The 53,665-nt window shown below is 69.8% G+C and carries 64 protein-coding genes and 4 pseudogenes (2 of these 68 running past the window's edge); 39 read left to right on the top strand and 29 right to left on the bottom strand.

The annotated features are described in order from the left end of the window. Positions 1–129, bottom strand: partial view of a DsrE family protein gene (locus H0S67_RS20380; protein ID WP_180934526.1) — the 5' portion only. Its footprint begins 234 nt before the window's first position; only the first 129 of its 363 coding nucleotides appear in the window; its start codon is at positions 127–129; its stop codon lies off the left edge, out of view. Positions 130–154: 25 nt separating this feature from the next. Here H0S67_RS20380 and H0S67_RS20375 point away from each other — a divergent pair, with 25 nt between their 5' ends. From H0S67_RS20375 to ygfZ, 3 genes are all read left to right on the top strand, one after another. Then, positions 155–649: a heme-binding beta-barrel domain-containing protein gene (locus tag H0S67_RS20375; RefSeq protein WP_180934525.1), complete on the top strand. Its 495-nt coding sequence runs from the start codon at positions 155–157 to the stop codon at positions 647–649. 77 nt (positions 650–726) lie between these two features. Then, positions 727–1,146: a Fur family transcriptional regulator gene (locus tag H0S67_RS20370; RefSeq protein WP_180934523.1), complete on the top strand. Its 420-nt coding sequence runs from the start codon at positions 727–729 to the stop codon at positions 1,144–1,146. Further along, on the top strand, positions 1,139–2,164 hold the full coding sequence (gene ygfZ, locus H0S67_RS20365) for a CAF17-like 4Fe-4S cluster assembly/insertion protein YgfZ (RefSeq protein WP_180934522.1): 1,026 nt from the start codon (positions 1,139–1,141) through the stop codon (positions 2,162–2,164). Before H0S67_RS20370 ends, ygfZ begins: the two co-directional genes overlap by 8 nt. A gap of 8 nt (positions 2,165–2,172) precedes the next feature. Here the strand turns inward: ygfZ and H0S67_RS20360 are convergent, their stop codons facing one another. Then, positions 2,173–3,177, bottom strand: coding sequence for a polysaccharide pyruvyl transferase family protein (locus H0S67_RS20360; RefSeq protein WP_281368904.1), 1,005 nt, complete (start codon positions 3,175–3,177; stop codon positions 2,173–2,175). A 136-nt stretch (positions 3,178–3,313) separates the two neighbouring features. On the opposite strand from H0S67_RS20360, the gene H0S67_RS28485 reads away from it, so the two are divergent. Both H0S67_RS28485 and H0S67_RS20350 read left to right on the top strand, forming a co-directional pair. Further along, entirely contained in the window at positions 3,314–4,033 is a 720-nt protein-coding gene (locus tag H0S67_RS28485; RefSeq protein WP_180934518.1) for a beta-1,6-N-acetylglucosaminyltransferase, read from the top strand. Positions 4,034–4,284: 251 nt separating this feature from the next. Then, positions 4,285–5,505, top strand: a complete 1,221-nt coding sequence (locus tag H0S67_RS20350; protein WP_180934517.1) for an MATE family efflux transporter — start codon at positions 4,285–4,287, stop codon at positions 5,503–5,505. Here the strand turns inward: H0S67_RS20350 and H0S67_RS20345 are convergent. Next, complete coding sequence (locus tag H0S67_RS20345) at positions 5,448–6,596, bottom strand: glycosyltransferase (protein ID WP_180934516.1); 1,149 nt, start codon at positions 6,594–6,596, stop codon at positions 5,448–5,450. The genes H0S67_RS20350 and H0S67_RS20345 overlap by 58 nt on opposite strands. Then, positions 6,593–7,135, bottom strand: coding sequence for a WcaF family extracellular polysaccharide biosynthesis acetyltransferase (locus H0S67_RS20340; RefSeq protein WP_180934514.1), 543 nt, complete (start codon positions 7,133–7,135; stop codon positions 6,593–6,595). The genes H0S67_RS20345 and H0S67_RS20340 overlap by 4 nt, the downstream gene beginning before the upstream one ends. Positions 7,136–7,226: 91 nt before the next feature. Here H0S67_RS20340 and H0S67_RS20335 point away from each other — a divergent pair, with 91 nt between their 5' ends. The 3 genes from H0S67_RS20335 to H0S67_RS20325 are packed head-to-tail and all read left to right on the top strand — an operon-like array spanning position 7,227 to position 10,465. Next, positions 7,227–8,441 (top strand): glycosyltransferase, encoded by a 1,215-nt coding sequence (locus H0S67_RS20335; protein ID WP_180934513.1) that lies wholly within the window; start codon positions 7,227–7,229, stop codon positions 8,439–8,441. A 6-nt stretch (positions 8,442–8,447) separates the two neighbouring features. Then, positions 8,448–9,494, top strand: coding sequence for a GDP-mannose 4,6-dehydratase (gmd, locus tag H0S67_RS20330; RefSeq protein WP_180934512.1), 1,047 nt, complete (start codon positions 8,448–8,450; stop codon positions 9,492–9,494). Continuing rightward, entirely contained in the window at positions 9,491–10,465 is a 975-nt protein-coding gene (locus tag H0S67_RS20325; protein WP_180934511.1) for a GDP-L-fucose synthase family protein, read from the top strand. Before gmd ends, H0S67_RS20325 begins: the two co-directional genes overlap by 4 nt. 3 nt (positions 10,466–10,468) lie before the next feature. Here the strand turns inward: H0S67_RS20325 and manA are convergent, their stop codons facing one another. The 5 genes from manA to cysC form a co-directional block, all read right to left on the bottom strand. After that, a complete protein-coding gene (manA, locus tag H0S67_RS20320) occupies positions 10,469–11,836 on the bottom strand; it encodes a mannose-6-phosphate isomerase, class I (protein ID WP_219635367.1) in 1,368 nt (455 codons plus the stop codon). Beyond that, a complete protein-coding gene (gene cysN, locus H0S67_RS20315) occupies positions 11,734–13,029 on the bottom strand; it encodes a sulfate adenylyltransferase subunit CysN (RefSeq protein ID WP_180934510.1) in 1,296 nt (431 codons plus the stop codon). The genes manA and cysN overlap by 103 nt, the downstream gene beginning before the upstream one ends. Continuing rightward, on the bottom strand, positions 13,029–13,943 hold the full coding sequence (gene cysD, locus H0S67_RS20310) for a sulfate adenylyltransferase subunit CysD (protein WP_180934508.1): 915 nt from the start codon (positions 13,941–13,943) through the stop codon (positions 13,029–13,031). The genes cysN and cysD overlap by 1 nt, the downstream gene beginning before the upstream one ends. 226 nt (positions 13,944–14,169) lie before the next feature. After that, the gene (locus H0S67_RS20305) at positions 14,170–15,207 is read right to left on the bottom strand and encodes a sulfite exporter TauE/SafE family protein (RefSeq protein ID WP_180934506.1); all 1,038 of its coding nucleotides are present in this window, start codon (positions 15,205–15,207) and stop codon (positions 14,170–14,172) included. A gap of 17 nt (positions 15,208–15,224) precedes the next feature. After that, positions 15,225–17,150: an adenylyl-sulfate kinase gene (gene cysC / locus H0S67_RS20300; protein ID WP_246354919.1), complete on the bottom strand. Its 1,926-nt coding sequence runs from the start codon at positions 17,148–17,150 to the stop codon at positions 15,225–15,227. A 41-nt stretch (positions 17,151–17,191) separates the two neighbouring features. On the opposite strand from cysC, the gene H0S67_RS20295 reads away from it, so the two are divergent. From H0S67_RS20295 to H0S67_RS20275, 5 genes are all read left to right on the top strand, one after another. Beyond that, positions 17,192–18,166, top strand: coding sequence for an asparaginase (locus H0S67_RS20295; protein ID WP_180934503.1), 975 nt, complete (start codon positions 17,192–17,194; stop codon positions 18,164–18,166). Between the two features lie 25 nt (positions 18,167–18,191). Continuing rightward, the gene (locus H0S67_RS20290; RefSeq protein ID WP_180934502.1) at positions 18,192–18,425 is read left to right on the top strand and encodes a hypothetical protein; all 234 of its coding nucleotides are present in this window, start codon (positions 18,192–18,194) and stop codon (positions 18,423–18,425) included. Between the two features lie 245 nt (positions 18,426–18,670). Beyond that, positions 18,671–19,075, top strand: a complete 405-nt coding sequence (locus tag H0S67_RS20285; protein ID WP_180934500.1) for a helix-turn-helix domain-containing protein — start codon at positions 18,671–18,673, stop codon at positions 19,073–19,075. Between the two features lie 55 nt (positions 19,076–19,130). Next, positions 19,131–19,793 (top strand): hypothetical protein, encoded by a 663-nt coding sequence (locus tag H0S67_RS20280; RefSeq protein WP_180934499.1) that lies wholly within the window; start codon positions 19,131–19,133, stop codon positions 19,791–19,793. Positions 19,794–19,970: 177 nt separating this feature from the next. Continuing rightward, on the top strand, positions 19,971–20,264 hold the full coding sequence (locus tag H0S67_RS20275) for a DUF2516 family protein (protein ID WP_246355419.1): 294 nt from the start codon (positions 19,971–19,973) through the stop codon (positions 20,262–20,264). Here the strand turns inward: H0S67_RS20275 and H0S67_RS20270 are convergent. After that, the gene (locus H0S67_RS20270; RefSeq protein ID WP_180934497.1) at positions 20,194–21,630 is read right to left on the bottom strand and encodes a tyrosine-protein kinase domain-containing protein; all 1,437 of its coding nucleotides are present in this window, start codon (positions 21,628–21,630) and stop codon (positions 20,194–20,196) included. The genes H0S67_RS20275 and H0S67_RS20270 overlap by 71 nt on opposite strands. A 166-nt stretch (positions 21,631–21,796) precedes the next feature. Between H0S67_RS20270 and H0S67_RS20265 the strand changes: the two genes are divergently transcribed. Beyond that, entirely contained in the window at positions 21,797–22,159 is a 363-nt protein-coding gene (locus H0S67_RS20265) for a phosphomannose isomerase type II C-terminal cupin domain (RefSeq protein WP_180934496.1), read from the top strand. A gap of 16 nt (positions 22,160–22,175) precedes the next feature. Here H0S67_RS20265 and rfbB read toward each other — a convergent pair whose 3' ends face one another. Next, positions 22,176–23,174 (bottom strand): dTDP-glucose 4,6-dehydratase, encoded by a 999-nt coding sequence (rfbB, locus tag H0S67_RS20260; protein WP_180934495.1) that lies wholly within the window; start codon positions 23,172–23,174, stop codon positions 22,176–22,178. 86 nt (positions 23,175–23,260) lie between these two features. Here rfbB and rfbA point away from each other — a divergent pair, with 86 nt between their 5' ends. Both rfbA and H0S67_RS28480 read left to right on the top strand, forming a co-directional pair. Then, positions 23,261–23,947: a glucose-1-phosphate thymidylyltransferase RfbA gene (gene rfbA / locus H0S67_RS20255; RefSeq protein ID WP_425489839.1), complete on the top strand. Its 687-nt coding sequence runs from the start codon at positions 23,261–23,263 to the stop codon at positions 23,945–23,947. Between the two features lie 67 nt (positions 23,948–24,014). After that, positions 24,015–24,152 (top strand): hypothetical protein, encoded by a 138-nt coding sequence (locus H0S67_RS28480; protein WP_425489838.1) that lies wholly within the window; start codon positions 24,015–24,017, stop codon positions 24,150–24,152. A gap of 4 nt (positions 24,153–24,156) precedes the next feature. On the opposite strand, the pseudogene H0S67_RS26980 reads toward H0S67_RS28480, so the two are convergent. Then, positions 24,157–24,500, bottom strand: a pseudogene (locus H0S67_RS26980) (sugar transferase). Next, a complete protein-coding gene (locus H0S67_RS26975; protein ID WP_219635364.1) occupies positions 24,497–25,483 on the bottom strand; it encodes a sugar transferase in 987 nt (328 codons plus the stop codon). The pseudogene H0S67_RS26980 and the gene H0S67_RS26975 overlap by 4 nt, the downstream one beginning before the upstream one ends. Before the next feature lie 1,462 nt (positions 25,484–26,945). Between H0S67_RS26975 and H0S67_RS20240 the strand changes: the two genes are divergently transcribed. After that, positions 26,946–27,137, top strand: coding sequence for a hypothetical protein (locus tag H0S67_RS20240; protein WP_180934494.1), 192 nt, complete (start codon positions 26,946–26,948; stop codon positions 27,135–27,137). A 31-nt stretch (positions 27,138–27,168) separates the two neighbouring features. On the opposite strand, the gene H0S67_RS20235 is transcribed toward H0S67_RS20240, so the two are convergent. Beyond that, a complete protein-coding gene (locus tag H0S67_RS20235; protein ID WP_180934493.1) occupies positions 27,169–27,342 on the bottom strand; it encodes a hypothetical protein in 174 nt (57 codons plus the stop codon). Between the two features lie 66 nt (positions 27,343–27,408). On the opposite strand from H0S67_RS20235, the pseudogene H0S67_RS27600 reads away from it, so the two are divergent. The 3 genes and pseudogenes from H0S67_RS27600 to H0S67_RS20225 all read left to right on the top strand — a co-directional run. After that, positions 27,409–27,588 (top strand): annotated as a pseudogene (locus H0S67_RS27600) (hypothetical protein); the annotation flags it as partial. Between the two features lie 29 nt (positions 27,589–27,617). Beyond that, positions 27,618–28,526, top strand: a complete 909-nt coding sequence (gene galE / locus H0S67_RS20230) for a UDP-glucose 4-epimerase GalE (RefSeq protein ID WP_343050518.1) — start codon at positions 27,618–27,620, stop codon at positions 28,524–28,526. Beyond that, positions 28,523–28,741, top strand: a complete 219-nt coding sequence (locus H0S67_RS20225) for a hypothetical protein (protein WP_180934492.1) — start codon at positions 28,523–28,525, stop codon at positions 28,739–28,741. The genes galE and H0S67_RS20225 overlap by 4 nt, the downstream gene beginning before the upstream one ends. Positions 28,742–29,476: 735 nt before the next feature. Here H0S67_RS20225 and H0S67_RS20215 read toward each other — a convergent pair. Further along, entirely contained in the window at positions 29,477–29,914 is a 438-nt protein-coding gene (locus H0S67_RS20215; protein WP_180934491.1) for an endonuclease domain-containing protein, read from the bottom strand. A 597-nt stretch (positions 29,915–30,511) separates the two neighbouring features. On the opposite strand from H0S67_RS20215, the gene H0S67_RS20210 reads away from it, so the two are divergent. The 7 genes and pseudogenes from H0S67_RS20210 (at position 30,512) to H0S67_RS20195 (ending at position 34,348) form a co-directional block, all read left to right on the top strand. Next, positions 30,512–31,414 carry an alpha/beta hydrolase gene (locus H0S67_RS20210; RefSeq protein WP_180934490.1) on the top strand — a complete coding sequence of 301 codons (903 nt, stop codon included), beginning with the start codon at positions 30,512–30,514 and terminating at the stop codon, positions 31,412–31,414. A 155-nt stretch (positions 31,415–31,569) separates the two neighbouring features. Then, entirely contained in the window at positions 31,570–32,244 is a 675-nt protein-coding gene (gene npdG, locus H0S67_RS20205; protein WP_246354917.1) for an NADPH-dependent F420 reductase, read from the top strand. A 2-nt stretch (positions 32,245–32,246) separates the two neighbouring features. Then, positions 32,247–32,477: a hypothetical protein gene (locus H0S67_RS26035; protein WP_246354916.1), complete on the top strand. Its 231-nt coding sequence runs from the start codon at positions 32,247–32,249 to the stop codon at positions 32,475–32,477. Beyond that, the gene (locus tag H0S67_RS26030) at positions 32,441–32,797 is read left to right on the top strand and encodes an acyl-CoA dehydrogenase family protein (protein WP_343050517.1); all 357 of its coding nucleotides are present in this window, start codon (positions 32,441–32,443) and stop codon (positions 32,795–32,797) included. Before H0S67_RS26035 ends, H0S67_RS26030 begins: the two co-directional genes overlap by 37 nt. Further along, positions 32,776–33,180: pseudogene (locus H0S67_RS26025) on the top strand (acyl-CoA dehydrogenase); the annotation flags it as partial. The gene H0S67_RS26030 and the pseudogene H0S67_RS26025, both read left to right, overlap by 22 nt. Before the next feature lie 91 nt (positions 33,181–33,271). After that, on the top strand, positions 33,272–33,499 hold the full coding sequence (locus H0S67_RS26020) for a hypothetical protein (RefSeq protein WP_246354915.1): 228 nt from the start codon (positions 33,272–33,274) through the stop codon (positions 33,497–33,499). A gap of 153 nt (positions 33,500–33,652) precedes the next feature. Beyond that, positions 33,653–34,348 carry a VC0807 family protein gene (locus tag H0S67_RS20195; RefSeq protein ID WP_180934489.1) on the top strand — a complete coding sequence of 232 codons (696 nt, stop codon included), beginning with the start codon at positions 33,653–33,655 and terminating at the stop codon, positions 34,346–34,348. 43 nt (positions 34,349–34,391) lie between these two features. Here the strand turns inward: H0S67_RS20195 and H0S67_RS23930 are convergent, their stop codons facing one another. After that, a complete protein-coding gene (locus tag H0S67_RS23930) occupies positions 34,392–34,685 on the bottom strand; it encodes a hypothetical protein (RefSeq protein WP_219635363.1) in 294 nt (97 codons plus the stop codon). Positions 34,686–34,949: 264 nt separating this feature from the next. Continuing rightward, positions 34,950–35,141: a hypothetical protein gene (locus H0S67_RS23925; RefSeq protein ID WP_219635362.1), complete on the bottom strand. Its 192-nt coding sequence runs from the start codon at positions 35,139–35,141 to the stop codon at positions 34,950–34,952. A gap of 182 nt (positions 35,142–35,323) precedes the next feature. Here H0S67_RS23925 and H0S67_RS26015 point away from each other — a divergent pair. From H0S67_RS26015 to H0S67_RS20160, 7 genes and pseudogenes are all read left to right on the top strand, one after another. Continuing rightward, positions 35,324–35,653, top strand: a pseudogene (locus tag H0S67_RS26015) (glycosyltransferase); the annotation flags it as partial. Positions 35,654–35,732: 79 nt separating this feature from the next. Beyond that, positions 35,733–36,266, top strand: coding sequence for a glycosyltransferase family protein (locus H0S67_RS26010; protein ID WP_246355451.1), 534 nt, complete (start codon positions 35,733–35,735; stop codon positions 36,264–36,266). Further along, positions 36,263–37,126 (top strand): dihydropteroate synthase, encoded by an 864-nt coding sequence (folP, locus tag H0S67_RS20180; RefSeq protein ID WP_180934488.1) that lies wholly within the window; start codon positions 36,263–36,265, stop codon positions 37,124–37,126. Before H0S67_RS26010 ends, folP begins: the two co-directional genes overlap by 4 nt. 181 nt (positions 37,127–37,307) lie before the next feature. Beyond that, positions 37,308–37,688 carry a class III extradiol ring-cleavage dioxygenase family protein gene (locus H0S67_RS20175; RefSeq protein ID WP_246354914.1) on the top strand — a complete coding sequence of 127 codons (381 nt, stop codon included), beginning with the start codon at positions 37,308–37,310 and terminating at the stop codon, positions 37,686–37,688. A 10-nt stretch (positions 37,689–37,698) separates the two neighbouring features. Beyond that, entirely contained in the window at positions 37,699–38,376 is a 678-nt protein-coding gene (locus H0S67_RS20170) for a dihydrofolate reductase family protein (protein WP_180934487.1), read from the top strand. A 211-nt stretch (positions 38,377–38,587) separates the two neighbouring features. Further along, on the top strand, positions 38,588–39,997 hold the full coding sequence (locus H0S67_RS20165) for a cytochrome ubiquinol oxidase subunit I (RefSeq protein WP_246354913.1): 1,410 nt from the start codon (positions 38,588–38,590) through the stop codon (positions 39,995–39,997). Next, complete coding sequence (locus H0S67_RS20160) at positions 39,994–41,031, top strand: cytochrome d ubiquinol oxidase subunit II (RefSeq protein WP_180934486.1); 1,038 nt, start codon at positions 39,994–39,996, stop codon at positions 41,029–41,031. Before H0S67_RS20165 ends, H0S67_RS20160 begins: the two co-directional genes overlap by 4 nt. An 8-nt stretch (positions 41,032–41,039) precedes the next feature. Here H0S67_RS20160 and H0S67_RS20155 read toward each other — a convergent pair whose 3' ends face one another. Next, positions 41,040–42,566, bottom strand: coding sequence for a sensor histidine kinase (locus H0S67_RS20155; RefSeq protein ID WP_246355416.1), 1,527 nt, complete (start codon positions 42,564–42,566; stop codon positions 41,040–41,042). Positions 42,567–42,712: 146 nt separating this feature from the next. Then, the gene (locus H0S67_RS26005) at positions 42,713–43,231 is read right to left on the bottom strand and encodes a PAS domain-containing protein (RefSeq protein ID WP_246354912.1); all 519 of its coding nucleotides are present in this window, start codon (positions 43,229–43,231) and stop codon (positions 42,713–42,715) included. A 310-nt stretch (positions 43,232–43,541) separates the two neighbouring features. Here H0S67_RS26005 and H0S67_RS20150 point away from each other — a divergent pair, with 310 nt between their 5' ends. Together H0S67_RS20150 and H0S67_RS20145 are read left to right on the top strand one after the other, a co-directional pair. Then, a complete protein-coding gene (locus tag H0S67_RS20150) occupies positions 43,542–44,243 on the top strand; it encodes a GAF and ANTAR domain-containing protein (protein ID WP_180934484.1) in 702 nt (233 codons plus the stop codon). A gap of 109 nt (positions 44,244–44,352) precedes the next feature. After that, entirely contained in the window at positions 44,353–44,844 is a 492-nt protein-coding gene (locus H0S67_RS20145) for a DUF7144 family membrane protein (protein WP_219635361.1), read from the top strand. A 94-nt stretch (positions 44,845–44,938) separates the two neighbouring features. Here H0S67_RS20145 and H0S67_RS20140 read toward each other — a convergent pair whose 3' ends face one another. From H0S67_RS20140 to H0S67_RS20120, 5 genes are all read right to left on the bottom strand, one after another. Beyond that, positions 44,939–45,190 carry a hypothetical protein gene (locus tag H0S67_RS20140; RefSeq protein ID WP_180934483.1) on the bottom strand — a complete coding sequence of 84 codons (252 nt, stop codon included), beginning with the start codon at positions 45,188–45,190 and terminating at the stop codon, positions 44,939–44,941. Continuing rightward, a complete protein-coding gene (locus tag H0S67_RS20135) occupies positions 45,190–45,420 on the bottom strand; it encodes a hypothetical protein (RefSeq protein ID WP_180934482.1) in 231 nt (76 codons plus the stop codon). Before H0S67_RS20135 ends, H0S67_RS20140 begins: the two co-directional genes overlap by 1 nt. 102 nt (positions 45,421–45,522) lie before the next feature. Further along, positions 45,523–46,062, bottom strand: coding sequence for a helix-turn-helix transcriptional regulator (locus H0S67_RS20130; RefSeq protein ID WP_180934481.1), 540 nt, complete (start codon positions 46,060–46,062; stop codon positions 45,523–45,525). Between the two features lie 38 nt (positions 46,063–46,100). Next, on the bottom strand, positions 46,101–46,721 hold the full coding sequence (locus H0S67_RS20125; protein WP_180934480.1) for a hypothetical protein: 621 nt from the start codon (positions 46,719–46,721) through the stop codon (positions 46,101–46,103). Further along, positions 46,718–48,220 carry a winged helix-turn-helix domain-containing protein gene (locus tag H0S67_RS20120; protein WP_180934479.1) on the bottom strand — a complete coding sequence of 501 codons (1,503 nt, stop codon included), beginning with the start codon at positions 48,218–48,220 and terminating at the stop codon, positions 46,718–46,720. Before H0S67_RS20120 ends, H0S67_RS20125 begins: the two co-directional genes overlap by 4 nt. 287 nt (positions 48,221–48,507) lie before the next feature. On the opposite strand from H0S67_RS20120, the gene H0S67_RS20115 reads away from it, so the two are divergent. Together H0S67_RS20115 and H0S67_RS26970 are read left to right on the top strand one after the other, a co-directional pair. After that, entirely contained in the window at positions 48,508–49,680 is a 1,173-nt protein-coding gene (locus tag H0S67_RS20115; protein ID WP_180934478.1) for a hypothetical protein, read from the top strand. A gap of 20 nt (positions 49,681–49,700) precedes the next feature. Further along, on the top strand, positions 49,701–49,832 hold the full coding sequence (locus H0S67_RS26970; protein ID WP_281368901.1) for a hypothetical protein: 132 nt from the start codon (positions 49,701–49,703) through the stop codon (positions 49,830–49,832). Here H0S67_RS26970 and H0S67_RS26965 read toward each other — a convergent pair. Genes H0S67_RS26965 through H0S67_RS20100 form a run of 3 tightly spaced genes read right to left on the bottom strand, consistent with a single transcriptional unit; the run spans position 49,823 to position 51,391 of the window. Then, entirely contained in the window at positions 49,823–50,338 is a 516-nt protein-coding gene (locus H0S67_RS26965; RefSeq protein WP_219635360.1) for an RDD family protein, read from the bottom strand. The genes H0S67_RS26970 and H0S67_RS26965 overlap by 10 nt on opposite strands. After that, positions 50,338–51,006 carry a hypothetical protein gene (locus H0S67_RS20105; protein ID WP_180934477.1) on the bottom strand — a complete coding sequence of 223 codons (669 nt, stop codon included), beginning with the start codon at positions 51,004–51,006 and terminating at the stop codon, positions 50,338–50,340. The genes H0S67_RS26965 and H0S67_RS20105 overlap by 1 nt, the downstream gene beginning before the upstream one ends. Before the next feature lie 7 nt (positions 51,007–51,013). Next, entirely contained in the window at positions 51,014–51,391 is a 378-nt protein-coding gene (locus H0S67_RS20100) for an SHOCT domain-containing protein (protein ID WP_180934476.1), read from the bottom strand. Positions 51,392–51,588: 197 nt separating this feature from the next. Here H0S67_RS20100 and H0S67_RS20095 point away from each other — a divergent pair, with 197 nt between their 5' ends. Then, positions 51,589–51,795, top strand: coding sequence for a hypothetical protein (locus H0S67_RS20095; RefSeq protein ID WP_180934475.1), 207 nt, complete (start codon positions 51,589–51,591; stop codon positions 51,793–51,795). A gap of 18 nt (positions 51,796–51,813) precedes the next feature. On the opposite strand, the gene H0S67_RS20090 is transcribed toward H0S67_RS20095, so the two are convergent. Then, positions 51,814–52,320 carry a PH domain-containing protein gene (locus H0S67_RS20090; protein WP_180934474.1) on the bottom strand — a complete coding sequence of 169 codons (507 nt, stop codon included), beginning with the start codon at positions 52,318–52,320 and terminating at the stop codon, positions 51,814–51,816. Between the two features lie 63 nt (positions 52,321–52,383). Then, positions 52,384–53,665: the 3' portion of a fatty acyl-CoA synthetase gene (locus H0S67_RS20085; protein ID WP_180934473.1), read on the bottom strand. 308 nt of this gene lie beyond the right edge of the window; only the last 1,282 of its 1,590 coding nucleotides appear in the window; its start codon lies off the right edge, out of view — the gene reads right to left on this strand; the stop codon is at positions 52,384–52,386.

The following is a 53,665-nucleotide window of genomic DNA, read 5'->3' as shown; positions in this document are numbered from 1 at the left end:
TTCGCCGGTCAGCCACAGGCTGACCACGGCGCCGGCAGCCACCGCAGACGCGGCCACGGTGAACGCCTGGTTGCAGCGCTCCGGGTCCTCGGAACCGCAGGTGACCTTGACGACGAGCGTGCGGGGCATGGGCCAAACACTAGACTTCCGCACTATGCCGTTCGAGCTCCCCGACAACCTGCACCCCGACTGCGGCCCCATCGCCTGGCTGCTCGGCACCTGGCGCGGCAACGGTCATGGTGACTACCCGACGATCGAGCCGTTCCAGTTCGGCCAGGAGCTGATCTTCACCCACGACGGCCGTCCGTTCTTCCACTACATGTCCCGCGCCTGGATCGTCGACGAGAGCGGCCAGAAGGTCCGCGACGCCGCCATCGAGACCGGCTTCGTCCGTGCCCGCCCCGAGGGCAAGGTCGAGGTCGTCCTCACGCACAACACCGGCTTCGTGGAGATCTGGTACGGCCACGCCGAGGGCGGCAAGCTCGAGATCGTCACCGACGCGGTTGCCCGCACCGAGAGTGCCAAGGAGTACGTCGGCGGCAAGCGCCTCTACGGCAACGTCGAGGGTGACCTGCTCTACGCCTACGACATGGCCGCCGTCGGCCAGGAGCTCCAGCCCCACCTCTGGGCCCGCCTCCAGCGCGCCTGACGCTCACCGAACGCTGAGGTGCGAGCGAGGCGAGCCTGGAATCCCCGCGGTGAGCACAGAGCAGCCACAATGGACCCATGACCCAGGACTGGCGCGAGAAGCTGCGGGGGAGCGGCTACCGCCTGACGCCCCAGCGCGAGCTCATCCTCCGCGCCGTCGAGGACCTGGGTCACGCCACGCCGGACGAGGTCCTCGCCCGCGTGCGCGAGCAGTCCTCGGCGGTCAACGTCTCGACCGTCTACCGCACGCTGGAGGTGCTCGAGGAGCTCGGCCTGGTGCGCCACGCGCACCTCAGCGACCGCGCCCCGACCTACCACTCGGTGACCGAGCACGAGCACTTCCACCTGGTCTGCCGGAATTGTCACCGCATCGTCTCCGTTGACCCTGATGTGCTGGCGCCGCTGCGAGAGCGGCTCCGTCAGGAGCACGCGTTCGTCGTGGACGTCGGGCACCTGACGGTCTTCGGCACCTGTGAGGAGTGTGTACCCCGTGCGTAGCCCCCTGCTGGACCTGCCCGGCGCCGTGGCCGGCCACGGCATCGACGCCGATGTGGCGGCCCACTACGGATCGTTCAACGGCGAGCAGCGCACTCTGGAGTCGGGCGAGGGCTTCGTGGACCTCTCCCATCGCGACGTGGTGCGCATTGCCGGCCCGGATCGGCTCACCTGGCTCCACTCCCTCACCACTCAGTTCTTCATGGACCTTCAACCGAAGCAGTGGACCGGCGCCCTCATCCTGAGCCCTCAGGGGCACGTCGAGCACGCGTTCTTCGGCTACGACGACGGTGAAGCATTCATCGGCCACACGGAGCCCGGCCACGCCGATGCGCTGGTCGAGTTCCTCGACCGGATGCGGTTCATGATGCGTGTCGACGCCACAGACGTCACCGACGAGATCGCAGTGACCTGGCGCCCCAGGTCGCCCCACGTCGACGATGGCTCGTCGGAGGTTGAGGTGCGAGCGTCAGCGAGCGTCGAAACCTCGCGAGGTAACCAGAGCCGCAACCCCTACGCTGACTACGAGTTCGTCCCACGCGCCCAGCTCGAGGACTACGCCGCAGCAGCGGGCCCTGCTTGCGGCATGTGGGCCTTCGAGGCCCTCCGCATTGCACGAGGCGAGCCCCGTCTAGGCATCGACACCGACCACCGCACCATCCCCAACGAGGTCGGCTGGATCGGACCCGCGGTTCACCTCGAGAAGGGCTGCTACCGGGGCCAAGAGACGGTGGCCCGTGTCCACACGCTCGGTCGCCCCCCGCGGCGGCTGACGCTGCTACACCTCGACGGATCGGAAAATCGGCTACCCGCTGCGGGGGCGGAACTGCGGTTAGGGGACAGAGTCGTTGGCTTTGTCGGTAGCTCAGCCCGTCACCACGAGCTCGGTCCGATCGCGCTCGCCGTCGTGAAACGGAACGTAGCACTGGACGTCCAACTCACTGTGGGTGAGATGCCTGCCACCCAAGAGATGTTGGTCGATCCAGAGTTGGGTCTGCACGTCCGACCTCGACTGACTTAGAACGCTCCTTAATGGATCGGACCACCATCACGCAGCAAACTGAGCGCTTCGTCCATCGAGTCGACCATGGTTACTCCGCCCACCTCCTGGATATAGGCGCTGTAGGCGGCACGGATCTTCCCATTAGCGTTGTCTAAGGCAACGACGGGGATGCCCATGAGCTGACCTAGGACTGTGGCGTGGAGCCGATCAGTGAGAAGCGTTCTTCCTTGAGCAATGATTCGCCGCGCTGAAGCGACGTTCGTGCGGATCATTGCGTTGAAAGCACGATCGATCATTGGTGCAAGGTATCTCCGCATCGGCGGCGCGACCCGGGCGCAGTTCTCCGGCATCCGGTAAAGAAGCCAGCGTAGTTGCTCGGCCCCACTGAGGCCCCAGTCCCCACTTTCAAGAGACGTCAACGAACTAATGGCATTGCTGCGGGAGCCAGACACCGCTTCAGAGTCCTTTCGCAGGACAGCTGTGACGTCGTATTCGGCCGTGAGTGGACGTTCCTGCCGTCCCGCGCCGTAGGCCATATCCGGACAGAACTCCACATGGGCGTTTGGGAACCACTTGATCGCCCTATCGTAGGAGTTCCAATCACGCATCAACAGCACCAGATCTGGATGCGAATTGAGAGTTGCTTGAGCTTGACGTAGTCCAACTTCGGAGCGGAATTCAATGCTTTGTGGCAGTTGAATTATCTTGCGCTCTGGGAACTCGCGGATGACCTGCTCTCGAAACTTCTGCTGGCCCGTCCATCGATCACCGAAATTTCCCCCGCCATTGATGAGGATCGGTCCCCCTGGAAGACGCTCGCGCAGATCGTTGGGATGGAACATGTGCAGATCTGCCATGAAGTCAACATTGACCTCGAGCCGCCGTAGATAGGTCACGGCGCCATGCCATATCAGGGAGTCGCCAGCATTTTGGTGGCGAGGAAAATCGACAAGCGCGACCCGACTCAGTCTCGGAATATGTCTCCGCAGAATCTCAAGCGTGCTATCTTGCAGTGCCTCAAGGGGCTGCATAGCTTCCCGTCCGTTTCTCTGAGGGCGAGATTCGGCGCCCCCCGGCACCGACGATCGATCACTAGACTATCCTATCTAGCGTCCGGATCGGTGACCATCCCAGGCCTTGGCGCGGCCCGTCGAGGGGAAGCTGCGTATGCGAGTCGGGTTCGTAGTCCTAGCGCACGATGATCCCGCCACACTCGATCAACTGTTAGTCAGGCTCGCCCCTGCGCCAGTCGCTCTCCATGTGGATAGACCTGCTCTACGGCGCGGGATGCTGAGAGATGTGGAACTCGGCGGGCACGTCGTGGTTAACCCCGAACCAAAATGCGTCCACTGGGGCGGGTTCTCTGCTGTTGAGGCAATGCTCGAATCTCTTGATCTGCTGCTTCTCTCCAATTCAAAAGTTGAATACGTCGCATTCCTTTCTGGACATTGCTTCCCGTTGCGGCCGGTCTCAGAGTTTGAACGATTCTTATTAGACGCTCCCTATGCCGTTCACTGTCGAGGTGCTCGGCTCTTGCCGGACCAGGCGTCGGACATGAGTGCCGATCGTGTTCAGAGACGACATTGGTTTGATGGTCCCATTGGGCACGGAAAGAAGACGCGCTTGGCGCCTGCGGCATCACTGTTGCGGAGAGGTGTCGTGGCCGTCACAGCGCATTCGAAGGTGCGACTTCCTCACGGAGTGGAGCCCGTCGTTGGTTCACAATGGTCGGCCATGCCTGTTGAGCTTGCTCATGAGCTCATTGCAGAGTATCGGGCAGGGGCTTCGATTACTTGCGAAATTCTTTCGCCCCGGATGAGATGGCGATCCCGACCTACATTTATGGAAGCCCGCGCTGGCAGAGTGAGACTCAATGTCGCGGCCTAGAGAGCATTGGTTCATCCAGGTGTCCAAGTTGTCGAACTTTCACTGGCTGCGACCGGACATGGCCGGATATGTCCAGAGTCAAGACTTGGAGCAGGCGATCGCATCGGAGCGCTTCTTCGTGCGCAAAGTTTCGGTCCTGCAGGATCCTAAAGTCGCGACCGCACTCCTAGGCCTGCCCCATGATTCGGCGTAAACCTCCACTCCGAGTCGTCCTCGGCGTAGCCGACCAGGCCGCTTCGAGTGTGACCAACGTGGCACTGGTGGTTGCTGTTGCGCGGACGTCCTCGCAGGAGGTGTACGGATCCTTCGCAGTGCTTCTAGCCATGGTTGTCTTCGTCGTCGGCTTGGCTCGGGCGTGCTGGGGAACTCTCATCGCTGTCCGGGGCTCATGTGACGATGGCTTCGACGCTCTTGAGGCTCGCAGCATCTTCACGGCTGGCTTGTTGTTTGCTGCGATTGGCTCGGTGATCTGTGCTGCCGCTTACGGGTCTGTCGTGACTATTGAGTTGCCGCCGTCTTTCCTCGCCCTCGCATTGCTGGGGCCACTCGTCGTCGCGCAGGACCTGCTGAGATTCGCCGCGGTGAGCTTTCAGAGGGCCGGTGACGCACTATGGTCCGATGGCCTCTGGTTGGTCATCCTGGCATTGCCTCTATCACTGGATTTGCTTTCGGCGCGGGTTGCGTTCAGCGCCTCCACATACATACTGCTGTGGCTCGGCGGGTGTGCGGCCGCGCTGATATTTCTCGTGGTTCGACTGCGCCCCAGGATTCGAATGAGGGGACTTGGGATCTGGCTCAGGTCGCGCAGGGTCGACGTGGTGCGTCTCATTCTCGACGGGTCGCTCGGGGGGTCGGTTGCGCTGTTGGTCTCCATCAGCACTGCTAAATTCCTGAGTCTGGCTGATGTTGCCGCCCTTCGGGGTGCGAACATGCTGATCGGTCCGCTCGCCGTCCTCTTTTCGGCAATCCAACTTGTCCTCGTGCCGGAGCTCTCTAGGCGAACAATGAGGCAACAGCGGAAGATCTCCCTATGGCTGCTGCTTTCTCTGGGGTCCGTCGTGATTGCTTGGGGAACTCTCCTTTCTCTGCTGCCTCCCAGCATTGGCGTCGAGATCTTGGGACAGTCTTGGGGTGGCGCAAGGAAGATCATCCCAATCACCAGTGCCGAGTACGTCCTCTGGGCGACCGCGGCGGTGCCCATTGCCCTACTCAAGGCGCGCCAAATGTTCGGGCAAGTGCTGCTAGCGAGGGTTGTGTACGTAGTTGCGGCCGCGGTCGGCCTGTTCGTCGTCGTGTCATTGGACGCTGGGCTAGTGGCGGTCGCTGCCAGTCTCGTCGTGGCTGTCGCCGTTCACACGTGCATTGCTTGGCAGTCGCAGATCAGGGGCCCGCGCGCGCAGCGTGGCAATCGGCCTCAGGATAGCGGGTCTGAAGGTGCGGGAAGAGGGACAGAGTTGAGCGCCAGCCCGTAGATCTCCACCAGACGCTCGCCGACCACATCGAGACTGAAGCGGGAGGTGGAGAGGCTTCGAGCGTTTAGGGACATGGCGTTTCGCAGCGCCGCGTTGGACAACAGTAGGTCAATGGCACTCGCGACCTGAGCAACGTCGTCGTCGTCAACCACGACACCCGCCTGCGCGCTATCAATCTCACTCGCGAGCCCGCATGAGCGCGTCACCACGACCGGAAGGCCTATGGAAAGCGCTTCAAGAACGGTCATGGGAAAGGGTTCGTCGACGGACGGCAAGACATAGATAGAGGCGTGCTGCATCCTTGCCAGAGATTCCGCCGGTGCGACAGCGCCTTCCCAACTCAAGAGTCCCGCCCCAAACTCGTCGATAAGACGTCGAACGTCTTCGCCCGAGCCTTCGTCGGGGCCAACCATCGTGAACCGGGTGCTGGGATGAGCGGCCTGGAGGTCGACCGCTGCCTGAGCGAAGATCAGGGGACGCTTACGTTCGTGCAGGCGCGCCAAGAACAAGACCTCAGCGTCCCCGGAAGCGGCGGATTCGGGTGCGCGTGGGACGCCGTTGGGGAGGTGGATGAGTCGCAGTTCAGTGCCAGCGACAGCCTGCAGGTCCCGCCGTTCCCTTGGAGTCAGGTAGCAAACCGCTCTCGCGCGCAGGAGCACAGGGATCGTGAGAATGAGGTCTAGCGGCCTGCTTAGAGGGTTGTCGCTCGCGTCAATCATCCCGTGCGTCTGAATCACGAACGGCACTCGAAGAATAAGGGCGACAATGGCGATGGGCAGCGTAACTAGATCTCTGGCCATGTGAATATGGACGAGGTCGAACTTACGAATATTACGAAGCGCCCAGAAGAGAAGTCGCGGGGACGACCATCCTGCGAATCCAATACCCGGGACCGCCTGAACCCCGCGCTTCAGTCGCAGTGGGACGTCGCCAGCCCTCGTGGGTGCCGTGTCGAATCCTCGAAACGAGGCGGCCAATTCGACCTCGTGGCCACGAGCTGCTAGTTCCGTCGTCAGATGCTCTGCGACTCGAACGGGGCCGCCATATGCCCCGTCGGGACTCAAAAGCGTCGCAACGTGAAGGATCTTCATGACTGTCCTCGGTGAACTGCCGCATTCGCGATCAATGAACCGTCGGCGACATCACGGACAACTAGAGACCCGGCACCAACTGTCGCGCCTTCCCCAATCGAAACGCCACGCAAGACCGTGGCCCGTGCGGCGACCCAAGCGCCATCGCCGATCGAGATGGGGGCGTTGTCGAACTCGAACGTGGGGGAGCGCCGGTCATGGCTCCCAGTGCACAGGAAGGCGTCTTGCGATATGCACACGTTGGCGCCGATCGTGACTGGCTCGAGGTTGAGGATCCAGGCACCCTCGCCGATCCAGGTGTTGTCGCCGACGGTGAGCTTCCACGGCCAGTGGATGCGCACCCGGTGCCGTACGAGGACCCCGTCGCCGATCTGCGCGCCGAAGGCGCGAAGGATGGCGACGCGGACCGAAGCGGGGCACCACCAGCGCATGAACACGCTGCCGGAGACGGCCAACCACAGGACCTGCGTGAGCTTCCCACGACCGATGTCATAGCCGGCACCGGTGAAGCCGGAAAGGTCTCGATTCGGGACGGACACGGGTTAGATCCTAGGCTGTCCCCTACGTCATCGACCTTTTGGGGGAAATGTGCCCATGGGCACGACTGGTCTGAGGATCACCGTTCTCGGGGTGAACTATGCCCCCGAGCCGACGGGCATCGCGCCGTACACGGCCGCCATGTGTCGTGGTCTCGCCGCACGTGGGCACCAGGTCCGCGTGATCACGACGTTCCCCCACTACCCGCAGTGGCAGCTCGACCCCGAGCACCGCTCGATCGTCACGCGCCACGAGGTACTTGATGGCGTTCCGATCACCCGGCTTCGGCACTTTGTGCCCAACCCGCCGACCGGGCTGCCGCGGGCGCTCTCGGAGGTCTCCTTCGGGACCCGGCTCCTCGCCCGTCGCTGGGGCCGGCCGGACGTTGTGATCTGCCTCAGCCCCGCGCTGCTCTCGACGGCCATGGCCGCTGCCCGCGCCAAGGTCGGCCGCCGCCGGCCAGCTGTCGGGGTCGTCATGCAGGACCTCTACTCCGCCGGCGTGGGAGAGACCGACAGCGGTGGCTCCGCCGTAGTCCGCGTCTTCACTCGGCTGGAGTCGCTGGTGGCGCGCCGCGTCGACGGCGTCGCAGTCATCCACGACCGTTTCAAGCGTCGCGCGGTTCAGCACCTCGACGCCGACCCCCAGCGGGTCGCCGTGATCAGGAACTGGACCCACATCAAGCCCGTCGAGCCCTTCGACGAGCCCGCCTTCCGGACACGGATGGGCTGGCGCGAGGACGAGACCATCGTCCTGCATGCCGGCGCCATGGGGGAGAAGCAGGACCTCGGCAACGTCGTCGCCGCCGCCCGGCTCGCGCAGGAGCAGGGACAGTCGCTGCGGTTCGTCCTGATGGGCGACGGTGGCCAGCGCGCCGCGCTGCAGGCGCAGGCGGTGGGCGTGTCGACGATCGAGTTCCTCGATCCGCTCCCCGACGAAGACTTCGGGAGGGCCCTCCGCGCGGCCGACGCCCTGCTCGTCAACGAGCGGGTCGGCCTCAACGAGATGGCCGTCCCCAGCAAGCTGACGTCCTACTTCTCTAGTGGCACCGCGGTCATCGCCGCGACGGAGGCGACGAGCACGACCGCCGAAGAGGTGGACGCGGCCGGGGCCGGTGTCCGGGTCGAGCCGGGGGATCCGGCCGCTCTTGTTTCGTGCGTGGTCTCGCTGCGTAACGATCCCTTGACCCTGCGTGAGCTCGGCAGCAGCGGTCCCACCTACTGTGACAAGGTTCTGTCAGAAGACGTCGCGCTCGACGCGTACGACGAATGGGTGCGAGCACTGCACCGACAAAAGCATGGAGGTTAGTCAGGCATGGCGACGAAGCGCGCCCTCATCACGGGCATCACGGGGCAGGACGGGTCGTACCTGGCGGAGCTGCTGCTCGGCAAGGGCTACGAGGTGCACGGGCTGATCCGTCGTGCCTCCACGTTCAACACCTCCCGCATCGACCACCTCTACGTCGACCCACACGACCCGGAGGCCAAGCTCTTCCTCCACTACGGTGACCTCTCGGATGGTGCGCGTCTGGTGACGCTGCTGCACGAGATCAACCCCGACGAGGTCTACAACCTCGCCGCCCAGTCCCACGTGCGAGTGAGCTTCGACGAGCCCGAGCACACCGGTGACACCACCGGCATCGGCGCCATGCGCCTCCTCGAAGCCGTGCGCATGGCGGGGATCCAGTGCCGCTACTACCAGGCATCGAGCTCGGAGATGTTCGGCGCGACCCCGCCGCCGCAAAACGAGGAGACCCCGTTCTACCCCCGCTCGCCCTACGGCGCCGCGAAGGTCTACGCCTACTGGGTGACGAGGAACTACCGCGAGGGCTACGGGATGTTCGCCGTCAACGGCATCCTCTTCAACCACGAGTCCCCACGCCGCGGCGAGACCTTCGTGACGCGCAAGGTGACCCGCGCGGTCGCCCGCATCCAGGCCGGCCTGGACGACTACGTCTACATGGGCAACCTCGACTCGATCCGCGACTGGGGCTACGCACCCGAGTACGTCGAGGGCATGTGGCGGATGCTGCAGGCCGACGAGCCCGACGACTACGTCCTCGCCACCGGCGGCAACTTCACCGTCCGCGACTTCGTCGTCACGGCCTTCGAGCACGCCGGTCTGGACTGGGAGAAGCACGTCCGCTTCGACGAGCGCTACCTGCGCCCCACCGAGGTCGACGCCCTGATCGGCGACGCCAGCAAGGCCGAGCGCAATCTCGGCTGGAAGCCTGTGGTCCAGACTGACGAGCTGGCCCGGATCATGGTCGATGCCGACATCGAGGCCCTCAAGCACGAGGGCAAGAGCTGGATCGACCAGCCGAAGCTCGAGGGCTGGCCGTCGCTGGACGAGCTTCGATGACGGAGGCGACGAACAGTCGACCGCTTGACCACGATGCGCCGTTCTACATCGCCGGGCACCGCGGCCTCGTCGGCGGTGCCATCTGGCGTGCGCTCGAGGGTGCCGGCCACAAGGGGCTGATCGGGCGCACGTCCGGCGAGCTCGACCTGCGTGATCGCGGCGCGGTCTTCGACTTTATGGCCGACGCCAGGCCGCAGTACGTCGTCCTCGCCGCCGCCAAGGTTGGCGGGATCCTGGCCAACAACTCCTACCCGGTCGACTTCCTTTCCGAGAACCTCCGTATCCAGACCAACGTCATGGACGCGGCCCTGGAGTACGGCACCGAGCGGCTGCTCTTCCTCGGCTCCTCGTGCATCTACCCCAAGCTGGCTCCGCAGCCGATCCGCGAGGACTCGCTGCTGACCGGTCATCTCGAGCCCACCAACGACGCCTACGCGATCGCCAAGATCGCAGGCATCCTTGGCGTGCAGTCCGTGCGCCGGCAATACGGTCGCCCGTGGATCTCCGCGATGCCGACGAACCTCTACGGGCCCGGAGACAACTTCTCTCCGACCGGCAGCCACGTCCTTCCCGCGCTCATCCGCCGCTACGACGAGGCAAAGCAGGCCGGGTTGTCCTCGGTCACGAACTGGGGCACCGGGACCCCGAGGCGCGAGTTCCTGCACGTGGACGACATGGCCGCGGCCTGCCTCTACCTGCTCGAGAACTACGACGGCGCAGCGCAGGTCAACGTCGGCACCGGACGAGATGCCACCATCAGGGAGATCGCTCACCTGGTGGCCGAGGTCGTGGGCTATGAGGGCGAGACCCTCTGGGACACCAGCAAGCCCGACGGGACTCCCCAGAAACTCCTGGACGTCTCCAGGCTCCGCGAGATCGGCTGGGAGTCACAGATCGGCCTACGCGAGGGCCTGGAGTCCACCGTGGCGTGGTATCGCGAGCACGTCGGGCACCTGCGGGAAGCCGGGTAGGCCTCAGGCCGGGACCGAGGCGACCGCAACGCGGGCGTCGCCAGCCAGGAGCGCCCGTTCTTGGTGACCGACGAAGAGCACCTCGCCGGCGTGAAGCGGTTCGCAGCGCCCCGCAGTGGTCACGTCGACCGTGCCCTCCAGCACGAGAACGGCGCGGGGGCCCGCCATCGGGCCGACGTGCTCCGGCCGGCCGACGTAGAGCTCGAACTCCGCGACCGGCGGCTGGAAGCGCGCCGCATCCTCGTCGCTGGTTCCCCGGCCGCTCGCAGAGGGCAGCCAGAGCGGCGGCGGGATCGGCGTGAAGTTCGTGATCTCCAGGAGCTCCGGCACGTCGACGTGCTTGGGCGTAAGACCCGCGCGCAGCACGTTGTCAGACGAGGCCATCACCTCGACGCCGAAGCCCGAGGTGTAGGCGTGGATGACGCCTGCGTCGATGAACATCGCCTCGCCGGCCGCGAGGACGACGTGGTTGAGCAGCAGGGTGACCAGCACCCCGGCATCGTGCGGATAGCGGTCGATCAGCGTCGGCAGGGCGGCGTAGACGCGGATGGACTCACGCTCCACCGCGCTCGGATCCGGGCTGCGGTCACGGCGGCCGGCGGTCGTGGTGTGAAGGTGCTGCTCCGCAGCCACCGCGGCCACGCGCAGCTGCCCTAACCGGTGGCTGAGCAGCGGCTCCGGCGTCGCCAGCAGCTCGGTGACGACGGCACGCAGCTCCTGGAAGGGGGATGCGGCGCTCTCGATGCGGGTCGCGATGACGGCGAGCCAGGGCAGGCCGAGGCCACGCAGGATGACGGCACTCCTGGCGGGATCCCGGAAGCCGGCGAGCCCCTCGAAGCGGGTGAGGGCGTAGATCAGCTCAGGCTTGTGGGACCGGTCCTGGTAGCTGCGCTCCGGCGCCCCCAAGGGAATACCGGCGGCTTCTTGCTCCTCGAAGCGGATCTGGGCCCGCTGGCTCGTCGGATGGACCTGGAGGGACAGCGGCTCACCTGCGGCCAGCAGCTTCATCAGGAAGGGCAGGCGGTCGCCGAATCGTCTGCGCAGCTCCGGGCCGAGGAACGCGTCAGGCTCGGCGCCGATGGCCCCGTCGAGAGGGCGGCCGTCGGGCAGCACTGACGGGTCGGCCGGGTGCGCGCCGATCCACATCTCGGCGACCGGCTCGCCGGTCGGCTCGACGCCGAGCAGGCGGGGGATGTGAGACACAGAACCCCACGCGTAGGCACGCGTGGGGTTCTGGAGGCGGTAGACGCTCAGAGCAAGCGCTCCGCTCAGCTGCCGCTGTTGATCATGCCTGCGCCGACGGTGACGCCTGTGGCCTCGTCGATCAGGATGAAGGAGCCGGTGGTGCGGTTCTTCGAGTACGGGTCGCACAGCAGCGGCACCGTGGTGCGCAGCTGGACGCGGCCGATCTCGTTGAGGCCGAGCTCCTTGGTCTCCTGGTCGCGGTGCAGCGTGTTGACGTCCAGGCGGTACTGCACGTCCTTGACCAGGGCCCGGGCAGTGCGCGTGGTGTGCTTGATGGCGAGCTTCTGGCGCGGGCGTAGCGGCTCGTTGGTCATCCAGCAGATCATCGCGTCGATGTCCTGGCTCGGCTTGGGCGCGTTCGCCGGGCGGGCGATCATGTCGCCGCGCGAGACGTCGACGTCGTCCTCGAGGCGCACCGTCACCGACATGGGCGGGTAGGCCTCGGCGAGCTCCTTGTCGTGGAGGTCGATGCCCTGGATCTTCGAGGTCATGCCGCTGGGCAGCACGACGACCTCGTCGCCGGGCTTGAGGACGCCGCCGGCGACCTGGCCGCCGTAGCCGCGGTAGTCGTGGTGCTCGTCGGACTTCGGGCGCACGACGTACTGCACCGGGAAGCGGACGTCGACGAGGTCACGGTCCGAGGCGACGTGTACGTGCTCGAGGTGGTGCATGAGCGACGGGCCTTCGTACCACGGCATGTGCTCGGAGCGGTTGACGACGTTGTCGCCCTGCAGCGCTGAGATCGGGATGACCTCGAGGTCCGGGATGTTCAGTTTGGTGGCGAATTGGGTGAACTCGTTGTGGATCTTGTTGTAGACCTCCTCGGAGAAGTCCACGAGGTCCATCTTGTTCACCGCGAGCACCAGGTGCGGGACCCGGAGCAGCGAGAGGATCACCGCGTGCCGGCGGGACTGCTCGGTGAGGCCCTGGCGGGCGTCGACGAGCACCAGCCCGAGGTCGGCGGTCGAGGCGCCGGTGACCATGTTGCGCGTGTACTGCACGTGGCCCGGGGTGTCCGCGATGATGAACTTGCGGTTCGGGGTCGCGAAGTAGCGGTACGCCACGTCGATGGTGATGCCCTGCTCCCGCTCGGAGCGCAGACCGTCGGTCAGCAGGGCGAGGTCGGTGTAGTCGTAGCCCTTGCCCTTGGAGGTCGTCTCGACGGCCTCGAGCTGGTCCTCGAAGATCGACTTCGAGTCGAGCAGCAGGCGCCCGATGAGCGTGGACTTGCCGTCGTCGACCGAGCCGGCGGTGGCGAAGCGGAGCAGGTCGGCGTTCTCGCTGATCGCCGTCTGGTGGGTCGTGGTCTCGGCGGCCATCAGAAGTAGCCCTCCTTCTTGCGGTCTTCCATGGCCGCCTCGGAGAAGCGGTCGTCGCCACGGGTGGCGCCCCGCTCCGTGACCCGGGCGATGGCGATCTCGTCGATGATCTCTGCGGTCGTCGACGCGGTGCTCTCGACACAGCCGGTGAGGGTCATGTCGCCGACGGTGCGGAACCGGACGGTCATGGTCTCGACGGTCTCGTTGCCCTTGGGCTGCACCGCGTCGGAGGCCGAGAGCAGCATCCCGTCACGGGCGATCACGTCGCGCTGGTGGGAGAAGTAGATCGAGGGGATCTCGATCTTCTCGCGGTCGATGTAGTGCCAGATGTCGAGCTCGGTCCAGTTGGACAGCGGGAAGATCCGCATGTGCTCGCCCTGGTGGATACGGCCGTTGTAGAGGCTCCACAGCTCGGGGCGCTGCATCTTCGGGTCCCACTGGCCGAACTCGTCGCGGTGGGAGTAGACGCGCTCCTTGGCGCGGGCCTTCTCCTCGTCGCGGCGGCCGCCACCGAAGGCGGCGGTGAAGCCCTCCTCCTCGATGGCGTTGAGCAGGGTTCCGATCTGCATGCGGTTGCGGCTGGTCTTGCCGTCGTCGACGATCACGCCGTTCTTGATCGCGTCGTCGACGCTGGCGACGACCAGGCGAACACCGAGGCGGTTGACCCAGTTGTCGCGGGTCTCGAGCACCTCGGGGAAGTCGAAGCCGGTGTCGACCTGCAGGACGGGGAAGGGGATCTTCGCCGGGTAGAACGCCTTCTCGGCGAGGCGAAGCATGACGATGGAGTCCTTGCCGCCTGAGAACATCAGGACGGGCTTCTCGAACTCGGCGGCGACCTCACGGAAGATGTGGATCGACTCCGCCTCCAGCTGGTCGAGCTGACTCAGCTGGTAGTCGGCGTGCGTTTGGGTCATGGCAGAAAGGGGACCTCTCCTCGGGACAGCAGCGGCCATCGTATCGGGGGCGATGGCCGGGTGGGTAAACCCCGTTTGACGTGGATGACCCGGGTCACTCTCGGCGGAAACCCTCCCCGCGAGCAAGTCGACGCAAACCTGGCCGCCCGATGGCGGCCGATCCGGGACGTGCACTCGCGCGGACCGGTCGGGCGCCCGGGTCGCTTCTCCGGTCGGGGCGCCCGGCTCACTCCGCAGCTGGCGGCTGGCCCTTCGAGGGCGTCGGCGCCTTGTCCTGGTGCTTCCAGCCTGGTGGGTTCTCCAGCTCGGCGACCGTGGGCGCTCCCATGAAGGGCAGGCCCTGCTCCTTGCGCAGGAATCCCCACACCACGGGGACGACCACGATCATGACGAGGCCGATCATCGCCACCAGGATCGGGTGGGTCTGGTCGTCGCCGGCGCCCAGCGGGGCCCAGCCGGCCTTGTCGAGCAGCGCGACGCCCGACATCGTCAGCACGATCACGATGCCGCGGCGGATGAACGACTGCGGGACCTTCGGGGCGATCCTGGAGCCCAGGATCGTGCCGGGGGTCGAGCCGAGCACGAGCGGGATCAGGATGTGCCAGTCGAGGCCGTTGAGGTAGATGTTGGAGATCGCCGCGGCCAGCACCAGCGGCACCGCCTGCACCAGGTCGGTGCCGACCAGCCTCACGGCCGAGAGACCGGGGTAGAGCATCAGCAGCGCGATCATGATGACCGAGCCCGAGCCGACGCTGGTGATGCCGACGAGCAGACCGCCCAGGGCGCCGACCAGCACGGTGGGCAGCGGACGGATCTTGGGGTTCGGGTCGGCGGCCGGTGCGCCGCCGCGCACGCGGCGCAGGTTGATGTAGAGCCGCAGGGCGTACGTCGAGGCCGCGAGCAGCAGCGCGAACCCGATGCACTCCTTCAGCAGCGTGTCGAGGGAGTCCGGCTCGGACCCGGCAGCGGCATGGATCAGCCAGGGCCCGAGCAGGGCCATCGGCACCGAGCCGAGGATGAGCCACTTGGCCAGGGCGAAGTTGGGGGATCCCTCGCGGGCGTGGGTGACCGCCCCGCCGGTCTTGTAGATCGCGGCGGCGGTCAGGTCCGCGGTCACCACGGTGGCCGCATCACCCACGCCGAGGAAGATCAGGGCCGGTGTCATCAGGGCGCCCCCGCCCATCCCGGTGAGACCGACCACGATCCCGACGAAGAAGCCCGCCGCGAGGATCGAGAAGAAGGAGGTCGTGATCAGGTCGTTCATGAGGAGAGACCTTACTTCTATCCAAGTAGTGCAGTTAAAACGGCACGCAGTCGGTCCTCCAGCAGCCGGGCGCTGGCCTCGGCCGCCTCGGGACCCCGGCCGTACGGATCAGGGATGTCGAGCGAGCGGTCGGCGGTGCCGCGGTGCTCGCCGATGACGGTGAGCAGGGAGCGCCCGGTGAGCCCGTCGGGAGCAGTCTTCACCGCCTCGGCGAACTGGCCCAGGGTGAAGACCTTGCGGAAGGCCGCCGGGTGGTCGTCGAGGATGAAGGAGCGGTGCGCGGTCTCGGCGGTGAGGACCAGGTCGGCCCCCTCGACCATGTCCGCGGTGAGCGGGCGGCTGCGGAAGCCGTCGGCGGAGACCCCGAGCGGGGCCAGCGTCGCGGCCATCACCGGGTCCATCGCGCTGTCGCGGAAGCCGTGGGTGCCCGCGCTGGCGAACTGCAGGTCGTCGAGCTCACCGACGAGGTGGCGCGAGACCAGCTCCATGTAGGGGGAGCGGCAGATGTTGGCGGTGCACACGAAGAGGATGTTGAGGTGGGTGTTGTCGGAGCTGGCTTCGGGTTCCGGGGTTTCGAGGCTCGCTGACGCTCGCACCTCAACCGCCGGGGATGTGCCGGAGCCCTTGACCGCCGGAGCTCCGGCTGCACCCTTGAGCTCCGGATCAGTCGGAGAGGTGGGTTCTTCCTGCGTGAGGTCGAGGTATCCCTCGTCGCGCAGGGCGACCAGGACGTCGGCGAGGGCGTCCTCGATGGTGCGGCCGGTCGTGTCGACGCGGACGTCGGCGTCCTCGGGCTCCTCGTAGGGCGAGGAGATGCCGGTGAACTCGGGGATCTCGCCGCGGCGGGCCTTGGCGTAGAGGCCCTTGCGGTCGCGACGCTCGCACTCCTCCAACGGAGTGGCCACGTGGACGAGGAAGAAGGCGCCGCCGGCCTCGTCGACCATGGCCCGGACCTGCTGCCGGGTCTCGTCGAACGGCGCGATCGGGCTGCAGACCGCCACGCCGCCGTGGCGGGAGATCTCCGCGGCGACCCACCCGATCCGGCGGATGTTGGTCTCGCGGTCCTCCTTGGAGAAGGTCAGGCCGGCGGAGAGGTGGCGGCGTACGACGTCGCCGTCGAGCGTGGTGACCGTGCGGACGCCGTGCTCGAGGAGGCGGTCCATCAGCGCGCGGGCCAGCGTGGACTTGCCGCTGCCGGAGAGGCCGGTGAAGAAAAGGACCAGGCCCTGGCGGTCGGCTGGAGGCTGGTCGAAGTCGACGATCTCGGCGATGTCGGCGGGGTAGAGGTCGCTGGTCGCTCCCGGGGTTTCGAGGCTCGCTGACGCTCGCACCTCAACCACCGGGGTGGAGGGGAGGCCCATGACCGGGTTGGTGCCGGCGTAGTTGGTGGCGACCCGCAGGCCGAGGGCGTGGTCCACCTCGGCGTCGCCGTGGGCGGCCAGCGGGACGGCCACAACGGCGGCGTCCGGCAGGTGGCCGGCGGCGGCCAGGGTGGCCCGGAGCAGGGCGACGGGGGTGAGGTCGGGCGTGCCGGACCCGACCAGTGCCAGCAGCACCAGCGGCCCGGCGGTGGCCAGCCCGTCGAGCTGGGCCCGGGTGAGGGCGTCGGTGACGGGGACGAAGGTGCGCCCGGCGTACCGCTCCTGCGACTCCACCGGCGTCAGGTAGTGGCTGCGGAACGGCCCGAACTGGGCGTGCGTGAGCGGCTCGACGGCGCCGCCGGGGACCGTCACCCGGGCCAGCGGCAGCCCCTCGGGGTCGACCAGCTCGACAGCCCCGGCGGCGGCCGCACGCTCCGCCACGTCGGTGGGGAGGTCGAGGGTGACCGGGCTCCCGGGCTCGTTGAAGGCGCTGATCGGCGCGAACGCGCCGCTGGTCAGCAGCTCGAGGTCGTCGAGCTCGCGGGGGAGAGGGCAGTGCTGGGGCGCGGGCGGGGTCGACACGGGCGTCATCCTCTCACCCGGCGGTGGCTACTCTGCGGGCCATGTCTTCTCCTGTGCTCTCCCGCCCTGTCGTCGTGGCCGAGATCGTGCGTTCCGGGTTCGTCGAGGGGCACCACTACGGGTCGGTCGTCGCGCTGGGCCGCGACGGGACCCCCGAGTGGGGCGTCGGGGAGACCGAGGCGCCGATGCTTCCGCGCTCGTGCAACAAGCCCGTCCAGGCGCTGGCCATGGTCCGGCTCGGCCTCGACCTGACTCCGGAGCTGCTGGCGCTCGCCTGCGCCTCGCACTCGGGTGAGGACTTCCACGTGGCCGGCGCCCGCAAGATCCTCGGGACGGTCGGGCTCGACGAGAGCGCGCTGCAGACCCCGCCGGACTACCCGCTCGACGACGCCACGCGCGACGAGCTAATCCGGGCCGGCGGGCAGCGCTCGCCGATCCTGATGAACTGCTCGGGCAAGCACTCCGCGATGCTGGCCACCTGCGTCATCAACGGCTGGGACACCGCGACCTACCGCGACCCCGACCACCCGCTGCAGCGAGCGATCACGGCGACCTTCGCGGAGCTCACCGGCGAGCCGGTGACCGCGGTCGCGATCGACGGCTGCGGGGCGCCGCTGCTGTCGACCTCGCTGGTGGGGCTGGCCCGCGCCTTCCGGGCGCTCGCCATCGCCGAGGACGGGCCGGAGCGTCTGGTGGCCGACGCGATCCGCCAGCACCCGGCGTACGTCTCAGGCTCAACGCGCGACGAGCGGACGTTGCTCACCGCGATCCCCGGCGCCATCGGGAAAGCGGGCGCGGAGTCCTGCTATGCGGTCGCGCTGCCCGACGGGCGGGCCTGGGCCCTGAAGACCGACGACGGCGCGGCGCGGGTCCGGCCGGTGCTGATGGCCGAGGCGCTCCGGCGCAGCGGGGTGCTGGACGAGCCGGGCGTCGACGCCGCGGCGGTGCGACGCACCGGTGTGGTGGAGCTGCTCGGCGGGGGCAAGCGCGTCGGCGACATCCGCGCGTGCTTCTGATGCAACCCCTGCTGAGCGGGACCTGATGCTCGCCGGCTTGGTGCTCGTGCTTCTCGTCGTGAGCGCCTGCCTGGCGGGTTTCGTCGGGCGGCCGGCGGTGCCCGTCCTCGTGGTCGCGTCGGTGCTGTGGCTGGTGGTCAACGGGCCGATGGAGGGCGACGTGCTCATCCACTTCACGCGCGACCACGGGCTGACCAGTGCCGACCTCGCGGGGCTGGCGGGGCTGGGGATGGCCGTGTGGCTGTGGCGGCAGACGTAGCGCGCGCTCGGGTTCCGGGGTTTCGAGGCTCGCTGACGCTCGCACCTCAACCGCCGGGTGCGCTCGCACACTATGAGACGGCGCCGGCGCGCCTCCTCAGCGCATCGCCTCAACCGCGGTAGCGGCCTTGTTAGCGGGCGGTCTGCTGAGATTCTCCTTATTTTCTTGGGCTCTTCACGCTCGGTGTGACTCGCTTCACCGCTGGGGAGTTTGCATTTGCTAACTCTTGCTAGCAGTGTGGAGTCATGGCCAAGGGAAAGGTCGGGAAGACCGTCGAGTCACTCGGTGACTACCTGAAGGAGCAGCGCATCGCAGCGCGTCTCTCCCTCCGGCAGCTCGCCGAGCAGGCCGGTGTGTCCAACCCCTACCTCAGCCAGATCGAGCGTGGTCTGCGCAAGCCCTCGGCCGACGTGCTGCAGCAGATCGCCAAGGCGCTGCGGATTTCCGCGGAGCAGCTCTACATCCGCGCCGGGATCCTCAACCCCGAGGACGGCGTCGGTGGCTCGGTCGAGCTGGCCGTGCTCAGCGACACCGGCCTGACGGAGCGTCAGAAGCAGTCGCTGCTGGACGTCTACGCATCGTTCCTGGCGCTCAACGCCGCCAGGCCCGTGAGCGACATCAGCAAGCCGGACGACATCCCGGAGAGCTGAACCCACGAGGTTCGGCGCCCGGGCCGGACCGACAACCACGAAGGAAGTGAAGGACATGGCCAAGACCAAGTTCGACATCAAGAATGAGGCCACCCGCCCGCTGTACGCCGGCGTGGGCGTCACCGACCTCGCCGTGGAGTACGTCCGCGGCTACGTCACCGAGGTGCAGACCCGCGTCGCCGGCGTGCAGAAGACCGTCACCGACATCGACCTGCAGCCGCAGAACCTGCGCGACCAGGCCGTCACCGTCGTCAGCTCGCGCGTCGAGGCGCTCTCCAAGGACGCCAAGGCCCGCCGTGCGGCCATCGAAGCCCGCGTCGCCGAGCTCCAGGCCGAGGCCAAGGAGCTGCCGGCCAAGGTGCAGGCGCTCGTGAACGAGAACGTCTCCACCGTGACCAGCGCCTACGGCGACCTCGCCAAGCGCGGCGAGACCCTCGTCGGCCGGATCCGCGGCCAGGAGTCGGTCAAGGCCACGAAGTCGGCCGCCAAGACCACCACGGCCAAGGCGAAGACGACCAAGACCCAGGCCGCCAAGACCACCAAGTCGGCTGCGAAGAAGACCACCTCCGGCGCGAAGTCGACGGCCAAGAAGGCCTCGACCACGGCCAAGAAGTCGCCGGCCGCCCCCAGCGCCAAGGCGACCGCCACCGCCGCCAAGACCACGGCCTCCAACGCGACCACCGCCGCGACCGAGGCCGCCGAGAAGATCGGCGACTGAAGAGCAGAGCCTGATGAGGGACAGCTGAGTCTGTTCTGACCTGTGGAGCCCCCGGTGCCTTCGGTGCCGGGGGCTTCGTGGTGCTTGGTCTCGAAACGCCCGCTCGTTCCTCGCGGGCTACTCGACCAGCGGGAGGCGGTCGCCGCGTGCCCCGGGAGCACCTAGGCTGGGGGTGTGATGAACGTGTTCGCGATCGAGGGAATCTTCTCGCTGCTGGTGGAGGTGGTCCTCCTGGGCGTCAAGATCTATGCGTTCGTCAACTGCCTGATGTTCTCCAAGGAGCACTACACGGCGGCCGGCAAGATGACCAAGCCCGCCTGGTCGATCATCCTGGGGCTCGGGCTGGTCCTTCAGGTGCTCATGGTCGCCAGCTCGCCGATCAACCTGATCAACCTGGCGTTCACGATTGCCGCTTTTGTCTACCTTGCCGATGTGCGTCCCGCGCTGGCTTCTTTGACGCGGCGTCGCTGACCCGCGGCTCGTATCCGCCATACCCGTAGCCGTACCCGTAGCCGTAGGAACGGCCGGTGCGCCGCGACGGGGCCAGGTTGATCACCACGCCGATCGGCTTGGCGTCCACGGCCTCGATCCGCTCGATCGCATGCTTGAGCTGGTCGCGGGTGGTCTTGCCGTGGCGGACCACCACCAGGGCGCCGTCGGCCTGTGCGGCCAGCAGGGCCGCGTCGGTCACCGGCAGCAGCGGCGGGGCGTCGAGGATGACGATGTCGAACTGGTCGCGCAGCTCGCCGAGCAGCTTCTCCATCGCGTGGGACTGCAGGAGCTCCGACGGGTTGGGCGGGATCGGGCCGCTGGTGAGCACCTGTAGGCCGGTCTCGTCGTAGGGCTGCAGGGCGTCGTTGAGCTGCACCTTGCCGATCAGGACGCTGGTGGTGCCGACCCCGTCGTCCAGGTTCAGGCGCTGGGCGATGAGCGGCCGGCGCAGGTCGCACTCGACCAGGACGACCCGCTGCTTGGCGAGCGCGAGCGTGATGGCGAGGTTGACCGCTGTGGTCGACTTGCCCTCTCCGGGCAGCGAGCTCGAGACCACGAAGACGCGCTGGTCCTGGTCGACCTCGACGTACTGCATGTTGGTGCGCAGCACCCGGAAGGCCTCGGCCCAGGGGGTGACGTCGCTGAGGACCTCGGCGGGCGATTTCTTCGCTGCGGAGGCGTCCACGCCGATGTGGCCGAGGATCGGGACCGTCGTCACCTCTGCAATGTCTTCCGCTGTGGAGACCGATGTGTCCATCAGCTCGCGGAGCACCGCGAGGCCGACGCCGAGCAGAAGTCCCAGCACGAAGGCCAGGCCGAGGTTGCGCACTGGCTGCGGGCTCACCGGGACGTCGGCGACCTGGGCGTTGTCGACAATGGAGGCCTTGACCAACGGCGCCTTCTTGCCGTTGGGCGTCTCCAGGGTGCCGACCAGAATCTTGAGCTGCTGAGCGTAGGACTGGGCGATATCGCGAGCCGTCACCGCGTCCGCATCCGTGGCGGTGATCTGGAGGATGACCGTGTCGGGGTCGACGGTGGCGGTGACCTCATCTCTCAGGGTGTCTGGGTCGATGGTGCCGCCCAGATCGTCGGCCACGCGCTGGGCCAAGGGGCGGTCCTTGACCAGCGAGGCGTAGGACGCGATCCGTTGGGTGGCGAACAGGTTGCCCTGGTAAGCCTGGGTCGAGTCGGACGGGCTCGTGGACACGAAGATCCGCGTCGACGAGGAGTAGAGCGGCGTGGTCTGCCAGGTGATGACCGAGGCGACGGCAAGCGTGGCCGCAACACAGAGGACCACGACCTTCCAGCGTCGACGGAGTGTGCGCCAGTAGTCCTTCAGTTCCACGTCTGTCCCGTCTCATTCGCGGTCAAGTGCCCCATGCGCACCGCGGCGCGCGCCCACTCTATCCGCCGGAGTGCTTCACCAATCTGGTGGAGTCGGCTGGCGGTCCCGACTGGCTACCCTTGGGCTGCAACGTGCGAGAGTCGCGCGCCTTGATCTGGGGGAGCTCATGACACAGGACTTCGAGGTCCGGCCCTGGGGCACCTGGCAGGTGCTCGACTCCGGCGACGGTTGGAAGGTCAAGCGGATCGAGGTCCGGCCGGGGCACCGGCTGTCCTACCAGACCCACGAGTTCCGCGAGGAGCACTGGTTCGTCGTGTCCGGCACGGCGACCTGCCTCATCGACGAGGTCACGGTCGTGGCCGGCCCGGGCGAGCTCGTGGCGGTGCCGATCGGCGCGGCGCACCGCATCGCCAACGCGCACGACGACGAGCTCGTGATCATCGAGGTGCAGCGCGGCAGCTACACCGGCGAGGACGACATCGTCCGCCTCGCCGACGACTACGGGCGTTCCGAAGCGCTCAGGCCCTGATCCCGGCCCGGGCGGGTCACTGGCCGAGCGCCGCGTAGGCCGCCTCGGTCTGCTCCTTCGCCGGGCGCCACCAGTCCTCGTGCTCCTGGTACCACCCGATGGTCGCAGCCAGCCCGGCCTCGAAGTCGTCGTACGCCGGCTTCCAGCCGAGCTCGGTGCGCAGCTTGGTCGAGTCGATCGCGTAGCGCAGGTCGTGGCCGGCGCGGTCGGTCACGTGGTCGAAGTCGTCAGCGGCGCGCCCGAAGTGGCGCAGGATCAGCTGGACGACCTCGAGGTTGTTGCGCTCGCCGTCGGCGCCGATCAGGTAGGTCTCGCCGATCCGGCCCCGCTCGAGGATGGTGAGGACCGCCGAGGAGTGGTCCTCGGTGTGGATCCAGTCGCGCACGTTGAGGCCGGCCCCGTAGAGCTTGGGCCGATCGCCGGCGATGACGTTGGTGATCTGGCGCGGGATGAACTTCTCCACGTGCTGCCAGGGCCCGTAGTTGTTGGAGCAGTTCGAGATCGTGGCCTGCACGCCGAAGCTGCGCACCCAGGCGCGCACCAGGTGGTCCGAACCCGCCTTGGAGGCGGAATAGGGGCTGCTGGGCTGGTAGGGGGTGGCCTCGGTGAAGCGGGCCGGGTCGTCGAGCTCGAGGTCGCCGTAGACCTCGTCGGTGGAGACGTGGTGCAGCCGCACCCCGGCCTTGCGCACGGCCTCGAGGATGGTGAAGGTGCCGACCAGGTTGGTCTGCACGAACGGCGCGGGGTCGTTCAGCGAGTTGTCGTTGTGGGACTCGGCGGCGAAGTGCACGACGGCGTCGTGCTCGGCGACCAGCGGCTCGACCACCGCGGCGTCGGCGATGTCGCCGACCACCAGCTCGACCCGGTCGGAGGGGAGCGGCTCGATGGCCGCCGGACTCGCGGCGTAGGTCAGCTTGTCGAGCACGGTGACGCGAGCGTCGGTGTGCGCGACCAGATGGTGCACGAAGTTCGAGCCGATGAAGCCGGCACCGCCGGTGACAAGGATGCGTTCCACGCTGGCGAGTCTAGAAGGGTCGCCGTGCCCGGTCGCGGGTGCGGGGGAGATGCCGGCGTCCCCGGGGATCTGTCAGGATCACCGGCATGCGCGGGATCATCCTGGCCGGTGGCACCGGCTCACGGCTCCACCCGATCACCCGGGGCATCAGCAAGCAGCTGGTGCCCATCTACGACAAGCCGATGATCTACTACCCGCTGTCCACGCTCATGCTGGCCGGGATCCGGGACATCCTGGTGATCACGACGCCCCACGAGCAGGAGCAGTTCCGGCGGCTGCTGGGCGACGGGTCGCAGTTCGGCATCTCCATCACCTACGCCGCGCAGCCGCGCCCGGAGGGCCTGGCGCAGGCGTTCGTGATCGGCGAGGAGCACATCGACGGGGACCGCTGCGCCCTGATCCTCGGCGACAACATCTTCTACGGCGGCGGGCTCGGCATCGCGCTGCGCCGGTTCACCGAGATCGACGGCGCCGCGGTGTTCGGCTACCGGGTCGCCGACCCCACGGCGTACGGCGTGGTCGAGTTCGACGACTCCGGGAAGGCGCTCTCGCTGGAGGAGAAGCCCGAGCACCCGAAGAGCAGCTTCGCTGTCCCGGGCATCTACTTCTACGGCACCGACGTCGTGGAGCGGGCCAAGAACCTCCAGCCCTCGGCCCGCGGCGAGCTCGAGATCACCGACCTCAACCGCACCTACCTCGACGAGGGCCGGCTCAAGGTCGAGGTGCTGCCGCGCGGGCCGCGTGGCTGGACACCGGGACCTTCGACGACATGAACGACGCCAGCAACTTCGTGCGCACGATCGAGACCGGCAGGACCTGAAGATCGGGGCTCCCGAGGAGGTGGCCTGGCGGCTCGGGTTCATCACCGACGACCAGCTCGTCGAGCAGGCCGAGGCGCTCGACAAGAGCGGGTACGGCGACTACCTGCTGGGGCTGCTCAAGGACCGGAAGGCGCCGAAGCCGGGGCTTGGGCTCTAAGGCGTCAGTAGGCGCCGCGGGAGCCGACGACTGCGCTGAACGTCTTCGCCAGGATCGACACGTCCTGCAGCATCGACCAGTTGTCGACGTAGTAGAGGTCCAGGCGGATCGCCTCCGACCAGGACAGGTCCGAGCGCCCTGAGACCTGCCAGAGGCCCGTCATGCCGGGGCGGACCCGCAGCCGGCGGTGCGCCTCGACGTCGTACGTCGCCACTTCGCGCGGCAGCGGGGACGCGGGCCGACCAGGCTCATGTCGCCGAGGAACACGTTGAACAGCTGGGGCAGCTCGTCGAGCGAGAAACGCCGCAGCCACTTGCCGGGCCCGGTGATGCGCGGGTCGTCCTTCATCTTGAACAGGCCGACCTCATAGCCGTGCTCGGCGTGCAGGCGGGCGAGCAGCGCTCGGCGTCGGTCACCATGGTGCGGAACTTGAAGCAGGGGAACTCGCGTCCGTCCTTGCCGATCCGCGTCTGCTTGAAGAGGATCGGGCCGCCGTCGTGCCGCTTGACCTGCAGGCTGATCACGAGCATCAGCGGTGCGAAGACCAGCAGAAGCAGGGCCGATCCGAGGACGTCGAACAGGCGCTTGCCCCAGCGCGATGCGTCGATGCCGGTCGGCGGGTCGATGTGCATCAGCGGGAGGCCGCCGACGGGGCGGACTCGGATCCGGTCGCTCGAGATGTCGGTGACGCTCGGCGCGACCACGACCTGGACCTCCTGGTGCTCGAGGTCCCAGATCGCCTTGCGCATCTGGTTGCCCGAGCCGAGTGCACCGCTGGCGAAGAAGATGACGTCGGCGCCGGCGTGCCGCGCTATGGAGGTGGCCTCGTCGGTGTTGCCCAGGACGGGGATGCCGGTGCTCGTCTCCTCGCTCAGGTCGACGGTCGGGGTGAGTGCCCCGATCACGTTGTAGCCCAGCCACGGCTCGCGGCGGAGCACGACCGCAATTTCGTCGACGTGAGCCTGGGAACCGGCGATCAGCACGCGCTGCTGCAGGGCTCCGTGGCGACGGGCGCTGTGCAACGCCCGGCGAAGGACCAGACGGCCGATCAGCAGGGCGGGGATGCCGATGACGAAGGCCAGGAAAAAGAAGCCGCGCGAGAGTGAGAAGCGCGCCAAGTAGCAGCCCACGCCGACCAGGCTCGCGGTGACGAGGCTGGCGTTCATGACGCGCTTGTACTCGTCGGTGCCGACCCCGAAGACATTGCGGCGGTAGCCACCGAAGACCGCGATGGCGAGCAGCCAGGCCAGCAGGATGAACGGCCCGGCCATGCCCAGGCTGCCAACGACGTCGGCCGACTTGTCGAACACGTCGAACCGCTCCCGGCCCATCGCCGCGAAGGTCCGACGGCCAGGATGACGACCAGGTCCATCGTCAGCGCGGTGACCGGAAGCGCCCGCAGTGCCCGACTCGGGGTCGCGGCGGTGAGGCTAGGTCGGCCGACCGAGAGGAGGGTCATCGAATGTCCAGTCTTGCTGCCCGGGAACGACGGGGGTGGGGCGATGGGTGTGATGGCTCCGTTGTCATCGAAGCCTCATCCTGTCTCATCGTCACCCCCCGTGACATGCAATCGAGCATTGTTAACCGAGTCAACCAACTGCGACATGTTTTCGTTACGCGGTCGACACGTGAGACGCCCCCAATCCGGCGGTGATGCCGGATTCCTCAGCCCGTTCACGGCTCGATCGAGTCGTGGGGCGGGCTGGAAATGTGGTGATTTCTTTACTGTCGCGTGGTCCGCGTGTGCATCGCCCGTGACCGGGCGGGCGGCACAGTCTAACCATGTTGTGGATCTGGATCGCCCTCGGGGTCGCCGCGTGGTGGGCTGTCCCTGCCGCTCGCGGTGGCCGTGGGGCGCGCGCTGCGCGCGTACCTGCCTGAGCGGTCAGGCACCCCGCGACCGGGCCCGGCGCCGGCGGTGTCGGCGTCGTGGACGCGCGCTCGAAGCGCTCCCAGGCCTCCGGATCCTCCGGGTGGACGCCCTGGCGCTCGCACCAGTCCTCGAACGACGTGGTGAGCCCGGGGCGCGGCGGCTCGTCGGGGTAGAGGAGACAGTCGGTGCCGCCTCGTCCGAAGTTGCTCATCGTCCACACCCCTCTTCTCGACGTCCGCGGGGGCTGACGGATCCCGAGGTCGTCGGAAGCATCGGGCCGGCGGCTCCCCGACTGCAGCCCGACTAGACCGTGCATCGGGATCGGCGACACGTCGGGAAATGTCTGCGGATCCCTTGACGGCCGGTTCGGCGCCGCTAGCATCTCGGGCAGCAAGACGGGGACGCGAGCTGGACGTTCTAGAAGCAGGACCGCCGCACGACGGTCGCCCCCGCTCTCCCGGGCACCGTCATCCCCCGACGACGCGAAAAGGTAGGCCGGTGCCCGAACCCCGCCGCATCCTCACGTCCACTCACCCGTGCCCCCCAGGTCCTCGACGACCTGCTCACCTCTGTGGAGTCCGCGCTGCACCGCGTCGGCGCCGGTCGGGTCTGGATCGACGCCCACTGGGGGCCCGACCTCGCGTGATGGCCGAGCTGTCCGACCCAGCCCCGTCGGTGGCCGGCGTCCCGGATAGCACGCCGGACCGAAGTTCGGCCCCATTTACCCGTTCGACATACCGGCGAGTTAACCTTCTTGCCTTCCGATCTCGGGACCAGCGTCTCGCCTCACCCGTGGGGGTGACCTCGCCGGCTCGTGCTCGTTGCTCCACATGTAGGACCCCCCGCCGCTTGAACCGGAAGGCGAGCTCAGTGCCGCAGACCGCAAGATCCTCACGCTGCACTCCCCGATCGGTGCCGACGTGGTGGACCAGCTGCTCACCTCGATCGAGGACGCCCTGCACCGTGTCGGTGCGACCCGGGTGTGGATCGACCCCCGCTCGACGCACGACCTCACCGTCATGGCCGAGCTGCCCGACGCCGCCGACAGGGCCGACGCCGCCGAGGTCCCCGACCCGCGACTCATCGACGAGTCGGACGCCGTCCGCTCCTGACGTAGGCCCCGCGAGCGGCGCCTGGGCTCCCTCAGGCGCCGGCGAGCTCGTCGTGACGGGCGGCCGACTGGGCGGCCTCGAAGCACTCCCAGGCGCCGAGCGTCTCGGGGTGGACGTTGCGCTCCGCGCACCAGTCCTCGAACGGCGTGGAGAGCGACTCCACTCCACCGTCGTGTCCCGCGGTCTCGAACCGCCACTCGTGCATCCCCCACGATGGCCGGAGCGCCCGCGCCTCGCCAGCGGCGAATGTGCAGAACCCCCGAAATTGGGTATGACGCGCTTGACCACAACACTCCGATCGCCCCGAGATCCGACAGACGGGTCTCATCTGCCCCGCCCGGCCGGGGTTAAACCTCCGGTCCGTGGCGACGTTATGGTGGCCCGCATGAAGGTTCTCGTCACCGGCGGCGCCGGCTACATCGGTTCGACCACGGCCAAGGCTCTCGAGCAGGCCGGCCACACCCCGGTGATCTCGATTCGCTGCTCACCGGGCCGCTCGCCTTCGTCAAGGACCGGATCTTCTACGAGGGCGACATCGCCGACCGTGAGCTGCTGCGCCGGATCGTCGCGGAGCACCCCGACATCGACGCCACCATCCACATGGCCGCGCGGATCGTCGTGCCCGAGTCGGTGGAGAAGCCCTACGAGTACTACCGCGACAACGTCGCGAAGTCGCTGGAGCTCTTCGACGAGCTCGTCGCGCTCGGCAAGCCCCGGGTGCTCTTCTCCTCCTCGGCGTCGCTCTACGCGACCAAGGACGACTTCGAGGTCACCGAGGAGGACGCGCTCGCGCCCGGCTCGCCGTACGCGCGCACCAAGCGGATGATGGAGCAGGTCCTCGAGGACATGGCCGTGGCCACCGGCCTGCGCGCGATCATCCTGCGCTACTTCAACCCGATCGGCTCCGACCCGGACCTGGAGTCCGGGATCTACGCCAAGGAGCCCTCGCACGTCCTGGGCCAGCTGGTGATGGCCGCGCGCGGCATCAAGGACTCCTTCACGATCACCGGCACCGAGCACCCGACCCGCGACGGGACGGGCATCCGCGACTACATCCACGTGTGGGACCTCGCGCGGGCGCACGTGCGCGCGGTCGAGAAGTTCGACGACGTGCTCGCGGCCGCCGACGCCCCCAGCACCGTCATCAACATCGGCACCGGCGACGGTGTGACCGTGCGCGAGCTGATCGACTCCTTCCAGCGGGTCTTCGGCCAGGAGGTGCCGGTCACCGAGGCGCCGCCGCGTCCGGGTGATGCGGTGGGGGCCTACGCCAACGTCGACAAGTCCGCGCGGCTGCTGGACTGGCACACCCAGCTCTCGCTCGACGAGGCGATCGCCTCGGCGCTCGCCTGGGGCGAGAAGCGCCAGGAGATCCTGGGGTACGAATGAGCAGGCGCACGACGGCGACCCTGCTCGCCCTCGTCCTGCTGATCGCCGGCGTGGTCGGCGAGACGGTCTGGTCGCGGAGACGAAACCCGGGTGAGGTCGACCTGACCGCCGGTCGTACGCCGGCCGGGGCGCGCCACCGGTCAGCCGGTCGATGGACCGAACCGCCGACGGCGCCCGGGCCGCGGCCGGCCCGCTGGCCGGGCGCACCATCGTGATCGACCCCGGCCACCAGCTCGGCAACCACAACTACCCGCGCAAGATCAACGGATGGTGCCGGCCGGCGGTTCAAGAAGCCGTGCAACACCACCGGCACCGCCACCAGCGGCGGCTTCCCCGAGGCGACCATGGCCTGGAAGGTGTCGCGGCTGCTGCGCACCCGGCTGCACGACCTCGGCGCCCGGTGATCCTCACCCGCACCAGCAACCCGCCAGGACCGCTGGGGCCCCTGCGTCGACGTCCGTGGCCGGGCCGGCAACCAGGCCAACGCCGACCTGAAGGTCAGCATCCACGGCGACGGCAGCTACACCTCCGGCGCGCACGGCTTCCACGTCATAGCCCCCACCGACCGCAAGCCGTGGACCCACGACATCTACAAGACCTCCCGCCGGCTGGCCTGCGCGAGCGTGCCGCCCTGCGCGGTGCGGGGGTGCGGTCGCCAACTACATCGCCGGCGGCGACGGGCTGGACTTCCGCTCCGACCTCGGCACCCTCAACCTCTCCGACGTCCCGACCGTGATGGTCGAGCTCGGCAACATGCGCGACTCCCGACGCCCACCGGATGACCACCACCACCGGCCGCGCCACCTACGCGCGCGCCCTCGCCTCCGGAGTGCGTCACTACCTGGGCTGATCGGCGTGCCGTCCGCGCCGAACCGAGGGCAGTTCGCTCCTGAAGCTGCTCACTCGAGCGGGGACTGCGCGCAACCGGACTGAACTGCCCTCAGTTCCGCTCACGCCGCCAGGGGTGCGCAGCTTCGCGGGCCGAGCGCGACCAGGTCCATGAGTACGGCGCGCACATAGGCGGGGTCGAACATCACCTCCTTCCAGGTGAACCGGACGACCGTCCAGCCCGCCCTCGCGAAGCCGGTGTAGCGGCGTACGTCGCGGCCGAAGGAGTCACTGTCGGCGTGGAACTCGAAGGACTCCGCCTCGATGACCAGCCGCAGGCGCCGGTCCATCAGGTCGGCACGGCCGATGTCCCCGACCCACTGCTGCGGCTCGACGTGGAGTCCCGGTACGTCGAGCGCGATCGCTCGCAGTGCCGACTCGAACGGGTTCGCCGCGCGGGGGTCGGCCGCGTCGACGACGAGGAGCGCCTTCGTACGGCCGGTGCGGGGTGAGCGCAGGGCTGCCTGCCTCAGCTCGACGGGGTCCAGGCCGGAGCGCAACGCCGAGTCCGCCACCGCGAGGGCGACGTCCCAGCGGGTACGCGCGAGCGCAGTCGACCACCGTCCGCTCCGGCGAGGTGACCCCGTCCACGACCACCGTGGGTGGGAGGTCCGCCCAGTGCACCTCGACACCGTCGGTGTCGAGACCGTGACGTCGACGAGGGACGGTGACCGCGGGTCGGGTCGGCGGCAGCTTCACCTTCCACTGCCAGTGCTGGGCGGCACTCAGGTGGGAGATGACACCACCCAGCCGGGTCGCCGCCGAACGTGCGGCATCGGCTGTCGGGAGCGCGAACCGCGCTCGCCCCAGCTTGATCACCTCGTCGGCTTCCACTGCTGCGTTCAACCGGCGCCTGCTGGTCAGGGCCAGCACTCGCCGGAGGCGGCGATCCCGCCAAGGCGGGTCAGGGCTTCAACTGCATCCAGGGTGTTGGGCTCTTTGGTCATGAGAGCGTTCTTCCCGGGCCGCGCGAGAGAGTCGTTCGTTGTCCACAGGCACGAACCGGGGGCAGCTCGGCACCGCCGACCCCCGTGCCCGTGTGAGTCCAGCGGACGGACCGGCCAACTGCCCTTCGTACCGATCGGTAGGTTCGGCGCATGCCAGTCGACGCACAGATCCAGACCCTGCTCGACGTCGTGAACGCGGCCGAGAAGAAGATGCACGAGGGGACGCCGGAGGAGGCGCGGGCGGCGTTCCGGACCCTGACCGTGGACTTCGTCAAGCCCGAGGACGTCGTACCGGTCGGCTCGGTGGAGGAGCTGACGGTGGCGGGGCGGCCGGCGCGGCTGTACCGACCCGAGGGGGCGGGGGAGACACCGACGCTGGTGTTCTTCCACGGCGGCGGCTACGTCCTCGGCGACCTCGACACCCACGATCCCACCTGCCGCCGGATCTGCGCCGGCGCGGAGACCACGGTGCTGGCGATCGACTACCGGCTGGCGCCCGAGCACCCGTTCCCCGCCGGGGTCGAGGACGCGATCGCCGCGACCCGCTGGGCGGCCGAGCACCTGCACGGCACCCGGCTCGCGGTCGGCGGCGACAGCGCCGGCGGCAACCTCTCCGCGGTCGTCGCCCAGACGCTGCCGGACCTGGTGCAGGCGCAGGTGCTGCTCTACCCGGCGGTGGACAAGTTCGGCGACTACCCCTCCCGCGAGGAGAACGCCGAGGGCTACTTCCTCGACACGCCCACGATGACGTGGTTCCTCCAGCAGTACGTCGGCGGCGTGGCCGACCTCGACCCCGCCGACCCGCGGCTCTCGCCCCTGCTCGGCGACCTGTCCGGCGTGGCCCCGGCCCTGGTGGTGACCGCGGAGTTCGACCCGCTGCGCGACGAGGGCAACGCGTACGCCGCCGAGCTCGAGGCCGCGGGTGTGTCCGTCGACCAGGTCACCTACCCCGGCCTGATCCACGGGTTCATGGAGATGGGGCCGTGGAGCCCTGCTGCGGCGGATGCCGTCGACGACGTGATCGCCCGGATCGGGAAGCTGCTGCGCGCCTGACGTGGACGCGGCGGTCGGTCTCGCCGGGTTTCGAGGCTCGCTGACGCTCGCACCTCAACCAGCGGGTCGCGCTCGCACCTCAACCAGCGGATCGACCCTGCCCGCGGCCCCACTAGCCTGAGCAGGCCGGACCCCCGAGCCCCTAGGAGCACATCGTGACCCTGCCCGACACCCTCGCCGGCCGGACCGTCGCCGTCCTCGGCGGCACCGGACCCCAGGGCCGCGGGCTGGCCCGCAGGTTCGCCGCCGCCGGACTGCCGGTCGTGATCGGCAGCCGCAGCGCCGAGCGCGCCGGCGACACGGCCCGGGAGCTCGCCGGGGCCACCGGCGGCACGGTGACCGGGGCCGACAACGCCGGGGCCGCGGAGGCCGGTGACATCGTGGTCGTCGCGGTGCCGTGGGACGGCCACGGCGAGCTGCTGAAGTCGCTGAGCGGCGAGCTCGCCGGCAAGGTCGTCGTCGACTGCGTGAACCCGCTCGGCTTCGACAAGCAGGGTGCCTACGCGCTCCAGGTCGAGGAGGGCTCGGCGGCCCAGCAGGCCGCGGCACTGCTCCCGGACAGCACCGTGATCGGCGCGTTCCACAACGTGAGCGCGGTCCTGCTCGACGACGCCGAGGTCGACAGCGTCGACACCGACGTGCTCGTCCTCGGTGAGGCCCGCGAGGCCACCGACCTGGTCCAGGCGCTCGCCGAGACGATCCCCGGCGTCCGCGGCGTGTACGCCGGCCGGTTGCGCAACGCCCACCAGATCGAGGCGCTCACCGCCAACCTGATCAGCATCAACCGCCGCTACAAGGCCCACTCCGGCCTGCGGGTCACGGACGTCTGAGCATGGACATCTACCCCGCCTTCCCCGCCCCGTCGGACCGGGCCGTCGAGCTGCACGCCCGGCTGTCGGAGTTCCTGCAGACGCACGTCTTTCCCGCGGAGGCGGCGTACCACTCCTTCCGCGCCGAGCGCGGCCACGACGACCACACCGTCCCGCCCGTGGTCGAGGAGCTGAAGGTGAAGGCCCGCGAGCGGGGCTGTGGAACCTCTTCCTGCCCAGCGAGTCGGGCCTGACCCAGCTGGAGTACGCCACCCTCGCCGAGCTCACCGGCTGGAGCAACGAGCTCGCCCCGGAGGCCCTCAACTGCCAGGCACCCGACACCGGCAACATGGAGCTGCTGCACCTGTTCGGCACCGACGAGCAGAAGGAGCGCTGGCTGCGGCCGCTGCTCGACGGGGAGATCCGCTCCGGCTTCGCGATGACCGAGCCCGCGGTGGCGAGCTCGGACGCCACCAACATCGAGAGCTCGATCGTGGCGACGGGGACGAGTGGGTCCTCAACGGGCGCAAGTGGTTCACCTCCGGCGCCTCCGACCCGCGCTGCAGGGTCCTGATCTTCATGGGCAAGACCGACCCCGAGGCCGCCCGGCACCGCCAGCAGTCGATGGTGATCGTGCCGATCGACACCCCCGGGGTGCGGGTCGAGCGCTCGGTCACGGTCTTCGGCCACCAGCACCAGCCCGGCCACGCGGTCACCGTCTTCGAGGACGTGCGGGTGCCGGTCACCAACCTGCTCGGTGAGGAGGGCGGCGGGTTTCGCCTGCGCCCAGGCCCGGCTCGGGCCCGGCCGGATCCACCACGTGATGCGAGCCCTCGGGGCCGGCGAGCGGGCGTGGCGATGATGGTCGCGCGCGCCAAGGAGCGGGTCGCCTTCGGCAAGCCGCTGGCCGAGCAGGGCGCGCTGCGCGAGCGGATCGCCGAGTCGCGGATCGAGCTCCAGCAGGCCCGCGGGCTGTGCCACCAGGCGGCGTACGTCATCGACGGCGCACGGCAACAAGGAGGCGCGCCACCTCGTCGCCGCGGCCAAGGTGGCGGTGCCGCGGATCGTCACCGGGGTCATCGACCGGGCCATCCAGGTGCACGGCGGGATGGGCGTCACCGACGACACCCCGCTGGCCGACATGTGGGGGCTGGCACCGCGCGATGCGAATCTTCGACGGACCCGACGAGGTGCACCTCGCCTCGCTGGCCCGCGCCGAGCTGGACCGGGAGCCGCCGTTCCGGCTGTGAGGGACGGGAGTCGCGGCGACGGATGACCGAGGTCCCGACCGTTCGGGGCCATCGCCGATTCGTTGGGAGTAGGGCCCTCCCCGTACAATGGGACTACCGAGAAGGTCTCACACGAGGGGCGATCGCCCCGCCGTTTCCGGTGCACCGTCGACCCCGGCCCCCGCCGGAGACAGGCCACGATGACCCTCGGCTCTGCCACGCTCGCCCCCGCGACCCTGCCCACAGACGGCGACGCCACGGAAGGGCACCAGCCCCCGTCGCTGCGCTCGATCTTCACCCGGCTCGCAGGGAGCCTGCTGGTGGCCGTCATCATCCCGGGCGTGGTCTTCTACGCGGCCATCGTGAACTGGGGCCTCGACGTGGCCGTCGTGCTGGCCCTGGCCTGGACGTACGCCGCCACCGTGTGGCGCTGGGCCACGCGCCGCCCCATGTCCGGCCTGCTCGCGCTCACCGTCTCGGTGATGACGGCCAAGACCGTGTTCACGCTGATGACGGGCAACTCGTTCGTCTACTTCTTCCAGCCGGTGGTCACCGACACCCTGGTCGGCGCGCTGTTCCTGGGCTCGCTGGTGACGGCGCGTCCGGTCGTGTCCCGGCTGGCCTCCGACTTCTACCCGATGACCCACGACCTCGCGTCCCGCCCCCGGATCAGGCGGCTGTTCCGTCAGCTGACCCTGATGTGGGCATTCGTCATCCTCGCCAAGGGCTTCGTGACCCTGTGGCTGCTCCTGTCGCAGTCGATGGTCAGCTTCGTGCTGCTGAAGAACCTGGCGATGCTCTCGCTGACCGTCGGCGGAGTCGCCGTCACCATCGCCGCCGCCTTCGTCGTCGCCCGCAAGGAGGGCATGCTCGTCGTCAGCCCGGCCTCGGCCTGACGCGGCCGCGGCCGCGGCCCGAGTCCGCGGCCGCCCCGGTGGATCAGGGCAGGGCGACGTACGACGACAGGAACGACCGCGCCGACGCCGTGTCGAGGCGGTAGTCGACGTTGGTCGACCGGCAGATCGCGTCGCCGGTGATCGTGGTGGCGGCGACGATGCCGGTGCTGCCCAGGAAGTTCGGGCCGCCGGAGTCGCCGTAGCAGGTGCCGCCGTTGCCGGTCGCGGGGTTCATCGAGATGCGCAGCCACGCGGGGTTGATCGAGTTCAGGGTCCCGGTCGCGACCATCCGGACGTCGTCGTAGAGGTACTGGTGCCCGCCGGGCTGGTTGGTCACCTCGTGCGCGCCGTACCCGACCGAGGTGAACCTCTGGTCGCCGGAGAGCCCGGACAGCGAGCCGGCCTTCGGCAGGGTCGCAGGGTGATGCCCTTGACCGCCTTGTCGAGGACCACCACGGCGATGTCGTGCGGGTCGCTCTGCGTCTGGTTGTAGGCGGGTCGCCGTGGAAGGTGCCGGCGTACGTCGTGTCGCCGTCCTGGTAGGCCGGGTCGAAGGTGACCCGCACCCGGTCGCCCCCACCCTCGGCGCAGTGGGCGGCGGTCAGGAACACGTCGGGCTGATCAGGGTGCCCGAGCAGTAGAGCCAGGTGCCGTCGGAGTAGGCGTGGTCGGCGACCAGCCCACCGACGTTGGGGTGGGCGTTGCCGTCGTCCGAGCCGTTGGTGATGGCCTGGGCGGGGGCGGCGAGGGCCAGGGCCGCGAGTGCGGCCAGACCGATGACGAGACGTCGCATCGAGACTCCTCCGTGTGTGGGCTCGTGGCCCGTGGTCCGGCGACGGCCGGGTCGGCGTCGCCCGGTCATGCTGCCACCGTCGGGTGGTTTTGGGGAGGGGTCCGCCGCGCCGGACCGGACCAGGGCAACGCCCGGACGGCACGCGCTGAAGGCGCCGAACCCGGCCCCGATACGCTCGGCACATGGACGTGGGGGCTCCGATGAGCTGGTTCGAGGCCAACACCCAACACTGGGACGACTGGTCGCTCGACGACCTGCTCGCCGCCAAGGGGGCCACGACGGTGAGCCTCGTCGTGCCCGCCCGCAACGAGGCCGCCACCGTCGGCGACGTCGTCACCCGCGTCCGCGAGGCGCTGGTCGACACCGTCAAGCTCCTCGACGAGATCGTGGTCATCGACTCCGACTCGACCGACGACACGTACGCCGTCGCGACCGACGCGGGCGCGGTCGTGCACCGGTCCGCCGAGATCCGCCCCGACCTCGGCTCGGTGTCGGGCAAGGGCGAGGCGATGTGGAAGTCGCTCTTCGTCACCACCGGCGACGTCCTGGTCTTCATGGACGCCGACCTCGTCGACTGGGACACCCACTTTCGTGCCCGGCCTGCTCGGCCCGCTGCTGACCCGCCCCGACGTTGCGCTGGTCAAGGGGTTCTACGAGCGGCCGATGGTGCAGGGCGACGACGTGGCCCGCTTCGAGGGCGGCCGGGTGACCGAGCTGGTCGCCCGCCCGCTGATCGCGCTCGACTTCCCCGAGCTGTCCGGGCTGGTGCAGCCGCTGGCGGGGGAGTGGGCGGTGCGGCGCTCGCTCTTCGAGCGCCTGCACGTGCCGACCGGGTACGCCGTCGAGCTCGCCGCGCTGGTCGACACCGTCGGACTCGTCGGTCTCGACGCGATCGCGCAGGTCGACCTGGGTCGGCGTGCCCACCGGCACCAGGCGCTGCGCGACCTCGGCGCGATGGCGACCCAGATCGTGGCCGCGGCCCAGCTGCGGCGTGGCGCGCGCGACCCCCTCGACCACCGCGACGTCGTGCTGCGCCAGTACCACCCCGTCGGCGATGGCATCGAGCCCGTGGACCGCGTCGTACCCGTGGGGGAGCGCCCACCCGCCTCGGGGTTCGCCGAATGACCCTCAAGCTGGGCCGGCACGAGTTCGCCGACGACGCCACCCTGATGATGGCGATCGTCAACCGGACCCCCGACTCCTTCTACGACAAGGGCGCCACCTGGGCCGAGGACAAGGCCTTCGAGCGCGTCGCCACGGTCGTCGAGCAGGGCGCCGAGATCGTCGACATCGGCGGCATCAAGGCCGCCCCCGGCGTGGAGATCGACGCGGCCGAGGAGAAGGCCCGGGTGGTCGACTTCGTCGCCCGCGTCCGCGACGCCCATCCCCACCTCGTCATCTCGGTCGACACCTGGCGCGCCGAGGTCGGCCGCGCGGCCTGCGAGGCCGGGGCCGACGTGCTCAACGACGCCTGGGGCGGCGCCGACCCCGAGCTCGTCGACGTCGCCGCGGCCCACGGCGCCGCGATCATCTGCACCCACACCGGGGGCGTGACGCCGCGGACCCGCCCCTACCGGATCGAGTACGACGACGTGGTCGCCGCCGCGATCGCCGACACCGTCGCGTACGCCGAGCGCGCCGTCGCCGCGGGCGTCGACCCGCGCAGCGCGGTGATCGACCCCGCCCACGACTTCGGCAAGAACACCTTCCACTCCCTCGAGCTGACCCGCCGGCTCGGCGAGATGGTCGACACCGGCTGGCCGGTGCTGGTGTCGCTGTCCAACAAGGACTTCGTCGGCGAGACCCTCGACCTGCCCGTCGGCGAGCGGCTCACCGGCACCCTCGCCGCCACCGCGGTCTGCGCCCTCGCCGGCGCCCGGATCTACCGGGTGCACGAGGTCGTCGAGACCCGGCAGGTCGTCGACATGGTCAACACCATCGCCGGCCGCCGGCTGCCGGCGCGAGCGATCCGGGGGTTGCAGTGAGCGAAGAGCCTTCGGTAGTCCGTGACGTTCCTGCTGTGGGAAACGCGCTGTCCACAGCAGAAACGTCACGGACTACCCCACAGGTCGTGCTGGTGCCGGGGGTGCTGGCCCTGCTGCCGGAGTACGCCGGGCTGAGCGACCCCGTCGCCGAGCTGCGAGCCGCGTGCGAGAAGGCGGTGGGGTGGCTGGAGGGGCCGGTCGAGATCGTGGCCGACGCCCAGGGCCGCCGGTCGCCGAGCACCTGCTGGCCGCCGTCGGGTCGCCCGCCCTCGGGCAGCGGGACGGCGGCGAGCCGGCGTCGTACCTCGTGGTCGGCAACGGCTCGGCCAAGCGGACCGAGAAGGCGCCCGGGCACCTCGACCAGCGGGCGGCCGGCTTCGACGCCGAGCTCGGCCGGAGCCTGCGCGAGGGCCGCTCGGAGTCGCTGCGCGCGATCGACCTCGGGCTGGCCGACGAGCTCTGGGCGACGGCCGGGCCGCTGGTCGAGCTGGGCGGCCTGCCCGACCTGGGCGCGGGGAGACGCTCTACGACGACGACCCGTTCGGGGTGCAGTACTGGGTGATGAGGTGGACATGCGGGTCCTGATGGGTGCTGCGCACGACGGCCTAGTGGGCGACGACGACCTGGCGGAGCTCTACGCCCCGCCGGCCACGCCGTGGCTGCGCGTCAACATGGTCAGCACCGTCGACGGGTCCGCCACCGGCGACTCGGGGCGCAGCGGCTCGATCAACAACGCCGCGGACAAGAAGGTCTTCGACACGCTGCGCCGGATCGCCGACGTCATCGTCGTGGGCGCAGGTACGGCGCGGACCGAGGGCTACGGGCCGGTCAGCACGCCGATCGTCCTGGTCAGCCGGCACGCCGAGGTGCCCGAGAAGCTGCGCGGCGCCGAACCCGGCCTGGTGCTGATGGCGACCTGCGCGCAGGCCGACCACCTCGACGAGGCCCGCGCGCTCCTCGGCGACGACCAGGTGCTCGTGCTCGGCTCCCACCGGGTCGACCTCGCGGCCCTGCGCACCACGCTGGTCGACCGCGGCTGGGGCAACATCCTCTGCGAGGGCGGCCCCCACCTGCTGCGCGACCTGGTCGCCCAGGGGGTCGCCGACGAGCTGACCTGCACGCTCGTCCCGCGGCTGGTCGCGGGCACGCACCCGCGGATCACCGACGGCCCGCCGATCGACGTACCGCTGACCCTGCACACCCTCCTCGAGGAGGACGGCACCCTGCTCGGCCGCTGGCTGCTCGCCTGACCTCCCCGGCCCGGGATCGCGGGGGTTGTCGGCCAGAACTGGTGCTTGTCGGCCGCTGCAATGGCCGACAAGCACAGGAGTCACCGGCCAGCCGGGGACTCCTGCAACAAAATCACCCACCACGAGACCCCTCGTGAAAAGATTCACAAAGTCTGGATGATCACGCCCGGGCCCCTCGGGCGGGCACCGGACGCGACGTACCGTCGAGGCCGTGCTCCCCTCCACCGCACCCCTGACCACCCTCGTCACCCTGCTCGCCACCGACGTCCCCGCGGGGTTGATGCCGGCCCGGGAGCAGATGGCGGTCTCGCTGGGCTGGCACATCATCCTGGCCTGCTTCGGGGTCGCCTTCCCGACGATGATCTTCGTCGTCCACCGCCGGGGCATCGTCAAGGACGACCCGGTCGCGCTCGGCCTCGCCCAGCGCTGGGCCAAGGTCTCGGCGGTCCTCTTCGCGATCGGCGCGGTGTCCGGCACGGTGCTCAGCTTCGAGATGGGCCTGCTGTGGCCGGGGCTGATGGGCCGCTTCGGTGACGTGCTCGGGCTGCCGTTCGCGTTCGAGGGGATGTCGTTCTTCGTCGAGGCGATCTTCCTCGGCATCTACCTCTACGGCTGGGGCCGGATGCCACCGCGCCAGCACCTGCTCACCCTGCTGCCCATGGCCGCCGCCGGCGTCTTCGGCACCTTCTGCGTCATCTCGGTCAACGCCTGGATGAACAACCCCACCGGCTTCCGCATCGTCGACGGCCGCGTCACCGACGTGCACCCCTGGCGCGCGATGTTCAACGACGGCGTGTGGCTGCAGTTCGCGCACATGTGGGTGGGCGCCTTCATGCTGGTGGGCTTCGTCGTCTCCGGCGTGTACGCCGCGGGCCTGCTGCGCGGGCGTCGCGACGAGCACCACCGGCTCGGCTTCGCGGTGCCCTTCACGTTCGCCACCGTCGCCGCGCTGGCCCAGCCGCTGATCGGGCACGTGCTCGGCCTCCGCGTCGCCACCACCCAGCCCGCCAAGCTGGCGGCGTTCGAGCTCGCGCAGCACACCGACAGCCCCTCGCCGCTGAGGCTCGGCGGGCTGCTCATCGACGGGCACGTCCGCGGCTCCATCGACATCCCGCTGCTGGGCTCGATCATCGCGCGCAACTCGTTCACCACGCCCGTGCAGGGCATGGACACCATCCCCGTCGCCAACCGGCCGCCGGTCAACATCACGCACATCGCGTTCCAGTCGATGGTCGGCATCGGCACCCTGCTCGCGCTGGCGGTGCTGGTGTTCTGGCTCGCCCGCTGGCGCGGCCGGGACCTGACGCAGCAGCGCTGGTTCCTGCGGTTCTGCGTGGTGGCCGGCCCGCTCGCGATCATCGCCCTCGAGATGGGCTGGATCGCCACCGAGGTCGGCCGCCAGCCGTGGACGGTCTACGGCGTGCTGCGCACCGTCGACGCGGCCGGCGACAACGGCGGGCTCTGGTGGACCTTCAGCGCCGTGCTGCTGGTCTACGCCGGCATGACCGCCGGCGCCTACGTCGTGCTCCGCTCGATGGCGCGACGCTGGCGCGCCGGCGAGGAGGACCTGCCGAGCCCCTACGGCCCCGAGGCGGCGCTGCCCGAGGGAGCCGGGCGATGAGCCTGGCCGTGGCGGTGGCGGCCGCGATGTTCGTCGCCGTGCTCGCCTACGCGCTCTTCGGCGGGGCCGACTTCGGGTCCGGCTACTTCGACCTGACCGCCGGCGGCAGCGCCCGCGGCGCCGAGCTGCGCACGCTGATCGACCACAGCATCGGGCCGGTGTGGGAGGCCAACCACGTCTGGCTGATCTTCGTGCTCGTCACCTGGTGGACCGCCTTCCCCGTCTCCTTCGCCGCGACGATGAGCACGCTGTTCGTGCCCCTCGTGCTCGCCCTGCTCGGGATCGTGCTCCGCGGCGCCAGCTTCGCCTTCCGCAAGTACGCCGCCACGCTCGGCCAGGCGCAGCTCTTCGGGGTCGTCTTCGCCGCCTCCTCGCTGATCACGCCGTTCTTCCTCGGCACCGTCGCGGGCGCCATCGCCTCGGGGCGGGTGCCGGCGTCCGGCAGCGGCGACCTGTGGAGCTCGTGGCTCAACCCCACCTCCGTCTTCGGGGGCGTCATCGCGGTCGGCACCTGCGCCTTCCTGGCGGGTGTCTTCCTCGTCTCCGACGCGGACCGCAACGGGCACGCGGCGCTGGCCACCCAGCTCCGGCTGCGCACCCTGGTCGTGGGAGTGGCGACCGGCCTGGTCGTCTTCGCCGCGCTGGTCCCGCTCGAGCACGACGCACCGACCCTGAGCGCAGGGCTCACCGGCAAGGCGGCGCCGCTGATCGTGCTGTCCGGCCTGACAGGCGCGGCCACCCTGTGGCTGCTGGTGGTCCGCCGGTTCTCGGTGGCCCGGCTGACCGCGCTGGTCGCCGTGGCGAGCGTGGTCTGCGGCTGGGGAGTCGGCCAGTACCCGTGGCTGCTCGTCGACCAGGTCACCATCGTCGACGCCGCCGGCGCCACCAGCACCCTGGTCGCCCTCCTCGTCGCGGTCGGGCTCGCGGCCGTGGTGGTGCTGCCGGCGCTGGCCTACCTCTACTGGCTGACGCAGTCAGAGCGCTGGACCGAACACCCGGACGAGCACCCGACCGCGCAGACGACGCGGCACTGAGCCCGGGCCTACGGCCTCTCGATCCGGGCGACCCAGTGCAGGTGGGTGCCGCCCTTGGCCGGCTGGGTGACCTCCATGGAGCCGTGGTGGTCCCTCGCCCGGCGCTCGAGGTTGGCCAGCCCGCTGGAGCGGGTCGGCTCCCCGATGCCCCGGCCGTCGTCGATCGCGTCCAGGGTCACCGTGTCGCCGGACAGTTGCACCAGCAGCCGCACGCTGGTCGCCCCGGAGTGCCGCGCGGCGTTGGACAGGGCCTCGCGCGCCACCGCGACCACGTGGTCGGCCAGCTCGTCGGGGACGGCCTGGTCGAGTGGGCCGGAGAACTCGGCGTGAGCGGTGAAACCGAGGGCCGGGCGTGCGTCCTCGACCACCGAGAGCAACCGCTCCTTCAGGCTGCCCCCGCCGTACGGCGCGCGGTTGAGGCGGAAGATCGTGGTCCGGATCCGGCGGATGGTGGCGTCGATCGCGTCGACGAACTCCACCAGCTTCGCCTGGTTGTCGGGGTCGTGGGTCCGGTGGACCATGCCCTGCATGGCCATCCCGGTGGCGAACAGCTCCTGGATGACGTGGTCGTGCAGGTCGGCCGCGATCCGCTGGTGCTCGCGCAGCACGGCCAGGGCCGCCTGGTCGGCACGGGACTGGTTCAGCTCGAGCGCGACACCGGCGTGGCCGACGTACGCCTCGAGCTGCTCGACGTCGGTGCGGTCGAAGGGCCGTCGCCCCTGCAGCCGGGCGAGCACGATCGCGCCGACGACCAGCTGCCCGCGCATCAGCGGGACGGCGATCATCGAGGTGATCGGCGGGTCCGTGATCTCGTCGATGTCCTCACGCCGGCCGTAGTTCTCCACCAGCAACGGGGCGCCCTGCTCCAGCACCGGCCGGAGGATGCTCCGGGCGATCGGGACGTGCCGTCCCGCCAGCACCTCCGCGAGCTCGCCCTCCACGAGCTCCGCGACGACGTCGTCCTCGTCGAGGTCGGCGAACGAGGCGAGGTCCGCCTCGGCGCCCACCATCGCGCCCTGCAGGACGACGCCCATGGGGCGGTCGTGGTCGCCCGCGAACAGCGACTGGGTGGCGTCGGTCGTGACCGACTGCCAGCGGCGCCGACGCTCGGAGTCCTCGTAGAGCTTGGCGTTCTCGATGGCGACCGCGGCGGTCCGGGCCAGGCTGGTGATCAGCTGCTCGTCCTCGTCGCTGAACTCGCCCCGGCCGCTCTCGACCAGGTAGAAGTAGCCGAAGGCCGCCCCCCGCACCCGGATCGGGACGGCGAGAAGGCTGCTCACCTCGGTCTGGCTGCCGGCGAAGCCGAGCGAGGACGGCGCTATGGCGACCTCGCGCAGCCTCACGGGCCCGGGCTCCTCGATCAGGAGTCCGAGGATGCCGGCATCGGCGGGCGGTGGGCTGAGGGGCTCCACAGGCGCGGGCGGGCTGCCGGCCCGGACGAAGCGGTCGACCACGCAGTCCTCGCCCAGCACGCCCAGCGCGGCGTACCGGGCTCCGACCAGGTCCCTCCCGGCGTGGACGACCCGGCGCAGCACGACCTCCAGCTTCAGGTCGGCGGTGACCAGCGCGTTGGCGCGGAGCAGCTCGCGCAGGCGCCCCTGCGCCTGGAGCACGTCGGTCGCGCGCTCGGTGAGCTGGACGATGCTCTCCTCCAGCTCGAGCCGGGGCACGTCGGGGAAGGTCAGCAGCTCACGAGAGCTGGCGACAGTGGTGCCCTCCCGGGCCTGGCGGGCCGGCGTGGCCGGCGTGGCCGGCTGGGCGGCCGCCCAGGGCAGGACGTCGCGCGACCGGGCGGCGCCGAGGTCCACCCGCTCGGAGAAGCTGACGACGCCCCGTCGCAGGTTCCGTCGGGGGCCTGCCGCGAGGCCACCTCCATGTCGAACCAGCCCGACGTCCCGGGCGCCGCGCACGGCGTGAGCAGCGTGGCGGGGGCCTGCAGGTCGCCACGCAGCGCCTTGCGCACCATCGAGGCGGCGTGCCTGGCGACGGGGTCGTCACCGGCGGCCGTGCAGACCTCGAGGTAGTTCGCGCCGGGCCCGCACCCGGTGAGGTCGCCGGCGTTGTCCCGGCAGAACGCCTGCCAGGCCTCGTTGACGGCGACCACGACTCCGTCGCGGTCGAGCACTGCTGTGCTCCGAGAGCGGCCGGTGTCGGGATGGGGACCGGACGTGAGGTGCCGCTGCGCGCTGTCGGTCACCATCGGCGCCGCTCTCGTTGCCGAGGGTCGCGGCGTTCGATGGATCCGTGCGTCGTACGCTGACCGACCATCCCCGAGCTCCCTCCAGGCAAGGCTGCCGCACCGGGTCCGAGGTGGGCGAGACCTCCGGGGTCCGGGGAGGTGATGCTGTCACTGTAGCCCGGGCGTCTACCCCTGAGAAGGCAAAAAGAACCGTCTCACCTGCTGGAAGAGGCGGCGGTGGCGTAGCGTCGGGACGTCGGCGCATCCGCACCACGCCTGGAGGACAACTGGGCTGCGCCGGCGGGCTTGGGGAGCCACAGGGGACAGAGGCATGTATGACCACTCGCTCTTGCTGCGCACGGTCTCGGAGCTCAGCGGCCGCCTGCTGACGCCGCACGACGTCGACGCCGTGCCCGAGCACGTGGTGGCTCGCCTCGTCGAGGTCTTCGACCTGGCCGGTGCCGGCATGGCCCTCGCCGAGGCCGGCGACCTGAAGTCCACCGCGGGCTGCCCGGACGTGGTCGACGCCCTCGAGCAGATCCAGGTTGCCGAGCAGACCGGTCCGTGCGTGCAGGCGTTCCGCACCGGCGAGGTGCTGGCGATCCCCGACCTCGAGGAGTACGCCGACCGGTGGCCGTCGTACTGCGAGGCGGCCCGGGTGCGCGGGCTCGGCTCCGCCGTCGGGATCCCGTTGCGGCTGATGGACCAGTCGGTCGGCGCGGTCGGTCTCTACGGGTCGGGGCGGCGCTCCTGGCCCCCGGAGGACCTCGAGGCGGCGGTCGTCCTGGCCGACCTGGTCACCGCCTGCCTGGTCAACGCGTCCAAGGTGCGGCAGCAGGAGCAGCTGACCGAGCAGCTGCAGGGTGCGCTGGAGTCCCGAACCGTCATCGAGCAGGCGAAGGGGGTCGTCGCGGCCACCCACGAGGTCTCGATCGACGAGGCCTTCGAGCTGATCCGCCGGCACGCCCGCAGCCACCGGGCCACCGTCCGTGCGGTGTCGGACGCGATCGTCTCCATGGGTCTCGAGGTCTGAGCTCCGCGGGGCCGGACGACGGTTCACCCGCTGCGGGTGAGGTGGTCGTCGGCGCTGCGACCGACGCTGGAAGTGGCAAAGTGCCGACCGAGAGAGTCAGGAGCTCGTGATGTCCCACACCACACCGGACGCCGCCGCCTCGCAGCAGTCAGCTGCCAAGGGCGAGCAGGTGCCCGCAGGGGCAACGTCCCGCCGCAGGGACGTCCCCGAGCCGACCGGGTGGGTCGGATGGATCATCTTCGCCGCGACCATGATGCTCATGCTGGGCACCTTCCACGCGATCGCCGGGTTGGTCGCGTTGTTCGACGACGGCTACTACCTCGTCAGCAAGAACAACTTGGTGGTGCACGTCGACTACACGGCCTGGGGCTGGACCTACCTGATCGGCGGCATCATCATGGTCGCCGCTGGCGCGGCCCTCTTCGCCGGGCAGATGTGGGCGCGCATCGTCGGCGTCCTCGTCGCGCTGGTCAGCTCCGTCGTCAACCTGGCGTTCTTCTCCGCCTACCCGTGGTGGTCCGCCATCATGATCACGATCGATGTGTTCGTGATCTGGGCGCTGACGGTGCACGGCGCCGAGATGAAGGCCGAGCGGGAGTAGGCCACCCGCGAGAAGCCACCGAGGCTCGGGCCCGGTCCTCGACCGGCCCGAGCCTCTCCATGCCCGATCGTGCCGTGCCCGATCGGGCCCCGATCTAGTCCAGGACCGTGATGCTCGCGACCCGGACTCCGTGAGAACGCAGCACGGAGACCAGGTCGGCGAGCTCACGGTCCTTGGCGAGCCTGGCCCGCAGCACCGTCTGCTCCTGCGTCGCCGTGGCACGCACCGGCAGCAGCGCGGCCCTCAGCACCGGCCCGAGCTCGCCGCGCACGACGACCTCGTAGTTGACCGCGCGGGCGTGCCGGTTGCGCCGCTGCCCGGTCCGGGGAGTGTGCGGGGCGCCCATCAGTCGTCCTCGTCCTCGTCGGTCTCCAGCACCCGCCGGATCTCCAGCACGTCCAGACCCTGGGCCCGTAGGCGCCGCAGGAACGCCGACAGGGCCGCCTGGTCCGCGAACCTCCCCGAGAGGACCGTCGTGACGTCGTGACCGACCGTCTCGACCTCGCCGAGGTCCTCGAGGACCTCGGACTCGTCGAGGAGTCCGGTGACGCGGACCTCGTAGGTGTGATCGGTCATCTGCTCGCTCGGGGAGGTCTCGTGCGTGGATGGGGGTGCCTCTCCAGCACATCGCACCTCCTGTGCTCGGGCCTCACCCGGCAGGGATGAACGGCGTCCGGATCAGTTGAGCGGGCGGTCGAAGAGCCCCAGCTCGCGGGCCCGCCGTATGGCGCTGTTGCGGCGGTTCACCCCGAGCTTGCGCAGGATGCTGCGCACGTGGGTCCGGACGGTGTTGACCGACACGAACATCTTCTCGGCGATCTCCTCGGTGGTGAGCAGCTCCTCGAGATGGTCGAGCACCTCGTGCTCCTTGGCAGTCAGCGGCTCGAACACCAGCTGGCTCACGTCGGTGGGGTCCTCGTGGCGCTCCGCGCGGCCCGCCGCGGAGGCAGGCGGCCGAGCCGGCGCCCCAGTCGGCGCCCCAGTCGGCGCCCGGGTCGGCATGGGCCGCGCCGGATCGGCGTTCGTCAGCCACCGGTGCCGGTCCAGCAGGTGCGGGTTCCCCGCCAGCAGCCGGAGCACCGACGGCGAGGCCTCGCGGAAGGGCCGACGCGCCTCCTCGCGGGCCGCGAGCTGGAGCGCCTGCTCGACGAGGGGGGCGGCCTGGCGGGGAGACTGCCGGCGCGACTGGTGAACGCCCTCGACCAGCAACCGGGTCACCTCGTCCGGGAGCGGACGCTCGGTGGAGCGGGCCAGGGTCAGGGAGCGCTCGAGGGCGACGGGACGGCCCTGCTCGGCGTACGCCGCGGCGCGACGACCTGTCCGGACGCGGCGTCCTCGGCCGAGATGTCCTCCAGCGCGCGCAGCGCATGGTCGGGCAGTCCGAGGGTGACGGCGAGGCCGGCTGCCTGGAGGCGCAGCCAGCCGGCGAGCCAGGGGTCCCTGAGGTCGGCACGGTCGCAGACCGACTCGAGATGAGCCAGGGCGGGTCGGCCCTCGCCGGACGCGGCCTCGACGTGTGCCGACACCCCGGCCGTGACGGTCCTCGAGACCGGGTCGACGACCAGGGCCCGGCAGGACCGGGCCGAGGTCAGGTACTGCCGGGCGGCGGTCAGGTCGTCGCGCTCCAGCGAGACCAGGGCCAGGGCGGTGGCAGCGGCCGGGTTGCGCAACCGGGCCGGGACCTTGCCGTCGTCGGCGAGCGCCACTGCCTCGGTGGCCTGCTGCCAGGCCTGGGTCAGCCGGCCGTCGAGCGCATCGGTGAGGGCCAGGTAGCCGAGCACGGCAGCGCGGAAGCGGACGGGCATCCCGGGCAGCTCACCGACCCGGGCGAATCCGGCGTGGGCCTGAGGCAGGTCTCCGCGGCGGAGCGCGATCATGGCTCCGGCGACCTCGAGCAGGCCCTCGAGTGTGGGCCCGGCCAGCCCGGCCGCCCGGCTGCGGGCCGCGGCCAGGCTCGGGAGGTTCGCTCCACGAGGGCGGCGGCGCTGTCGAGGTCGTCGACGGCGCACGCACGCAACGAGTCGACCACGGCGAAGGACAGCCCCCTCGGTGCGTCGTCGTCAGCGGCCGTCGCCGGCTCCGCGGCCGAACGGGCGCGGTCGAGCTCCTCGGCGCAGGTGAGTGGGTCCGAGGCCGCCAGCGCGAGGGCGGCGCGGACGATGCAGGCGGTGGCGTCGCCGAGGTCGGCGGGGATGTGGCGCGCCATCTCGAGGAGACGCTCGTCCTGGCCGAGCACCAGGCGGGGGACGAGCAGGTCGTCGACGAGCTGCCTCGCGACGTCCGACCACAACCCGCCCGTGGCCAGCTGCGCCACCGAGCGGAACGACATGTCCCGACCGCGCAGCCACGCGGCCGCGCGGCGGTGGAGCTCGGCGGCCGTGGCGGGATCCTCGAAGGCCAGCTGCGCACGGAGCAGGTCCCGGAAGAAGGGCGGGTAGCGGTAGTAGCCGGGACGGTCCGGCACCGGCTCGAGGAACATGTTGGACCTGGCCAGCTCGGCGAGGGCGCGCGGGGCGTCCGGTCCGGCGAGCTCCTCGGCCAGCCCCGGCCGGAGGAGGTCGGGCACGCAGGTCCGCAGCAGCAGGTCCCGAGTCTCGGGCTCCTGCACCTGCAGGACCTCCGCGAGGAGGTACTCGTTGATGTCGGCGGCCTGGGCGACCACCGCGGCCACGGAGTCGACCGCGTGCTCGTGGCGGGTCAGGGCGCGGGCGGCGAAGCGCAGCCCGGCGGCCCAGCCGCCGAGGCGGGAGTCGAGGTCGTGGACGAGACCCGCCGGCAGCCGTACGTCGCAGCGCTGCAACAGGTCGGCCGCCTCGACGTCGGTGAAGCGCAGGTCGGCGGCCCGGACCTCGGCGAGGCTGTCGTCGAGCCGGAAGCGGTAGAGCGGCAGCACCGGGTCGACCCGGGCCGCGAAGACCAGGCGGAGACGTCCGTCGGTGTGGTCGAGCAGGAACGTGACCTCGGCGGCCAGCTCGGTCGAGCGGAGCTCGTAGCCGTCGATCACCAGGGTCCACCGCCGCCCCGACGCGGCGACAGCGGCGGCCAGCTCCTCGAGGCGGGACCGCCCCAGGAGCAGGTCCGGGGACGGCTGCGCCGCGGCGTACGGAATGGGCAGGCCGAGGGCCGCGAGGCAGGCCAGGAGCGGCTGCCACAGCCTGGTGTCCTCGTCCTCGAAGGTGACCCAGCCGAGCTCGTCGTCGCGGGGGGCGCCCTCGTGCAGCCACTCGGCGAGCAGGGACGTCTTGCCCGACCCGGCCGGGCCGCTGACCAGCACCAGCCGGGCCGAGGCGGCACCGTCCAGGGCTGCGACGAGCCGGGGCCGTGGGACGTGCGACGCCGAGGTGGCCGGGACCCCGGATCGGGCGGCGTAGGTCACGCGGTCAGCGAGATCGGTGCCTGCCGGGGCAGGCTGTGATGGCTTTGAGCTCACGGTCACCCTGCTTCGTCCTTGAACGGGATTCCCCTTTTCGACGCTAGGAGAGGGGCCCGGCCGCTGGTCAGGGAACGAAGGCAGGACCCCTCGGGACCAATGGCCGGGGCGGGACCGGCCCGCATGGGGGACACGCCGCCGGGGCCATCTCATCCGCCCCGTGTGAGGCGTCCGGGCGTCCACGCGTTGGACAGTGGCGCTGCCTGCGCTGTCCACGGTGAGGGAGGACCACGGTGAGCGAGACCCAGGAGGTCGACGCCCTACGGGCCCGGATCGCCGAGCTGGAGTCACAGCTCGCAGCCGCCGGCCCCCCGCCGCCCGCCGAAGTGGAGGAGCACCGCCACGTGCGCGGGCTCAGCGTCGTCTCCGGGATCCTGGTCGTCCTCGCCGTCGTGCTGGCCCCGCTGTCGGTGACGTCGGTGTGGGCCAACCGCGTCATCTCCAACACCGACCAGTACGTCAAGACCGTCGAGCCGCTCGTCCACGACCCGGCCGTCCAGGCCGTGCTCACCGACGAGGTGACCACCGCCGTCCTCGACAACATCGACGTGCAGGGCGTCACCAAGGAGGCGCTGACCGCCCTGGCCAAGCAGCGTGGCGTCTCGGCGGACGTCTCGGCGGTGATCCCCGGGCTCGAGGCCGCGCTGGTGAACGGGGTCAACGGCTTCGTGCACGACCAGGTCGCGAAGTTCATCGCCTCCGACCAGTTCGCGCAGGTGTGGGACCAGGTCAACCGGGCCGCCCACGCCCAGATGGTCAGGCTGCTGTCGGGCGAGCAGGGCGGCGCGGTCACGGCCCAGGGCGACACGGTCACCCTCAACCTCGGGCCGATCATCGCGCAGGTCAAGGCCGCGCTGGTCAACCAGGGCTTCTCGCTCGCCGACAAGATCCCGACGGTGAACAAGACGTTCGTGCTGGTGCAGTCGAGCTCGGTGACGCACGCGCAGGGCGCCTACAAGCTGCTCGAGAAGCTGGGCGTCTGGCTCCCCATCATCGCGCTCGCCCTGCTCATCGGCGGGGTGGCGCTGGCGCGTGACCGGCGGCGGGCGCTCCTGCTCGGCGGGCTCGGCCTGGCCGCGGCCATGATCCTCCTCGGTGGGGCCCTGGCGGTGGCGCGGACGTGGTACGTCAACGAGACGCCCGGGAACGTGCTGACCCCGGATGCGGCCGGCAGCGTCTTCGACACGCTGGTGCGGTTCCTGCGCAGCTCGCTGCGGGCCGTCGGCGTCCTCGGCCTCGTGCTGGCCTTCGCGGCGTTCATCAGCGGGCCCTCCACGGCCGCGGTGGCACCCGCCGCGGCTTCACGCAGGGCATCGGCTCGCTGCGCGGCTCCGCCGAGGCGGCCGGCTGGCAGACCGGCCGGGTCGGCACCTGGACCTACACCCACCGGCGGGCCCTGCGGCTGACCGCGGCGGTCCTCGGGGGCGTGGTGCTGATGTTCTGGAACCAGCCCACCGCCGGCGTCGTCGTGGGCGTCGCGCTCGTGGTGCTGCTGGTGCTGGCCGTCATCGAGTTCGTCGGCCGGCCCACCCCACCCCGCTCCGCCACTCAGTCCTGAGCAGGAGACTCGGCGCCGCGCGGCTGCCAGTCGTAGACGACCCGGGTGCCGAGGACGATGTCCTGGAGCGACCGGTTGTCCCGGCTGACCAGCACCCACGCGATGCCGATCGGCACCACGACGACGAACACTGCGCGGATGGCGGCTCCGACGAGCCGAAGCGGCCTTCCACCGCGCCCGAGGACCCGCAGCCCCATGACGAGGTAGCCGTAGGTTCGGCCGCTCAGGGTCCAGGACACCGTCAGGTAGACGACGGCCACGCAGAACGCCCAGAACAGGCTGAAGACGACGCCGACCTGGGGGAACTGGAAGCCCCGCGGGTCGATCAGAAGAGCAGCCCGACAGGCCGAGGTAGCCGCCGAGCAGGACGCCGCCGATGACGACCGCGTCGACGGTGGCGGCGACCAGCCGCGTGACCAGCCCGGCGCGCTGTCCCTGGTAGGGACGCGCCTCGCGGGGGATCGGCGACACCCCGCCGCCCGTGCCCCCGGCCACCGAGGCCTCACTAGCTCGCGTCGCCGGAGGTGCGCGCGTGGCGCAGCAGCAGCCGGTCCATGGCCCGGCCGACCGCCTGGTCGGCGCCGATGCCCTGCATCCGCACGCCCTTGACGGTGTCGGAGGCCATCGAGCCGGTCGACTCCCGGATGATCTCCGGCAGGTCCACGCCGTCGATGATCTGCTCGGCGAGGGTGATCAGGTCGACCTGGGCGAGCACCGCGTCGACGACGGTGTGCAGGTCGACACGGCGCAGCACGATGGTGGTGAGGTCCATCCGGTCGAGCACGGCGTCGATGTCCAGCCGCTGCGCGACCGCGTCGAGGTCGAGCCGCTCGGCGACCGCGTCGACGTCGACCCGGCTCACCACCAGGCTCACGCTCTGCTCGTCCAGCTGGCCGATGGCCTCCCGGACGACGATCCCGAGGTCCACCCGGTCCAGCACCGTGGCGGTGAGGTCGAGGCGGTCGAGGACCGCCTCGATGTCCAGCCGGCGGACGATGGCGTCGAGGTCGACGCGGCGTACGACCTCGTTGACGAGCTCGGTCAGCAGCCCGTCGAGCAGCGGGGCCAGGGAGGCGACAGACGCGGCTGCCGGCCGCAGGACCGGTTCGAGGACCGATCGTGCGACCGACAGCGGGGACAGCCTGCGCATGAGGACGGTGGCCGTGGGGTTCACGTCGCCGTCAGGCGAGCGCCTTCTCCTTCAGCCTCTCGAACTCGGGCTGAGAGATCGCGCCGTCGTTGAGCATCTTCTGGGCTTGCGCGATCTGGTCGGCGGGACTGGCCTTGACCGCGACGTCGCGGATGTAGGCGTCCTGCTGCTCCTTCATGTTCGCAGCCGTCTGCATCTGGCGATCGGCCATGCCGCTGCCACGAGCGATGAGGTAGACCAGTGCGGTGATGAGCGGGAAGAAGATCAGGCAAACGATCCAGACCGCCTTCATGACTCCGGACTCCTCCCGGTCACGGAAGAGGTCGGCAATGATCGAGAACATCACCATGAGGTACGCCACGAAGGCGAATGAGATCACGATGAACCACACGACGTCCCAGAACGACATTGCAGCGTCCTTTCTCTGGTCTACGACTGCAATCGAAGTGTGCGCGCGAGCCTGAGAACGCACCTCATCCCGAGCGGACGATCCCTTGCGACCCCCACGTCACATCCTTCGTCACTCGGGTGGGGTGATGCGCGGCCCTCCCCGCGGGTGAAGCATGCAAGGAGATCGGGGTGGGCGGGACATGAAGGAGCGGGTCGATGCGGTACGAGGTGCACGTCGCGGGGATCGTCGCCCCCCAGGCCATGGGCGACGTCGAGGAGCTGGACGAGCCCGGCACGGTCGAGCACGAGGTCTGCACGGTGCTCTCGGGGAGGTTCGAGGACCAGGCCGCCCTGCACGGCTTCCTGCACCGGCTCTGGGCCCGGCGCCTCCAGGTGGTGCGCGTGCGTCGTACCGGTGACTGAGCGGCCCGGCTGGGCTGCTCAGGCGTCGTGGTCGCTGTGGCCGATCTGGCGGACCAGCTCGTTCATCCGCAGCGACACCTGGTGCACGTCCGGGATGTCCTTGAGGACCACGGTGCCCTCCTCGCTGGCGGCCGAGACGCGCAGCGTGCCGCAGCCGACGACGCGGTCGAGGAGGCCCTGGTCGAAGGCGACGTCGTTGATGCGGTTCAGCGGGATGTCTCGGCCGGAGCGCCGCAGGATCCCGGTCCGGGTCGCGAGCCGCTCGGTCGTCAGGGTGTAGGTGCGGTTCCACCACCCGAGGGCCGGCCACACGCCGAAGAGCAGCACGACGCCGGCGAACGCCACCCACCCCAGGGTGTCCACCCAGCCGAAGAACCCGCTCTCCGGCCCGATCGCCAGGACCACCACGAGCCCGACGAGGGCGGCCAGGCAGATCAGCATCGCACCGAGCAGGTGCTTCCAGTGCTCACGCATCTCCAGGACGATGCTCTCCCCGGCGGAGAGCTGGTCGGCAGGCAGGCCCATGCCGACATCGTCCTCGGGGCGCGCCGGCGCCCTCAGGGCCGGAAGTCCGCTGGTCGCGGGGCGTCAGTCGTCCCGGTCCTCCTGCGCGAGCGCGCCGTGCGCGTCGCGGAGCTCGCGCTTGAGGATCTTGCCGCTCGGGTTCTTGGGCAGGGACTCCGCGACCACGACGTACTTGGGTGCCTTGTAGTGGGCGAGCACGCTCCGGCTGTGCTCGAGGACCGCGTCGGAGGTGAGCGTGACGCCCTCCTTGGGGACGACGACGGCCGCGACCGCCTCCACCCAGCGCGGGTGGCTGATGCCGAAGACGGCGACCTCGGCGACGCCGTCGAGGCGGTAGATGGCCTCCTCCACCTCGCGGCTGGCGACGTTCTCCCCACCGGTCTTGATCATGTCCTTCTTGCGGTCCACGACGTAGAGACGCCCGCCCTCGTCGAGGTAGCCGAGGTCGCCGGAGTGGAACCAGCCCTCCCTGAACGACTCCGCCGTCTTGGCCTCGTCCCGGTAGTAGCCGAGCGTGGCGTGCGGTGAGCGGTGCACGATCTCGCCGACCGTGCCCGCGGGCACCGGCTGGTCGAGGTCGTCGACGATCCGGGTCTCGACGTTGAGGGCCGCCCGGCCCGCGGAGCCGGCGTACTCCAGCTGCTCGTCTGGTCCGAGGATCGTCGCCAGCGGGGCCATCTCGGTCTGGCCGTAGAAGTTCCACAGGTCGACGTCGGGCAGCCGGCGCTGGATCTCCTTGAGCACCTCGACAGGCATCGGGGAGGCGCCGTAGTAGCCCTTGCGCAGGCTGGAGAGGTCGGTGGAGTCGAAGTCGGGGCAGCGCAGCAGCCCGATCCACACCGTGGGTGGGGCGAAGAACTTGGTGACCCGGTGCTCCTGGATCGCCCGCAGGACCTGCTGCGGGTCCGGCCCGGGCAGGATGATGCTGGTCGCGCCGAGGTAGACGTCCGTGCCGAGGAAGCAGTCGAGCTGCGCGCAGTGGTAGAGCGGCAGCGTGTGGAGCTCCACGTCGTCGGCGGTCATGCTGCCGTCGAGGGCGCAGGAGACGTACTGCCACAGCAGCGACCGGCTCGACAGCAGGGCACCCTTGGGTCGCGACTCGGTGCCGGACGTGAACATCATCCGGACCGGGTCGTCATCGGCGACCGGCACCCGCGGAGGTTCCCCGTCGTGGTCGAACCACTCCTGCGCGTCGGTCCAGCCCGCGGGCAGCTCGCCCCGGCCGAGGCGTACGACGACGCGGGTCGCGACCGTGCCGCCCGCGGCGGCCAGCGCCTTCTCGGCCGTCGGCACCAGGGCGTCCTCCACGACGAAGGCGGTCGCGCCGCTGTGGTCGAGGATGAAC

The organism is Nocardioides ungokensis (assembly GCF_013466985.1).
Classification (GTDB): domain Bacteria; phylum Actinomycetota; class Actinomycetes; order Propionibacteriales; family Nocardioidaceae; genus Nocardioides; species Nocardioides ungokensis.
The sequence above is the reverse complement of the archived record's forward strand: the minus strand, read 5'-3'. Positions and strand labels throughout refer to the sequence as shown.

Bases quoted from the DNA above. Each gene is read 5' to 3' on its own strand.
- H0S67_RS20375 (WP_180934525.1), top strand. From the start codon at position 155: ATGCCGTTCGAGCTCCCCGACAACCTGCACCCCGACTGCGGCCCCATC.
- H0S67_RS20370 (WP_180934523.1), top strand. From the start codon at position 727: ATGACCCAGGACTGGCGCGAGAAGCTGCGGGGGAGCGGCTACCGCCTG.
- H0S67_RS20360 (WP_281368904.1), bottom strand. From the start codon at position 3,177: ATGCAGCCCCTTGAGGCACTGCAAGATAGCACGCTTGAGATTCTGCGG.
- H0S67_RS28485 (WP_180934518.1), top strand. From the start codon at position 3,314: ATGCGAGTCGGGTTCGTAGTCCTAGCGCACGATGATCCCGCCACACTC.
- H0S67_RS20345 (WP_180934516.1), bottom strand. From the start codon at position 6,596: ATGAAGATCCTTCACGTTGCGACGCTTTTGAGTCCCGACGGGGCATAT.
- gmd (WP_180934512.1), top strand. From the start codon at position 8,448: ATGGCGACGAAGCGCGCCCTCATCACGGGCATCACGGGGCAGGACGGG.
- H0S67_RS20325 (WP_180934511.1), top strand. From the start codon at position 9,491: ATGACGGAGGCGACGAACAGTCGACCGCTTGACCACGATGCGCCGTTC.
- cysN (WP_180934510.1), bottom strand. From the start codon at position 13,029: ATGGCCGCCGAGACCACGACCCACCAGACGGCGATCAGCGAGAACGCC.
- cysD (WP_180934508.1), bottom strand. From the start codon at position 13,943: ATGACCCAAACGCACGCCGACTACCAGCTGAGTCAGCTCGACCAGCTG.
- H0S67_RS20305 (WP_180934506.1), bottom strand. From the start codon at position 15,207: ATGAACGACCTGATCACGACCTCCTTCTTCTCGATCCTCGCGGCGGGC.
- H0S67_RS20295 (WP_180934503.1), top strand. From the start codon at position 17,192: ATGTCTTCTCCTGTGCTCTCCCGCCCTGTCGTCGTGGCCGAGATCGTG.
- H0S67_RS20290 (WP_180934502.1), top strand. From the start codon at position 18,192: ATGCTCGCCGGCTTGGTGCTCGTGCTTCTCGTCGTGAGCGCCTGCCTG.
- H0S67_RS20285 (WP_180934500.1), top strand. From the start codon at position 18,671: ATGGCCAAGGGAAAGGTCGGGAAGACCGTCGAGTCACTCGGTGACTAC.
- H0S67_RS20280 (WP_180934499.1), top strand. From the start codon at position 19,131: ATGGCCAAGACCAAGTTCGACATCAAGAATGAGGCCACCCGCCCGCTG.
- H0S67_RS20275 (WP_246355419.1), top strand. From the start codon at position 19,971: ATGAACGTGTTCGCGATCGAGGGAATCTTCTCGCTGCTGGTGGAGGTG.
- H0S67_RS20265 (WP_180934496.1), top strand. From the start codon at position 21,797: ATGACACAGGACTTCGAGGTCCGGCCCTGGGGCACCTGGCAGGTGCTC.
- rfbA (WP_425489839.1), top strand. From the start codon at position 23,261: ATGCGCGGGATCATCCTGGCCGGTGGCACCGGCTCACGGCTCCACCCG.
- H0S67_RS26975 (WP_219635364.1), bottom strand. From the start codon at position 25,483: ATGGGCCGGGAGCGGTTCGACGTGTTCGACAAGTCGGCCGACGTCGTT.
- H0S67_RS20235 (WP_180934493.1), bottom strand. From the start codon at position 27,342: ATGCACGAGTGGCGGTTCGAGACCGCGGGACACGACGGTGGAGTGGAG.
- H0S67_RS20225 (WP_180934492.1), top strand. From the start codon at position 28,523: ATGAGCAGGCGCACGACGGCGACCCTGCTCGCCCTCGTCCTGCTGATC.
- H0S67_RS20210 (WP_180934490.1), top strand. From the start codon at position 30,512: ATGCCAGTCGACGCACAGATCCAGACCCTGCTCGACGTCGTGAACGCG.
- H0S67_RS26035 (WP_246354916.1), top strand. From the start codon at position 32,247: ATGGACATCTACCCCGCCTTCCCCGCCCCGTCGGACCGGGCCGTCGAG.
- H0S67_RS20195 (WP_180934489.1), top strand. From the start codon at position 33,653: ATGACCCTCGGCTCTGCCACGCTCGCCCCCGCGACCCTGCCCACAGAC.
- H0S67_RS23925 (WP_219635362.1), bottom strand. From the start codon at position 35,141: ATGCGACGTCTCGTCATCGGTCTGGCCGCACTCGCGGCCCTGGCCCTC.
- folP (WP_180934488.1), top strand. From the start codon at position 36,263: ATGACCCTCAAGCTGGGCCGGCACGAGTTCGCCGACGACGCCACCCTG.
- H0S67_RS20170 (WP_180934487.1), top strand. From the start codon at position 37,699: ATGCGGGTCCTGATGGGTGCTGCGCACGACGGCCTAGTGGGCGACGAC.
- H0S67_RS20160 (WP_180934486.1), top strand. From the start codon at position 39,994: ATGAGCCTGGCCGTGGCGGTGGCGGCCGCGATGTTCGTCGCCGTGCTC.
- H0S67_RS26005 (WP_246354912.1), bottom strand. From the start codon at position 43,231: ATGGTGACCGACAGCGCGCAGCGGCACCTCACGTCCGGTCCCCATCCC.
- H0S67_RS20150 (WP_180934484.1), top strand. From the start codon at position 43,542: ATGTATGACCACTCGCTCTTGCTGCGCACGGTCTCGGAGCTCAGCGGC.
- H0S67_RS20145 (WP_219635361.1), top strand. From the start codon at position 44,353: ATGTCCCACACCACACCGGACGCCGCCGCCTCGCAGCAGTCAGCTGCC.
- H0S67_RS20140 (WP_180934483.1), bottom strand. From the start codon at position 45,190: ATGGGCGCCCCGCACACTCCCCGGACCGGGCAGCGGCGCAACCGGCAC.
- H0S67_RS20135 (WP_180934482.1), bottom strand. From the start codon at position 45,420: ATGACCGATCACACCTACGAGGTCCGCGTCACCGGACTCCTCGACGAG.
- H0S67_RS20125 (WP_180934480.1), bottom strand. From the start codon at position 46,721: ATGATCGCGCTCCGCCGCGGAGACCTGCCTCAGGCCCACGCCGGATTC.
- H0S67_RS20100 (WP_180934476.1), bottom strand. From the start codon at position 51,391: ATGTCGTTCTGGGACGTCGTGTGGTTCATCGTGATCTCATTCGCCTTC.
- H0S67_RS20095 (WP_180934475.1), top strand. From the start codon at position 51,589: ATGCGGTACGAGGTGCACGTCGCGGGGATCGTCGCCCCCCAGGCCATG.
- H0S67_RS20090 (WP_180934474.1), bottom strand. From the start codon at position 52,320: ATGGGCCTGCCTGCCGACCAGCTCTCCGCCGGGGAGAGCATCGTCCTG.